Source organism: Vermiculatibacterium agrestimuris, assembly GCF_943193085.1.
GTDB lineage: Bacteria > Bacillota > Clostridia > Oscillospirales > Oscillospiraceae > Vermiculatibacterium > Vermiculatibacterium agrestimuris.
The window spans coordinates 1-56,005 of sequence record NZ_CALPCU010000007.1; the positions used below are offsets into that span (position 1 = coordinate 1).

59 protein-coding genes and 1 tRNA gene (1 of these 60 cut by a window edge) are annotated in these 56,005 nt (G+C 60.1%); 52 read left to right on the forward strand and 8 right to left on the reverse strand.

Annotation, left to right across the window (positions count from 1 at the left end):
* Positions 1-97 precede the first annotated feature (97 nt).
* The 3 genes from NFR87_RS03455 to NFR87_RS03465 all read right to left on the reverse strand — a co-directional run bounded on the left by NFR87_RS03455 (position 98) and on the right by NFR87_RS03465 (position 4,138).
* A complete protein-coding gene (locus tag NFR87_RS03455; RefSeq protein WP_251446401.1) occupies positions 98-2,050 on the reverse strand; it encodes a fructose-1,6-bisphosphatase in 1,953 nt (650 codons plus the stop codon).
* Between the two features lie 80 nt (positions 2,051-2,130).
* Complete coding sequence (locus NFR87_RS03460; RefSeq protein ID WP_251446404.1) at positions 2,131-2,658, reverse strand: FUSC family protein; 528 nt, start codon at positions 2,656-2,658, stop codon at positions 2,131-2,133.
* 184 nt (positions 2,659-2,842) lie between these two features.
* Complete coding sequence (locus NFR87_RS03465) at positions 2,843-4,138, reverse strand: FAD-dependent oxidoreductase (RefSeq protein WP_251446407.1); 1,296 nt, start codon at positions 4,136-4,138, stop codon at positions 2,843-2,845.
* 145 nt (positions 4,139-4,283) lie between these two features.
* Here NFR87_RS03465 and NFR87_RS03470 point away from each other — a divergent pair.
* The 4 genes from NFR87_RS03470 (at position 4,284) to rplS (ending at position 6,599) form a co-directional block, all read left to right on the forward strand.
* Positions 4,284-4,359 (forward strand) — tRNA-Pro (locus NFR87_RS03470).
* A 174-nt stretch (positions 4,360-4,533) separates the two neighbouring features.
* Positions 4,534-5,502: a M23 family metallopeptidase gene (locus NFR87_RS03475; protein WP_251446410.1), complete on the forward strand. Its 969-nt coding sequence runs from the start codon at positions 4,534-4,536 to the stop codon at positions 5,500-5,502.
* A complete protein-coding gene (locus NFR87_RS03480) occupies positions 5,499-6,113 on the forward strand; it encodes a site-2 protease family protein (RefSeq protein WP_251446411.1) in 615 nt (204 codons plus the stop codon). Before NFR87_RS03475 ends, NFR87_RS03480 begins: the two co-directional genes overlap by 4 nt.
* 144 nt (positions 6,114-6,257) lie before the next feature.
* Positions 6,258-6,599 carry a 50S ribosomal protein L19 gene (gene rplS, locus NFR87_RS03485; RefSeq protein ID WP_277613122.1) on the forward strand — a complete coding sequence of 114 codons (342 nt, stop codon included), beginning with the start codon at positions 6,258-6,260 and terminating at the stop codon, positions 6,597-6,599.
* Positions 6,600-6,761: 162 nt separating this feature from the next.
* Here the strand turns inward: rplS and NFR87_RS03490 are convergent, their stop codons facing one another.
* Positions 6,762-7,496, reverse strand: a complete 735-nt coding sequence (locus NFR87_RS03490) for a TraX family protein (protein ID WP_251446414.1) — start codon at positions 7,494-7,496, stop codon at positions 6,762-6,764.
* 101 nt (positions 7,497-7,597) lie between these two features.
* Between NFR87_RS03490 and ylqF the strand changes: the two genes are divergently transcribed.
* From ylqF to spoIVA, 47 genes are all read left to right on the forward strand, one after another.
* Positions 7,598-8,476, forward strand: coding sequence for a ribosome biogenesis GTPase YlqF (gene ylqF, locus NFR87_RS03495; RefSeq protein ID WP_251446416.1), 879 nt, complete (start codon positions 7,598-7,600; stop codon positions 8,474-8,476).
* Positions 8,473-9,090, forward strand: a complete 618-nt coding sequence (locus NFR87_RS03500) for a ribonuclease HII (RefSeq protein ID WP_251446417.1) — start codon at positions 8,473-8,475, stop codon at positions 9,088-9,090. Before ylqF ends, NFR87_RS03500 begins: the two co-directional genes overlap by 4 nt.
* Positions 9,087-9,458, forward strand: a complete 372-nt coding sequence (locus NFR87_RS03505; protein WP_251446419.1) for a YraN family protein — start codon at positions 9,087-9,089, stop codon at positions 9,456-9,458. Before NFR87_RS03500 ends, NFR87_RS03505 begins: the two co-directional genes overlap by 4 nt.
* A gap of 12 nt (positions 9,459-9,470) precedes the next feature.
* The gene (locus NFR87_RS03510) at positions 9,471-10,409 is read left to right on the forward strand and encodes a dipeptidase (RefSeq protein ID WP_251446422.1); all 939 of its coding nucleotides are present in this window, start codon (positions 9,471-9,473) and stop codon (positions 10,407-10,409) included.
* Entirely contained in the window at positions 10,397-11,884 is a 1,488-nt protein-coding gene (gene thrC, locus NFR87_RS03515) for a threonine synthase (protein ID WP_251446424.1), read from the forward strand. The genes NFR87_RS03510 and thrC overlap by 13 nt, the downstream gene beginning before the upstream one ends.
* On the forward strand, positions 11,884-12,585 hold the full coding sequence (locus tag NFR87_RS03520; protein WP_251446428.1) for a metallophosphoesterase: 702 nt from the start codon (positions 11,884-11,886) through the stop codon (positions 12,583-12,585). The genes thrC and NFR87_RS03520 overlap by 1 nt, the downstream gene beginning before the upstream one ends.
* Positions 12,586-12,717: 132 nt before the next feature.
* Complete coding sequence (gene tig, locus NFR87_RS03525) at positions 12,718-14,193, forward strand: trigger factor (RefSeq protein ID WP_251446431.1); 1,476 nt, start codon at positions 12,718-12,720, stop codon at positions 14,191-14,193.
* 69 nt (positions 14,194-14,262) lie between these two features.
* Complete coding sequence (locus NFR87_RS03530) at positions 14,263-14,844, forward strand: ATP-dependent Clp protease proteolytic subunit (RefSeq protein ID WP_251446434.1); 582 nt, start codon at positions 14,263-14,265, stop codon at positions 14,842-14,844.
* 74 nt (positions 14,845-14,918) lie between these two features.
* Positions 14,919-16,232, forward strand: coding sequence for an ATP-dependent Clp protease ATP-binding subunit ClpX (clpX, locus tag NFR87_RS03535; protein WP_251446437.1), 1,314 nt, complete (start codon positions 14,919-14,921; stop codon positions 16,230-16,232).
* Between the two features lie 78 nt (positions 16,233-16,310).
* Positions 16,311-16,910, forward strand: coding sequence for a ribosome biogenesis GTP-binding protein YihA/YsxC (gene yihA / locus NFR87_RS03540; RefSeq protein WP_251446440.1), 600 nt, complete (start codon positions 16,311-16,313; stop codon positions 16,908-16,910).
* A 174-nt stretch (positions 16,911-17,084) separates the two neighbouring features.
* Positions 17,085-17,810 (forward strand): site-2 protease family protein, encoded by a 726-nt coding sequence (locus NFR87_RS03545; RefSeq protein ID WP_251446443.1) that lies wholly within the window; start codon positions 17,085-17,087, stop codon positions 17,808-17,810.
* A gap of 18 nt (positions 17,811-17,828) precedes the next feature.
* Positions 17,829-18,626, forward strand: coding sequence for a segregation and condensation protein A (locus NFR87_RS03550; protein ID WP_251446446.1), 798 nt, complete (start codon positions 17,829-17,831; stop codon positions 18,624-18,626).
* Between the two features lie 14 nt (positions 18,627-18,640).
* The gene (scpB, locus tag NFR87_RS03555; protein WP_251446450.1) at positions 18,641-19,348 is read left to right on the forward strand and encodes an SMC-Scp complex subunit ScpB; all 708 of its coding nucleotides are present in this window, start codon (positions 18,641-18,643) and stop codon (positions 19,346-19,348) included.
* Positions 19,345-19,965: a DUF2953 domain-containing protein gene (locus tag NFR87_RS03560; RefSeq protein WP_251446453.1), complete on the forward strand. Its 621-nt coding sequence runs from the start codon at positions 19,345-19,347 to the stop codon at positions 19,963-19,965. The genes scpB and NFR87_RS03560 overlap by 4 nt, the downstream gene beginning before the upstream one ends.
* A gap of 1 nt (position 19,966) precedes the next feature.
* Entirely contained in the window at positions 19,967-20,377 is a 411-nt protein-coding gene (ytfJ, locus tag NFR87_RS03565) for a GerW family sporulation protein (RefSeq protein WP_251446456.1), read from the forward strand.
* Between the two features lie 41 nt (positions 20,378-20,418).
* Entirely contained in the window at positions 20,419-21,579 is a 1,161-nt protein-coding gene (locus tag NFR87_RS03570; RefSeq protein ID WP_251446459.1) for a D-alanyl-D-alanine carboxypeptidase family protein, read from the forward strand.
* A gap of 5 nt (positions 21,580-21,584) precedes the next feature.
* Positions 21,585-22,289, forward strand: coding sequence for a pseudouridine synthase (locus NFR87_RS03575; RefSeq protein WP_251446463.1), 705 nt, complete (start codon positions 21,585-21,587; stop codon positions 22,287-22,289).
* A 111-nt stretch (positions 22,290-22,400) separates the two neighbouring features.
* Positions 22,401-23,264 (forward strand): MurR/RpiR family transcriptional regulator, encoded by an 864-nt coding sequence (locus tag NFR87_RS03580; protein ID WP_251446466.1) that lies wholly within the window; start codon positions 22,401-22,403, stop codon positions 23,262-23,264.
* Positions 23,245-24,501, forward strand: a complete 1,257-nt coding sequence (locus NFR87_RS03585; protein WP_251446469.1) for a BaiN/RdsA family NAD(P)/FAD-dependent oxidoreductase — start codon at positions 23,245-23,247, stop codon at positions 24,499-24,501. The genes NFR87_RS03580 and NFR87_RS03585 overlap by 20 nt, the downstream gene beginning before the upstream one ends.
* Positions 24,491-25,165, forward strand: coding sequence for a (d)CMP kinase (gene cmk, locus NFR87_RS03590; RefSeq protein WP_251446472.1), 675 nt, complete (start codon positions 24,491-24,493; stop codon positions 25,163-25,165). Before NFR87_RS03585 ends, cmk begins: the two co-directional genes overlap by 11 nt.
* Complete coding sequence (locus tag NFR87_RS03595; RefSeq protein ID WP_251446475.1) at positions 25,162-25,755, forward strand: lysophospholipid acyltransferase family protein; 594 nt, start codon at positions 25,162-25,164, stop codon at positions 25,753-25,755. The genes cmk and NFR87_RS03595 overlap by 4 nt, the downstream gene beginning before the upstream one ends.
* Positions 25,752-27,755: a bifunctional 4-hydroxy-3-methylbut-2-enyl diphosphate reductase/30S ribosomal protein S1 gene (locus tag NFR87_RS03600; protein WP_251446478.1), complete on the forward strand. Its 2,004-nt coding sequence runs from the start codon at positions 25,752-25,754 to the stop codon at positions 27,753-27,755. The genes NFR87_RS03595 and NFR87_RS03600 overlap by 4 nt, the downstream gene beginning before the upstream one ends.
* Before the next feature lie 157 nt (positions 27,756-27,912).
* Positions 27,913-28,392: a CarD family transcriptional regulator gene (locus tag NFR87_RS03605; RefSeq protein WP_251446481.1), complete on the forward strand. Its 480-nt coding sequence runs from the start codon at positions 27,913-27,915 to the stop codon at positions 28,390-28,392.
* A gap of 76 nt (positions 28,393-28,468) precedes the next feature.
* Complete coding sequence (ispD, locus tag NFR87_RS03610; RefSeq protein ID WP_251446484.1) at positions 28,469-29,197, forward strand: 2-C-methyl-D-erythritol 4-phosphate cytidylyltransferase; 729 nt, start codon at positions 28,469-28,471, stop codon at positions 29,195-29,197.
* A complete protein-coding gene (ispF, locus tag NFR87_RS03615) occupies positions 29,194-29,673 on the forward strand; it encodes a 2-C-methyl-D-erythritol 2,4-cyclodiphosphate synthase (RefSeq protein ID WP_251446487.1) in 480 nt (159 codons plus the stop codon). Before ispD ends, ispF begins: the two co-directional genes overlap by 4 nt.
* Positions 29,674-29,835: 162 nt before the next feature.
* Positions 29,836-30,090 (forward strand): putative Se/S carrier protein, encoded by a 255-nt coding sequence (locus NFR87_RS03620; RefSeq protein ID WP_251446490.1) that lies wholly within the window; start codon positions 29,836-29,838, stop codon positions 30,088-30,090.
* A complete protein-coding gene (locus NFR87_RS03625; RefSeq protein WP_251446493.1) occupies positions 30,090-31,214 on the forward strand; it encodes an aminotransferase class V-fold PLP-dependent enzyme in 1,125 nt (374 codons plus the stop codon). Before NFR87_RS03620 ends, NFR87_RS03625 begins: the two co-directional genes overlap by 1 nt.
* 203 nt (positions 31,215-31,417) lie before the next feature.
* Positions 31,418-32,308, forward strand: a complete 891-nt coding sequence (gene cdaA / locus NFR87_RS03630) for a diadenylate cyclase CdaA (protein WP_251446497.1) — start codon at positions 31,418-31,420, stop codon at positions 32,306-32,308.
* Positions 32,286-33,533 carry a CdaR family protein gene (locus NFR87_RS03635; RefSeq protein WP_251446499.1) on the forward strand — a complete coding sequence of 416 codons (1,248 nt, stop codon included), beginning with the start codon at positions 32,286-32,288 and terminating at the stop codon, positions 33,531-33,533. The genes cdaA and NFR87_RS03635 overlap by 23 nt, the downstream gene beginning before the upstream one ends.
* Before the next feature lie 16 nt (positions 33,534-33,549).
* Positions 33,550-33,975 (forward strand): SoxR reducing system RseC family protein, encoded by a 426-nt coding sequence (locus NFR87_RS03640; protein WP_251446502.1) that lies wholly within the window; start codon positions 33,550-33,552, stop codon positions 33,973-33,975.
* A gap of 2 nt (positions 33,976-33,977) precedes the next feature.
* Positions 33,978-34,853, forward strand: coding sequence for a DUF5685 family protein (locus NFR87_RS03645; RefSeq protein ID WP_251446505.1), 876 nt, complete (start codon positions 33,978-33,980; stop codon positions 34,851-34,853).
* Complete coding sequence (locus NFR87_RS03650; RefSeq protein ID WP_251446508.1) at positions 34,850-35,455, forward strand: DnaJ domain-containing protein; 606 nt, start codon at positions 34,850-34,852, stop codon at positions 35,453-35,455. Before NFR87_RS03645 ends, NFR87_RS03650 begins: the two co-directional genes overlap by 4 nt.
* A gap of 30 nt (positions 35,456-35,485) precedes the next feature.
* Complete coding sequence (locus tag NFR87_RS03655; RefSeq protein WP_251446511.1) at positions 35,486-36,418, forward strand: YicC/YloC family endoribonuclease; 933 nt, start codon at positions 35,486-35,488, stop codon at positions 36,416-36,418.
* A gap of 16 nt (positions 36,419-36,434) precedes the next feature.
* Complete coding sequence (locus NFR87_RS03660) at positions 36,435-36,701, forward strand: DUF370 domain-containing protein (protein ID WP_251446514.1); 267 nt, start codon at positions 36,435-36,437, stop codon at positions 36,699-36,701.
* Positions 36,698-37,306 carry a guanylate kinase gene (gene gmk / locus NFR87_RS03665; protein WP_251446517.1) on the forward strand — a complete coding sequence of 203 codons (609 nt, stop codon included), beginning with the start codon at positions 36,698-36,700 and terminating at the stop codon, positions 37,304-37,306. Before NFR87_RS03660 ends, gmk begins: the two co-directional genes overlap by 4 nt.
* 6 nt (positions 37,307-37,312) lie before the next feature.
* Positions 37,313-37,501: a DNA-directed RNA polymerase subunit omega gene (gene rpoZ / locus NFR87_RS03670; protein ID WP_251446520.1), complete on the forward strand. Its 189-nt coding sequence runs from the start codon at positions 37,313-37,315 to the stop codon at positions 37,499-37,501.
* A 96-nt stretch (positions 37,502-37,597) separates the two neighbouring features.
* Positions 37,598-40,066: a replication restart helicase PriA gene (gene priA, locus NFR87_RS03675; protein ID WP_251446524.1), complete on the forward strand. Its 2,469-nt coding sequence runs from the start codon at positions 37,598-37,600 to the stop codon at positions 40,064-40,066.
* A gap of 16 nt (positions 40,067-40,082) precedes the next feature.
* Positions 40,083-40,580: a peptide deformylase gene (def, locus tag NFR87_RS03680; protein WP_251446528.1), complete on the forward strand. Its 498-nt coding sequence runs from the start codon at positions 40,083-40,085 to the stop codon at positions 40,578-40,580.
* A gap of 3 nt (positions 40,581-40,583) precedes the next feature.
* Positions 40,584-41,507, forward strand: a complete 924-nt coding sequence (gene fmt / locus NFR87_RS03685; RefSeq protein ID WP_251446531.1) for a methionyl-tRNA formyltransferase — start codon at positions 40,584-40,586, stop codon at positions 41,505-41,507.
* On the forward strand, positions 41,507-42,820 hold the full coding sequence (gene rsmB, locus NFR87_RS03690) for a 16S rRNA (cytosine(967)-C(5))-methyltransferase RsmB (RefSeq protein WP_251446533.1): 1,314 nt from the start codon (positions 41,507-41,509) through the stop codon (positions 42,818-42,820). Before fmt ends, rsmB begins: the two co-directional genes overlap by 1 nt.
* An 11-nt stretch (positions 42,821-42,831) precedes the next feature.
* Positions 42,832-43,857, forward strand: coding sequence for a dual-specificity RNA methyltransferase RlmN (gene rlmN / locus NFR87_RS03695; protein ID WP_479266840.1), 1,026 nt, complete (start codon positions 42,832-42,834; stop codon positions 43,855-43,857).
* On the forward strand, positions 43,854-44,594 hold the full coding sequence (locus tag NFR87_RS03700; protein ID WP_251446536.1) for a Stp1/IreP family PP2C-type Ser/Thr phosphatase: 741 nt from the start codon (positions 43,854-43,856) through the stop codon (positions 44,592-44,594). Before rlmN ends, NFR87_RS03700 begins: the two co-directional genes overlap by 4 nt.
* 15 nt (positions 44,595-44,609) lie before the next feature.
* On the forward strand, positions 44,610-46,637 hold the full coding sequence (pknB, locus tag NFR87_RS03705; RefSeq protein WP_251446539.1) for a Stk1 family PASTA domain-containing Ser/Thr kinase: 2,028 nt from the start codon (positions 44,610-44,612) through the stop codon (positions 46,635-46,637).
* Complete coding sequence (gene rsgA, locus NFR87_RS03710) at positions 46,637-47,509, forward strand: ribosome small subunit-dependent GTPase A (RefSeq protein WP_251446543.1); 873 nt, start codon at positions 46,637-46,639, stop codon at positions 47,507-47,509. The genes pknB and rsgA overlap by 1 nt, the downstream gene beginning before the upstream one ends.
* Positions 47,510-47,580: 71 nt before the next feature.
* Entirely contained in the window at positions 47,581-47,751 is a 171-nt protein-coding gene (locus NFR87_RS03715) for a hypothetical protein (RefSeq protein ID WP_251446546.1), read from the forward strand.
* Positions 47,752-47,898: 147 nt separating this feature from the next.
* Positions 47,899-49,425, forward strand: a complete 1,527-nt coding sequence (locus tag NFR87_RS03720) for a DUF3794 and LysM peptidoglycan-binding domain-containing protein (protein WP_251446549.1) — start codon at positions 47,899-47,901, stop codon at positions 49,423-49,425.
* A 14-nt stretch (positions 49,426-49,439) separates the two neighbouring features.
* Positions 49,440-50,918, forward strand: a complete 1,479-nt coding sequence (spoIVA, locus tag NFR87_RS03725; protein WP_251446552.1) for a stage IV sporulation protein A — start codon at positions 49,440-49,442, stop codon at positions 50,916-50,918.
* A 54-nt stretch (positions 50,919-50,972) separates the two neighbouring features.
* On the opposite strand, the gene NFR87_RS03730 is transcribed toward spoIVA, so the two are convergent.
* The 4 genes from NFR87_RS03730 to NFR87_RS03745 form a co-directional block, all read right to left on the reverse strand.
* Positions 50,973-51,884, reverse strand: a complete 912-nt coding sequence (locus tag NFR87_RS03730; protein WP_251446555.1) for an EamA family transporter — start codon at positions 51,882-51,884, stop codon at positions 50,973-50,975.
* A gap of 254 nt (positions 51,885-52,138) precedes the next feature.
* A complete protein-coding gene (locus tag NFR87_RS03735; protein WP_251446558.1) occupies positions 52,139-54,436 on the reverse strand; it encodes a sensor histidine kinase in 2,298 nt (765 codons plus the stop codon).
* Positions 54,411-55,109, reverse strand: coding sequence for a response regulator transcription factor (locus NFR87_RS03740; RefSeq protein WP_251446561.1), 699 nt, complete (start codon positions 55,107-55,109; stop codon positions 54,411-54,413). The genes NFR87_RS03735 and NFR87_RS03740 overlap by 26 nt, the downstream gene beginning before the upstream one ends.
* A gap of 75 nt (positions 55,110-55,184) precedes the next feature.
* Complete coding sequence (locus NFR87_RS03745) at positions 55,185-55,811, reverse strand: Crp/Fnr family transcriptional regulator (RefSeq protein WP_251446564.1); 627 nt, start codon at positions 55,809-55,811, stop codon at positions 55,185-55,187.
* A 102-nt stretch (positions 55,812-55,913) separates the two neighbouring features.
* Between NFR87_RS03745 and leuC the strand changes: the two genes are divergently transcribed.
* On the forward strand, positions 55,914-56,005 hold the 5' end (the start) of the coding sequence (gene leuC, locus NFR87_RS03750; protein WP_251446567.1) for a 3-isopropylmalate dehydratase large subunit. It continues 1,168 nt past the right edge of the window; the window shows 92 of its 1,260 coding nt (coding positions 1-92); the start codon lies at positions 55,914-55,916; the stop codon falls past the right edge of the window.

The following is a 56,005-nucleotide window of genomic DNA, read 5'->3' on the forward strand; positions in this document are numbered from 1 at the left end:
TACGAGCTTCTGTGCAACGTCAACAAACGGGTGCCCCGTCTCTACAAGCGGGCGCCCCGGCAGGCGCGGAGCTGACATCCATCCCCGCCGTTCCATATTATTCGCTTTGTTCCTTAATGGTGCCCTCCCGATAGGCGGTCAGAAGATCCTCCAGACTGGCGATGCGTTCCCACAGGGCGGCGCCTGTGTCTGTATCGCCCACCAACACCCGCTTGGGCATGGTTTCCACGATGCGCACCTGGGGTGCGCTGCCTCTGGGGTCGGCCTGGATCTGGCCGTAGGGCTTGTGCTGGGCCAGAGCCAGGTGGTGGGAGTTGTAGATGAGGGTGTACCCGCCGAAGCCAGTCTGCCGCTGATAGGCCTTAGAGATGCCGCCATCAATGACGAAGAGGAGCCCGTCGCCCCGGATGGGGCTTTCCCCCTCCTTTTCCTTGACAGGCACATGGCCGTTAACGATGTGGGAACGGGCGGGATCCAGTCCAAATTCCCGCAGAAGCATCTCGCAGGTTTCCCGGCTTTTGACCAGGGAATAGTAGGGGTTATAAATCTCCGTATGGGTCTCCTTCTCGGCCACAAAGTAGCGCTCAAAGGCAGAGAGCTTGCTCTTGCCGAAGAGGGGGGACTTGGGGCCGGCCCAGAGATACCAGAAATAATCCACGGCGCTGTCGTATTCGCTGGTGCCGGGCGTTCCGTAAAAAGCCCGGCGGACTTTGGCGTTGATGGCGTCCAAATAGGCCTTGCCGGTGAGCTCCCGGCCGTCCAGACGAATGGTGTCAAAGGTTCCGTCTTCCCGCATGGGGATGCAGCCGTGGTAGAGCAGGTTGCCGTTAACCACCTTATACATTCCGCCCCGGCTGAGCAGGAAACGCATATGCTTTTTCAGAAGATTGCTGTGCCGGAAGGAGGCGGTGAGCTGGTCGATGAGCTCCTGTTCTCCCCGGGAGAGGACGTCCGGATGCCTGGGATCTACCGTGGGAAAGGAGCGATCCAGCATCTCGTACTTTTTCCCGTCCACCACTACGGTGTAGTCAGTAAAGTCGATCCGGGAGAAGAGCGCCCGGTCGGTCATGCCGTACTCCGGGCGGCGTTTGACCAGCTGGCTTTCCAGTTTCAGCTCGATGACAGCCATAGCTTTGTGCATCTTGGAGGCCAGCTGGATATCTACGGGATCGTATACATTCTCGTCCAACACATGGGGGGCGAAGCGGTCACAGGGATCGTCCCGGTATACCTCAGCGGCGAACATGGACAGCGGCCGCAGATTGATGCCGTAGCCGTCCTCGATCTCATCAAAGTTGTTGTAGCTGACCGCCCGGCGCAGGACGCTGGCCACGCAGGCCTGGTTGCCGGCGAAAGCGCCCATCCAGGCGATGTCGTGGTTGCCCCACTGGATGTCCACATCGTGGAACCGGCGCAGCTCCTCCATGATCCGGTCGGCGTGGGGGCCCCGGTCAAAGATATCGCCGATAATGTGGAGCATATCCACCGCGCAGCCCCGGATCAGGTCACAGAACTGGGCAATGAAGGCGTCAGAGGTGCCGGTGGAGACAATAGAGCGGATGATCTCTTCATAATAACGCTCTTTGTTGTCGTCAGCGTCAGCGTGGAGGAGCTCATCAATGATGTAAGAGAAGTTGGAAGGGATCTTTTTGCGCACCTTGGAGCGGGTGTATTTGGAAGACACCGCCTTGCAAACCTGCACCAGCCGGTAGATGGCGATGCGGCACCAGTTGTCATAGCCCTCGGCGTCCAACTCGCTGCGGAAGCGGTTGAGGGTGTCCACCGGGTTATAAATGAGCATGGCCAGTTCGTCACGCTCCTTCTCTGAAACCGACCAGGAAAAAAGCGCCTCGATCTTGTCCCGGATGATGCCGGAGGCGCTGGAGAGCAGGTAACTGAAGGCGTCATACTCTCCGTGGAGGTCGCTGAAAAAGTACTCCGTGCCCTTGGGCAAACGGCAGATGGCATTGAGATTGATGATCTCCGCCGAGGCCGCCAGTGCCGTGGGATAGCTGCGGGAGAGGAGCTGTAAGTATTGAAGGTCAGTCATAAAAAGTCCCTCCGCTTATGTTCTGCCATTGAGTATAACATACTTCAGGGAGAAAGTCAGCAAAAAACAGAACGGCGCGTTCAGTTTTTTGCCACGGGTTTCAGATGGATCCACCGTTCCAAGCGGCGGCGGGGGAGGAGATAGTTGATCAGCAGGGAGATGACCACGCCCACGCCGGTGTCGATCATACGGTCGATGGCATAGTCGATGTGGTGGGCGGGAGTATTAAAGAGGATGATGCACAGCACCACGCCCCCGGGCTGAACGCCGCCGGGCCAGTGAAAGCACACACACAGCGTTACCAGAAGCACCACGCCGATAAAGATAAGCGGCAGCCGCAGCCAATAGCAGCCCTCGGGAAAGAGCTGATGCTCCAGCCAGTACATCCCCAAGCCAATGAAACCGCCAATAATGGTGCCGAAAAAGCGGTTGCCGCCGTTCAGGCGTGAATTTTCCATGTCATAACCCAGGCCAAAGATGGCGCCGATACAGGCGAAGGTGGGATTGCGTCCGGGGAGGAAGGCGTAAAGCAGCGCGGTGAACAAAGTGGACAGCGCCGTTTTCAGGCTTCGCAGGCCCAGCCCGGGAAGCGGCGCGTGTACAGGCATGTGATCTTCCATATTCTCATCAGCTTTCCGAAGGATAATATCTTTGATTGCCGGGAACCGATACGTGTTCTCCCCGCCAATCACCCGCCGATCAAAGGTAAACTTATTATAGCAGATAATGGAGAATGGGGAAAGTGGTTTTCTAACATGAGAAAACCCGCCGAAATTTGGCGGGTTTTCTCGCTTATTTTATATTTTTTGTGGCCGGATCATCCAAAAGCTTTCCGTCCTTGGTGAACCGCGAGCCGTGACAGGGGCAGTCCCAGGTGTTCTCCGCTTCGTTCCACTTCAGCGCACAGCCCATATGGGGACAGCGGGGGACGGTAGGCGTTAAAAGGCCCAGGACGCTCTGACCCAAATTGGCGGCCAATTGAGGCTGAAGGACGGAGCGGGAGGGGGAGAAGAGCTTCGCCCAGGCGTTTTTGCGCCCTGTCACCAGATCTGAGAGCAGAAGGGCCGCGGCCATAGAGGAGGTCATTCCCCATGCGTTGAACCCTGTCGCCACATAAAGGTCGGGGGTAGAAGCGGCATATTGCCCGATATAGGGGATGCCGTCCAGGCTCATACAGTCCTGGGTGGCCCAGCGGTATTTGACCCGGCTTTTGGGCCAGTGGCGGCGGGCAAAGGCCTCCAGAGCCGCCCAGCCGTCACCCTCCTTGCCGGTCTTATGTCCGCCGCCGCCCAGGATCAAAAGCCCGCCATGATTGCGGAAGGAGAGCCCGTCCAGATCCTTGTCTACATACATTCCGCCCAGGTCGGGGGCATTTTCCAGCGCCAGAACGTAAGAGCGGTGCTGGTAGAGTTTCATAAAATAACTGCCGTGACGGTTCAGAATGGGGAAGTGGGTGGCCACGATGATCTTTTTGGCCCGGATGACCGCCCTGTCTGTTATCGCCTTGTGAGGAGCCAGAGAACGGATGGGGGAATGCTCATAGATATGGAGCCTGGGCAGGAGAGATGCGGCAAACTTCAGGGGATCAAACTGAGCCTGACCGGGAAAGCGCACTGCCCCGGCCACGGAAAAGGGGAGAGGCGGGCGGAGCTCCAAAGAGGCGGGAACGCCCAAATCATTGAGACAGGCGGCCTCTTCCTCTAAGCTGGCACGGTCTGTCCGGGAATAGACGAAGGCGTCCCGGGGCAGAAAGTCACAATCGATGCGTTCGCAGAGGGTTCGGTACTGCTCCAGAGCGGTTTGATTTGCCTCCAGATAGGTCTTGGCGGCGCCTTTTCCCTGCGTTCGCGTCAATTTGGCATAGATAAGGCCGTGCTGTGCGGTGATCTTTGCGGTGGTGTCCTTGGTGATACCGCCACAGACTACATCAGCCTCTGTAAGGGCATAATCCACCCCCAGCTGATGGAGCCGCCAGGCGCAGAGGAGGCCCGCCAGGCCGCCGCCGATAATGAGTACGTCAGTGTTCAGATCGTGATGGAGCTGCCCGAAGGCAGGCAGTGTAGTGTTGTCAGACCAAACGGAGCCCATGAAGCGTCACCTCCGCACTATTGTGTCCGGGCGCCGGTGTTTTTACCCTTGCTCCGTCTGGCTCCCGTTCAGAAAGGGAAAGGCGGGGTTTCCACTTGACAACACAGGTCAAGGTTAGTATAATATTATCTGCTTCAAACAGCATCCGGGTGTAGCGCAGTTGGTAGCGCGCATGGTTCGGGACCATGAGGCCGTGGGTTCAAATCCCGCCACTCGGACCAAAGTCGGAGTATCCATGAGGATACTCCGACTTTTTTAGTCAGCGGATCTCATCCCGCATTTTATATGAAAAAGATGACAAAGGCCAGACCACCGCCGTGGTCTGGCCTTTGTTTTTCTCTGTGGAATAGTTGTCCCCCGGAAGGCATAAGCTTCCAGTGAAAAAGGCGGTGGACATGATGGAAAAAACAATGGGGCGGCGGGCCTATCCCCGCGCCCAGGGGACGAGAGCAATATTAGGGGAGCGAGAGAAGCGGCGGCTGATGCAGCTGGGCGCCTGCCTGCTGCTCTTTCTCGCCGTATTTTTCGCCAAGGGGGCGGACAGGCTGGATGCGCTTCAGGAGGATCTGCAGCGCGCGCTTCGCTCCGACGTGGACTTCCGGGCCGCCTTCGCCGACCTGGGTTGGTCATTGGCCTCGGGAAGACCTGTGGCTGAGACCATGGGAGAGCTTTGGGTGGACGTATTCATGCCGAAGGAGAAGCCTGCCTCCACCGCGCTGGGAGAGGACGGACTTCTCTATCAGTCCACCCAACTGGCCTTGCGGCGGCGGGACGCCTCCCCGGCGGCCCTGCTGGCAGGAGCGGTTTCCCGGCCCGATTACGACGATCCTATGGCCGGCAGCGGGGCGCCGCCTGCGGCAGAGCCGGAGCCCATACCCGAACCTGAGCCGGAGCCGGCGGTAGTCTATATGGACTATACCGGCCCCACCCTGCCGGACAATACTACCATGGATCGCTATGCGCTGGGGCTCGGTGAGACAGTAACTCCGGTGATGGCGGTAGAGAGTTCCCCCTTTGGCTGGCGGATGCACCCTCTCGAAAACGAGGAGAAGTTCCATTATGGCGTAGATCTGGCCTCGGAGACCGGTACCACAGTGAAAGCCTTTGCCGCCGGGACGGTGGATTATATTGGAGAGAGCGACGTTTACGGCCAGTACCTCCAACTGGATCACGGCAACGGGGTAAAGAGCTTTTACGCCCACTGCTCCAAGCTGTGCGTCCAGCAGGGACAGACCGTGGCGGCAGGGGAAAAAGTGGCAGAATCCGGGGCTACGGGAGAGGTCACCGGCCCCCATCTCCACTTTGAGCTCAAGCTGAACGGGGTGCGGCTGAATCCGGAGTACTATATCGAGACCCAATCGTGAGCTGGGGACGGGTGGAGATCAGCGGCGGAGCCCTGCTGGCAGCTGCGCTTCTTTACTACTTGGACAGCGGCGGGATATTTTTATGGGCGCTTTTGGCCTGCGCGCTCCATGAACTGGGACACTGGTGGGCGATCAGGGCGCTGGGGGGGCGGATACGGTATCTGCGCCTGTCCTGCGCCGGAGCGGAGCTTCGCCTGTCGGCGGCCCGGCCCTTGCCGCCGGGGAAAATGCTTTTGGCGGCGCTGGCGGGCCCCGGGATGAATCTGCTACTGGCAATGGGGAGCGCCGGTCTGGCCCGCCATGGGGCGGGAGAGCGGCTCTACCTTTTTGCCGGGCTCAATTTAGGCTTAACGCTGTTCAATCTGCTGCCGGCAGGGTGGCTGGACGGCGGCCGGGCGCTGGAGAATTTGCTGGCTCTGCTGGGACGGGAGGAGCTGGGGCGGCGGAGCGCGGAGATATGTTCCATCATAGTGGCTCTGCTCCTGCTGGGGGCCGGATGTTTTTTACTGTGGGAAAGCGGCGGACAGAATTTTACATTGCTCATTGCCGGACTTTGGATGACGCAGGCCGCCCGCCGGGAACAGTGGGGACAGCGGGGTAATTTGGGATAAAAAATAAAATTTTGCTTGCATTAGTGAAAGGGCTGTGATAAAATACCACAGTCTCAATAAAGGGTGTTCCGCTGCGGCGCCGTCCCATCAGGAGCGACGGCACAAAAAGCCGGAATGAACGCCTATAAATCAGGAGGAAAGAAAATGGATCTGATGCAGGCTTTTACCGCCAAGTATGTCAAGGAGACCCCTCCCACTGCCAATGTGGGCGACACCGTTCGGGTGCACGTTCGGGTCAAGGAGGGCAGCCGTGAGCGTATCCAGGTGTTTGAAGGCACTGTGATCGCCAAGAAGCACGGCGGCATTGACGAGAGCATCACCGTTCGCCGTATCTCCTACGGCGTGGGTGTGGAGAAGGTTTTCCCCCTCCACGCGCCCGCAGTGGAGAAGATCGAGCTGGTGCGCCGGGGCAAGGTGCGCCGGGCGAAGCTCTATTACCTGCGCGACCGCGTGGGAAAGGGCGCCAAGCTCAAGGAGAAGCTGTAAGAGATCATTCAAAAAAGGAGCGGGAGACCGCTCCTTTTTTGTGCCTATATGGCTTTTCAAATGGGAAAAAGTTATGTATAATGAAAGACGATCTCTGCAATGGTGAGGGCCGGCTCCTTGGGTGAATGACCGCATTTCCGGATAAATGTTTCGCAATACGATTTAGGAGGCCAGCAGCCCCAAAGCCAGCAGGTGGGCAGGATAGAGGAAATACCAGAGCCATTTCACAAAGGGGATATCCGGGCCCTTTTTTTCGTTATAGAGAAAGGTGAGCCCCACCCCCAGCAGAGGGCCGAAGCCGTTGAGAACAAAGTTGGAAAGGCGAAGCCCCTCCGAGAGCGTCAGGGCCAGCAGCTTCCAGCGGCTGGAGGGATACAGAAAAAGCCAGAGAAGCGCTTTTTTGCCCACAAACCAGTGGTCGGTAAGATAGAAGGTCAGGATAAACAAAATGTACCGTCCGCCCCCTTCAAAGAGGGCGAAATGCCAGGAGAGAAATACCGACAGGGCCGCCAGGACATAGCCCAGGCCGGGCCGACTTTTATTGCCCCAGTCCATGGCTCGCAGGGTCAGAAGGCCTATGAGCTGAGTGAAAATAATATTTCCGTGGGCTTGGAAAAGAAGAGAATAAGGCCCCTCCGCCAGACAGGCGAATATCAGCAGCCGCAGGGCGTATTTTTTGAAGTCCTTGGTGTGGCGGTAGCCTTGGGCAATGGCCCAGAGAAAGATGGGGGCGGAGACGCGACCAATGTAGTGGGAGGCGTGGAACAGCGCTTCAAACAGCTCCGCCGAAATAGCAGGAAACAGCGTGGGCAGGATCAGGGCCGGCGGGTAAACGTAAGCGATATGATCCCAGAGCATAGTCAGCAGAGCAATGATTTTTAGAGTAAACGATGACATGACGGTTTCTCCTCTTTTTTGGAATGTCCATAAGATAGAGGAGAAATCTTACAACAAAGAGGACAAATTTCTTCCAATTTTCTTTCAAAAGAGGTGGAGATATGAACATCCAATGGTATCCCGGCCACATGACCAAGACGAGAAGGCAGATCGAGGCCGATCTGGGCCTGGTGGACATGGTGGTCGAGATCATCGACGCCCGCATTCCCATCTCCTCCCGAAACCCGGATATCGACGCCATCTGTGCCGCCAAGCCCCGGCTCGTCGTCCTCAACCGGGCCGACCAGGCCGACCCCGCAGCCAATCGGCTGTGGGCAGAGACCTTTCAGGCCAGGGGTTTTGCCGTGCTGGAGACCGACGCCAAGACAGGGAAGGGCATTGAAAAATTCCCCGCCGCCTCACGGCAGCTTTTGAGCGAGCAGATCCAGCGCTGGAAGGCCAAGGGACTGGTGGGCCGCCCGGTGCGGGCCATGGTGGTGGGAGTGCCCAACGTGGGCAAGTCCACCTTTATCAACCAGGTGGCAAAGCGCCGATCCGCCAAAGCGGCCGACCGCCCCGGTGTGACCCGCGGCAAGCAGTGGGTCACGGTAGACCAGGGCCTCTCTCTGCTGGATACCCCCGGTATCCTGTGGCCCAAGTTCGAGGATGAGCAGGTAGGGCTCCACCTGGCATATACCGGCGCGGTGAAGGACGACGTGATGGATGTGGAGACCCTGGCCTGCCGGCTGATGGACGACCTGGCAAGCCGCTATCCCCAGGCGCTGAAGGAGCGTTATAAGCTGGAGATCCCGGAGAAAGAGGCGGGCCAGGACAGCGTGGCCTATGGCTATGAGCTTCTCCAGGCGAGCGCCCGGAAACGGGGGTTCCTTATCTCCGGCGGCGAGGCGGATACCGAGCGGATGGCCCGCATCCTTTTAGATGAGCTGCGGGGCGGCAAGCTGGGCCGCTTTACGCTGGAATGGCCGGAGGCGGCGCTATGAGCTTTTGGGAACAGGAGGAGCGCTGCTGGGCAGAGGGCTATGCCCTGGTCTGCGGCGCCGATGAAGCGGGGGCCGGGCCTCTGGCGGGGCCGGTCTATGCTGGAGCGGTGATCCTGCCGCGATACATAGAACTGCCGGGTCTCAATGACTCAAAACAGCTGACGGAAAAGAGCCGTGAAGCACTTTTCCCTGTCATACAGGAGCGGGCGGAGGCTTGGGCGGTAGCCAGCGTGGATACCGCCGAGATCGACAATACTGACATTTTGAGCGCCCGGATAAAGGCCATGCAGATGGCCATTGACGCTCTGGGCCGCAAGCCGGACTTCGCTCTCATCGACGGAAACCGGGACAAGGGGCAGACCGCCGCCATCATCACGCCTCACCGCTGCGTTGTAAAGGGAGATAGCTTGTCGGCCTCCATGGCGGCGGCCTCCATTTTGGCCAAGGTGAGTCGTGACCGGTATATGCTGGAGATGGCGCAGCGGTACCCGGAATATGCCTTTGAGCGGCACAAGGGCTACGGGACTAAGCTCCACTATGAGCGGCTGGACAAGTATGGCCCCAGTCCTATCCACCGAAAGACCTTCCTGCGGACATGGGAGGGGCGGAAATGAGCGTTGGAGGAGACAGAAAGCTTTTGGGCCGCTGGGGAGAGGACTTGGTGGCCAAAGAGCTGCGGCGGCAGGGCTGCCGCATTGTCGCCGCCGGGTGGCACTGCCGCTTCGGGGAGATCGACCTGATCGCTGACGACGGAAAATTCCTGCGTCTGGTGGAGGTAAAGCTGCGGAAGAACGCAGATTTTGCCCTGGCCAGAGAGGCGGTGGACGCCCGGAAACAGGGGAAACTGCGTGCCGCAGCGGAGCTTTATCTGGCCTGGAATCCGACCCGACTCCAGCCCCGGTTCGACGTGGCAGAGGTATACGCCCCCCAGGGGATGGCCACAGAGCGGCCGGAGATCAACTATATCGAAAACGCCTTTTGAGGAGGCTTTGGAATGCAGGTCTTTGACGGACATTGCGACACCCTTTTGCGCTGTTACCGGCAGGGAGGGGGCTTCCGGGAGAATTCCGGGCACCTGGACTTGAAGCGCATGGGGAAGCTGGGGAAATGCGCCCAGTTCTTCGCCGTCTTCGGTTCTCCTGACGAGACGCCGGGATGCTCTCTGTGGGAAGTATTCCTGGCCCAGGAGGCCATCTTCCGGCGGGAGATGGCGGCCAACAGCGGTCTGGTGACACATTGCCGTACCGCCGGGGAGGCGGAGGCGGCCTGGGCGGCAGGAAAGCAGGCCGCCTTTCTCTCCGTGGAGGGAGCGGAGCTGCTGGAATGTGACCTCCAAAAGCTGGAGGAGGCTTACCACATGGGCGTTCGGGCGGTGAACCTGACCTGGAACCATGAAAACCACCTCTCCGGCAGCAACAACGAATCCTCCCAAAAGGGTCTGACGGAGCAGGGGAAGTCCTTTGTACGGCGGATGCAGGAGCTGGGGATGCTGGTGGACGTGTCCCACCTGTCAGACCCCGGCTTTTGGGATGTGATGGAGCTGGCGCGGAAACCGGTTTTTGCCAGTCACTCCAATTCACGGGCCATATGTCCCCACAAACGGAACTTGACCGATGAGCAATTTACTGCCATAATAGGCAATCATGGAGTGGCTGGGCTGAATATGGCCGCCGAGTTTGTCGGGCAGAGCGAACCCACCATAGATACGGTGGTGGCGCATATCGAGCACTGGCTGAGCCTGGGCGGTGGGAAAAACATCTCCCTGGGCGGCGATTGGGACGGTATCAAGGACATGCCGCGGGGGATCGCCGGGTTTCAGGATCTGGAGGCCGTAGCGGAGCGTCTGCTCCGAATGAACTATCCGGAACAGCAGGTAAAAGACCTGTTTTACAATAATTTGATGAGGGTCGTGAGAGAAGTATGTACTATGTAAGCACCAGAGACCGACTGAGCAAGACCACGGTAGCGGGGGCCATCGCCTACGGTCTGGCCCCTGACGGCGGGCTTTATACGCCCGAGGCCATCCCCTCTTTGGCGGGGAACGCCCTGAACACCCTAAAGGATATGACCTACCAGCAGCGGGCGGTCTATCTGATGAACATGTATCTGGACGGCTTCTCCGCCTCTGAGCTGTCCGGTTTTGCCGCCAAGGCATACGGCAGCGGACGCTTTGACGATCCCAGGGTGGCGCCGATCCGTAAGGTGGACGACGCCACATACACCTTGGAGCTGTGGCACGGGCCCACCTGCGCGTTCAAGGATATGGCCCTTCAGATGCTGCCCCATCTGCTCACTGCCTCCCTGCGGAAGGTGGGGGAGAACAAGATGGTGTGTATCCTGGTGGCCACCTCCGGTGATACGGGCAAGGGCGCCCTGGAGGGGTTCAAGGATGTGCCGGGCACTCGGATCCTGGTATTCTATCCCAAGGACGGGGTCTCCGCCATCCAGGAGCTTCAGATGAACACCCAGGAGGGCGTCAACGTGGGCGTCTGCTCGGTGGTGGGCAACTTTGACGATGCCCAGACCGGCGTCAAGCGCATCTTCTCCGACGCCGACTTAAAAGCGGAGTTGGCGGGCCGCGGTGTGTTTTTGTCCTCCGCCAATTCCATCAACTGGGGGAGGGTGCTGCCCCAGATCGTCTACTACGTCTCCGCCTACTGCGATATGATGAAAGAGGGGGCCATCGAGAAGGGGGACAGACTCAACGTCTGCGTCCCCACCGGCAACTTCGGCGATATCCTGGCGGCCTGGTATGCCAAGCAGATGGGGGTGCCCCTTGGGCGGCTTATCTGTGCGTCCAACAGCAACAATGTTCTGACCGACTTTATTGAGACCGGAGTCTATGACCGCAACCGGCCCTTCTACAACACCATTTCCCCCTCCATGGACATCCTCATCTCCTCCAATTTGGAGCGGCTCCTCCACGCCTACACCCACGGAGACGCCAGCCAGGTCAAGGGCTGGATGGACGCCCTGGCTGAGACGGGCCGTTACGAGGTCTCCGCCCCGGTAAAACGAGCGCTGGATCGGGATTTCGCCGCCGCCTGGTGCGACGACGCCGCCGCGAAAGCCGCCATCGGAAAGATGTGGAGGGAGAAGCAGTACCTTATCGATCCCCACACCGCTGTGGCAGTGAACGCCCTGGAGCAGTACCGCGCCAAGACCGGGGACGATGCGCCCGCTCTGGTGGTCTCCACCGCCAGCCCCTTCAAATTCTGTCCCGCCGTCATGGAGGCCATCGGCGTGTCCGAGCCCGCCCAGGGGCTGGACAGCATCCGGCAGCTGTCTGACCTCACCGGCCTGGCCGCGCCCGAGCCGCTGGCGGAGCTGGCGGGAAAGCGCGTCCGCTTTGACCGCACTACGGAGAAGGAAAATATGGTGGACGCTGTCCGGGAGATGCTTCGGTAATGGCTCTGTACGCCATCGGCGATACCCACCTCTCCCTGGGGGGCAGCAAGCCCATGGACACCTTTGGCGGCGCCTGGGAGGGCTATGTGGAAAAGCTCCGCGCAGCCTTTGCCCCGCTGACGCAGGAGGACGTGGTGGTCTTCTGCGGCGACCTGAGCTGGGGCATGAGCTTAGAGGAGGCCCTGCCCGACTTTCGGTTTTTAGACGCCCTGTTTCCCGGGAAAAAATACTTTGTGAAGGGCAATCACGACTATTGGTGGACGACCGCCAACAAGATGCTGAATTTTTGGAACAGCCATGGCCTGACCAATTTTGCCCTGCTCCACAACAACTGCCAGCTGTATGGTGACGTGGCTCTGTGCGGCACCCGGGGCTGGTTTTTCGAGGAGGAGGCCGACGGCCACAACGAGAAGGTCTTCAAGCGGGAGGTGCTCCGGCTGGAGACCTCGCTGAAAGCGGCGGGGGAGCGGGAGAAGCTCTGCTTCCTTCATTACCCGCCCCTTTATCAGGGTTATATCTGTCAGGAGATCGTGGATCTGTTGGAGTATTATCAGGTCACAGCCTGCTATTACGGCCACCTCCACGGCGGCAGTCACCGGCTGGCCCAGGAGGGACGGCGGGGAAGCGTGGAATACCACCTGATCGCAGGCGATTATGTGAATTTTATCCCCCAAAAAATCATGACCGGGGCGGGCGAATAAAAAAGTTCAGACAATTATTGAAAAAATACTGGAAATATGCGCCTATCCCTGCTACAATAAACAAGATATCGCAAGACGGGCCCTGCCGCCGAAAAAATGGTCGGTGCCCCGCTTACAGGAGGAAGTACAAACATGAACGTGAAGAGTGTTGAGAAACTGGAAAAGAGCATGGTCGCCCTGACCATCGAAGCCAGCGCCGAGGAATTCGAGGCCGCCATTGAAAAGGCCTATCGGAAAAATCGTGGCCGCATTGCCATTCCCGGTTTCCGCAAGGGCAAAGCTCCCCGGAAGATCATCGAGACCATGTACGGCGCTGAGATCTTCTATGAAGACGCTATCAACGACCTCTATCCCGACCTCTTCGCCCAGGCGGCGGAGCAGGAGAAGCTGGATACTGTGGCCTATCCCGAGGTGGAGCTGCTGGAGGCCAATAAGGAGGGCTTTTCCTTCAAGGCCACCGTGGCAGTCCGTCCCGAGGTGAAACTGGGCAAGTATAAGGGCCTCACCGCCCCCAAGGAGACTGTGAAGGTCGCCGAAAAGGACATTGATGAGGAGCTCAAGCCCTACATCCAGCGTGCCACCCGCATGGTGGATGTGGAGCGGAAGGCGAAGAAGGGCGACACCGTGACCATCGACTTCGAGGGCTTTATGGACGGCAAGGCTTTCGACGGCGGCAAGGGCGACAACTATGACCTGGAGCTGGGCTCCGGCTCTTTTATCCCCGGATTCGAAGATCAGCTCATCGGTGTCAAGCCCGGCGCCGAGAAGGATGTGAATGTCACCTTCCCTGAGGAGTATCAGGCGGAGGAGCTGGCGGGTAAGCCCGCCGTGTTCAAGGTGACGGTGCATGCCGTAAAGGAGAAGCAGACCCCCGCCCTGGACGACGAGTTTGCCAAGGACGTCTCCGAGTTTGAGACGCTGGCTGCGCTGCGCAAGGATCTGGGTGATAAGCTCACCGAGCGCCGGGAGCGCCAGGCCAATAGCGCCTTTGAGGAGGCGCTGCTGGATCAGGTTACCGAGAACATGACCGTGGAGATCCCGGAGGCCATGGTGGAAATGCGGGCCCAGCAGATGCTGGAGGATTACGCCCAGCGCATCACCAGCCAGGGCATCCCCTTCGAGCAGTATCTGGCCATGACCGGCCTTACCGTAGATATGCTCAAGCTCCAGGCTTCCGAGGGGGCCGCGCGCCAGGTCAAGACCGATCTGGCCCTTCGGGCTGTGGCCGAGGCTGAGAAGATCGAGGTCACAGAAGAAGATATCGCCGCCGAGTGCGAGCGTCTGGCGCAGCAGTACGGCATGCCCGCGGAGAAGGTCAAAGAGATCGTACCCGCGGCTGACCTGACCCGCGACCTGAGCAACCAGAAGGCCGCCAAGGTGATCTTCGACTCCGCTAAGGCGGGGAAGGCTCCCGCCAAGAAGGCCACCAAGAAGGACGAGACCAAGGCGGAGGAGAAGCCTGCCAAGAAGACGGCGGCTAAGAAGACCGACGCCAAGGTTGAGGAGAAGCCCGCTAAGAAGACGGCGGCCAAGAAGACCGAGACCAAGGCCGAAGAGAAGAAGCCCGCGGCCAAAAAGACCACCAAGAAGGCCAAGAGCGAGGAATGATTTTCCTCTAATGGGGAATACTGTGGTGTGTTTTTCCTGTGAATTCGCGAATAAGGAGACTTTCCAGCTATGAGTTTGGTACCTTATGTAGTAGAGCAGACCAGTCGGGGCGAGCGCTCCTATGACATTTTTTCCCGGCTGCTCAACGACCGCATTATCTTCCTGGGTGAGGAGGTAAACGCCACCACGGCTTCTCTGGTCGTGGCGCAGCTTCTCTACCTGGAAGCCCAGGATCCCGACAAGGAGATCCAGTTCTACATCAACAGCCCCGGCGGCTCCGTCACCGACGGTATGGCCATCTACGACACCATGCAGTATATCAAATGCGACGTGTCGACCATCTGCATTGGTATGGCCGCCTCCATGGGCGCTTTCCTTCTGTCTTCGGGAACCAAGGGAAAGCGTCTGGTTCTGCCCAATGCAGAGATCATGATCCACCAGCCCTCTGCCGGGACCCAGGGCCAGATCACTGATATGGCCATCCATCTCAAGCGGCTGGAGATCATCAAGAAGCGCATGAATCAGATCTTGGCCAACAATACAGGCCGGTCTGTGGAAGAGGTCACCGCCGCCTGTGAGCGGGACAACTTCATGTCCGCTGAGGAGGCCAAGGAATTCGGTCTGGTGGATAAGGTCATCTATCACCGCTGATAAAACAGGGGAGCGGGGCCGCATAGCTCCGCTCCTTTGAGCGTCTTTTGATTTTTTCTGTGAGGTAACGAACGATGCCGAAAAACGACGAACACAAGTCTGTCCGCTGTTCATTCTGCGGCAAGCCCCAGGAGGAGGTCGCCCGCATTATTGCCGGGTCAGGAGTCTATATCTGCAATGAATGTGTACATCTGTGCATGTCCATTCTGGATGACGCCGAGGACACACCCGACCATGCCTTTCACCCGGAGTCGGCGGGGGCGATCCCCACTCCGAAGGAGATCCACCAGGTGTTGGATCAGTATATTATCGGCCAGGAAGAGGCCAAAGTGGCGCTCTCTGTCGCGGTCTATAACCACTATAAGCGCATCTACTTTGACGGCGGGGACGATGTGGAGCTCCAGAAGAGCAATATCCTGCTCCTGGGCCCCACCGGCTGCGGCAAGACCCTCTTCGCCCAGACTCTGGCCAGGGTGCTGAAGGTGCCCTTTGCCATCGCTGACGCCACCACGCTCACCGAGGCCGGCTATGTGGGCGACGATGTGGAAAATATCCTGCTGCGCCTGGTGCAGGCCGCCGACTACGATGTGGAGCTGGCAGAGCGGGGGATCATCTACATCGACGAGATGGACAAGATCGCCCGGAAGAGCGAAAACACCTCCATTACCCGGGATGTGTCCGGCGAGGGCGTGCAGCAGGCGCTTCTGAAGATCCTGGAGGGCACCGTGGCCAACGTCCCGCCCCAGGGAGGCCGCAAGCATCCCCATCAGGAGTTCATTCAAATCAACACCAAGAATATCCTCTTTATCTGCGGCGGCGCCTTCGACGGTCTGGAGAAGATCATCGAGCAGCGGCTGGATAAGAAGGCCATTGGCTTCGGCGCGGAGATCAAGAGCAGGTCGGAGCGGGACACCGGCGCCCTCTTCTCTGAGGTGCAGCCCCACGATCTGATCAAGTTCGGCATCATTCCCGAGCTGGTGGGCCGCCTGCCTGTGGTGACCTCTTTGACCTCCCTGACCCGTAAGCAGCTGGTGCGCATCCTCACCGAGCCCAAGAACGCCCTGGTGCGCCAGTATCAGAAGCTTCTGGAATATGATGATGTGACCTTGGAATTCCAGCCCGAAGCCCTCGCCGCCGCGGCCGATAAGGCGCTGGAGCGGGGGATCGGCGCCCGGGGATTGCGGGCTGTACTGGAAGAGGTTATGACCCACACCATGTACGACGTGCCCTCCGATCCCACCATCTCGAAAGTGATGGTCACTCCGGAGAGCGTCAGGGGAGAGGCCATGCCCGAGCTTATCCGGGATCGGGAGAAGGCCGCCCGGCCCAAACCGGGCAGCGGCAAGACCGATCAACCGCGGCCCAGTCTGCGGGACACCGCCTCCTGAAACAGAGCGAACACCCTTCGGGGCGGGGAAGACCCCGCCCCGATTTTTCCAAGCTGACGCAGCAGGGAGGAAGACCATATGACGTTGAATGTGCAGAAGGCGGAATTTATCCGCTCGGCGGCGGGTGCGAAGGATTTTCCCAGGGACGGGCTGCCCCAGGTGGCGTTTGCGGGCCGTTCCAATGTGGGGAAATCCTCCGTCATCAACCGGCTTTTGAACCGGAAAACTTTCGCCCGTGTGGGCTCCGCACCGGGAAAGACTACCCACATCAACTACTTTCTTATCGATCAGAAGCTCTACCTGGTGGATCTTCCCGGCTACGGCTATGCCAAGGTCTCTCAGGCGGAGAAGGAGCGCTGGGCAAAGCTCATCCAGAGCTGGTTTGACGACCCCGCGCTTATGACCCTGGGCATCCTCATCGTGGACGCCCGCCACAAGCCCACCGCCAATGACATCTCCATGGCGGAGTACTTTAAAGCCTCGGGCAAGCCCTGGGTAGTGGTGGCCAATAAGCTGGACAAGCTGAAAAAGAGCGAGATTGAGCCAAACCTGGTTCAGATCAGGGATACCTTAGAGCTGCCGGATACCGTAAAGGTCATTCCCTTTTCGGCCGAGAAGGGGACAGGTCGGGAGGCGCTTTGGGGGCTGCTTTTGGATCACATGGATGACAGCAAATAAAAAAAGGACGCCGAGCCCTCGGCGTCCTTTTTCCGCACTTGTATCTCTATGAAAAATTTGCTATAATAGCCGCAGCCGGTCGTTCTTCGGATGGAAGGGACGATAGGCGCAGCGGCCCCGATGGGCATTGACGCTGTAATAGGACGATTTACTTTTTAATGGGCGGTGAGGTCGTTGGTCAGCTGGAACAGCCTTTTTACGCATATGGACTGGTATGGGCTGTTGGATCTGCTGATCTCCGCAGTGGCGGCTCTGCTGTGCATCACGCTCCATGAGCTCTCCCACGGCTTTACAGCCTACCGGCTGGGCGACCCCACCGCTAAAAACGCCGGGCGGCTCACTCTGAACCCTGTCCGCCACATCGACCCATTCGGCCTGGTGATGATGCTGGTGGCCAAGGTGGGCTGGGCAAAGCCGGTTCCGGTGGATATGCGGTATTTTAAGCATCCTAAGCGGGGGATGGCGGTCACCGCACTGGCGGGGCCCGCCTCCAACTTTGTTCTGGCTTTTTTGGCTGTGGCCCTCTTCTCCCTTGTTTTTCGCCTGCCCTCCGTTTCCGACAGCTTTCTCCTGCCTCTGATGCTGCTGCAGGCATTTTTGGCCAATGTCGCTATTTTGAGCGTGGGCCTGGGGATATTCAACCTCATCCCCGTCTCGCCGCTGGACGGCTCCAAGGTGCTCTTTTCCTTCCTGCCGGACAAAGTTTATATGAATATCCTACGCTATGAACGCTATGTGATGATCGCCGTGCTCCTGCTGACTATATCCGGGTTTTTCTCCCGGCCGTTAAGCTGGCTCATCGTCCGTGTGCTGGAAGGATTCTGCTCCCTGTGCGGCCTTTCCCAGGGGATCGAATATCTGCTGGCCTTTTCCCATTTGTTCCAATATTTTCACTTCTGAAGGGCGGGTGAGACCTGCGTGGACGCTCCCATCTATCATCTGGAAAAGGTAGTTCGCACCCGTGCTGAGGATGCGGAGGATTTCACCGGCCCCCTCGATCTGATCCTCAGCCTTCTGGCCAAGAATAAAATGGAGATCCAGGATATCCAGATCTCCCTCATATTGGATCAATACCTGGCCTGGATCGAGAAGCGGCGCGCTCTGGATCTGGAGGTAGCCAGTGAATTTATCACCATGGCCTCCCAGCTCATGTTCATCAAGACCAGGATGCTCCTGTCCATCCACGACGAAGAGGCCATCTCGGAGCTGGATCAGCTCATTGCCTCCCTGGAAGAGCATCAGCGTCACGAGAATTTTGCCCGCCTCCAGGCGGTGATCCCCCGGCTCTCTGACCGGTATGCCGTCTGCCGGGACTATATTACCAAAGTGCCGGAGCATCTGCCGGTAAACAAGGTCTACCGTTATAGCCATAAGCCCGCGGATCTGCTTCGGGCCATCACATCCGCCTTGGAACGGGTGGACAACCAGCTCCCGCCGCCCATGGCCGCCTTTGAGGGCATTGTGGGCCGGGAGCCCTATCCCGTCAGTGACAAGGCGGGAGAGATCCTGGAGCGGCTGCGCCGCTTCGGCGTTACCCGCTTCCATACCCTCTTCCAGGGAAACAGGAGCCGCAGCGAGATCGTGGCCACCTTCCTGGCGGTGCTGGAGCTGTGCAAGGCGCGGCGGCTGCGGCTGGCAGGGACGGAGACCGACTGTACTGTGACCAGCATCGGTGGAGGCGACGAGGATTTTGAGTTTTCCGCCGATACCTATTGAGAGGAGGGGCCTTTATGGAATTGAAAGAAGTGGAATCCGCCATTGAGGGCATCCTCTTTGCCGCCGGCGAACCGGTGGGGGTGGAGCGGCTGTGTATGACCCTGGAGATCGACCGGGAGACCGCCGACGCCGTGTGCCAGCGGTTGGCCGACCAGTACAGTTATGAGCGCCGGGGCATCCGCCTGGTACGGCTGGAAAACTGTTATCAGCTCTGCTCCGCTCCGGAGTATGCCGAGTACATCCGCAAGGCCTTTGAGAGCCGCCGGCCTGCCCGGCTGAGCCAGCCTGCGCTGGAGGTGCTCTCCATCATCGCCTATTACCAACCCACCACAAAGGCATACGTAGACCAGATCCGAGGGGTGGACAGCTCCTACACGGTGGGTCTGCTCACAGAGCGGGAACTCATTGAGGAGTGTGGTCGCCTGGCGGTGCCGGGCCGGCCCATCCTCTACCGCACCACCCAGAACTTTCTGCGCTCCTTTGGCCTATCCAGCCTGGAGGAGCTGCCCGAGCTGCCCAACGCCTCTGCCGAGGACGAACAGATCACCCTGGATATGCAGGCGGATATCGCCCGGCTCCAGCTGCAGCAGGAGCCGGAGCAGTCCGGGGAGGAAGAGGCGCCCATCACCGACGAGGAGCTGGAGGCCGCTGCTCTGGAGCTGGCGCAGCGGGAGGCCGCTGAGGAGACAGGGCGCGAGCCGGCGGAAGAGGAACCGCTATGACGGCCCTGAAGATCCTTCTGGCCATTCTGCTTCTCTTTTTCCTGTTGGGATGGATCCGGGTGGGAGGGGGCGTTGAATATGCCCAGGAAGGTCTCCTGGTTCGGGTACGGGTAGGCGCGCTCTGGCTTCAAGTTTTTCCCATAAAAAGGGAGAAAAAAGGGAAAAAGTCCCAAAAGGTGAAACCAAAAAAAGAGCCGGAGGAGCCGGAGGCTAAGAAGGGCGGAACGCTGGGTATGATCAAAGACCTGCTGCCTATAGCCTGTGAGGCGGCGGGGGAACTCAAAGAGCGCATCCGCATCGACAAGCTTCTTCTGGATTTCGTCTTCGGCGGCTCAGACCCTGCCAACACCGCGATGATTTTCGGCTATTCCAATGCTGCCATCGGTATGCTTTTGCCCCTTTTCGAGCACAATTTTAACGTGAAGGAGCGCCGAGTGCGTACGGCTATGGATTTTACCGCCAAGGAGCCGATCGTCTATATTTACGCCGCTTTTTCCGCCCGGATCGGCCAGCTGGTGAGCTTTGCGCTCCGGTTCGGCTGGAAATTTTTGAAGATCTATTTGAGGAATAAAAACAGGCAAAAAGTGCAAAAAAACGCAAAGAAAGAGGCGATTTGACATGGACGAAAAGAAACATCCTCTCAGCGAGCTCATGGGGTCTACCATGGACAAGATCCAGCTCTTGGCGGATTCCAACACAGTGGTGGGCGAGCCCATTGTCACTGACGACGTGACGATCCTGCCCATTTCCCGGTTGAGCTTCGGTTTCGGTGTGGGCGGCGCCGACTTTACCACAAAGAACCAGAAGCCCACCGCCGACAACTGCTTTGGCGGCGGCAGCGGCGCCGGCGTGAACATTGATCCCATCGCGTTTCTCGTGGTGCGGGACGGCAACGTCCGTATCCTGCCCCTTCTGCCTCCCGCCGAGGGCGTGATCGGCCGGGTGGTGGATATGGTTCCCGAATTGGTGGACAAGGTCACCGATTTCGTGGAAAAACAGCAGGAGAAGAAGGATAAAACTGATATTTAAGGCGCATACTGACGTCATCTCTGTTTGGGAGGCGGCGTCACATGAAACGAGCCATTGCGGTCTTTGCGGCCTTGATCCTGTTATGTCCGACCTGTTTCGCGGCGGAGGCCCCGGTGGTCTCCGCCGCCTCCGCTGTTCTGATGGATGCCCAAAGCGGGCGGGTGCTCTATGAGAAGGACGCCCACTCCCAACGGCTCATCGCCAGCACCACCAAGCTGATGACCGCTCTGGTGGCGGTGGAATCCACCGCCCTGGACACGCAGATCACCATGAAACCGGAATACCAGGCGGAGGGCTCCTCCATGTATCTGCGCTTTGGGGAGGAGCGGACGCTGGAGGAGCTGCTCTATGGCCTTCTGCTGGCCTCCGGGAACGACGCCGCCCTTGCCATTGCCGGAGGCTGCGGCGGGGACGTGGAGACCTTCGTTGGCTGGATGAATGAGAAGGCCGCGGAGCTTGGCATGGAGGACACGCATTTTGCCAATCCCAACGGCCTGGACGCAGAGGGGCATTATTCCACCGCCTATGACCTGGCCCTGCTGGGCCGGGCGGTATTGGAAAATGAGACTTTGGCCAAGCTGGTGTCCACCAAATCCATCACCGTAGCGGGGCGGAGCCTTACCAACCACAACAAATTGCTCTGGCGGTACGAGGGCTGTACCGGTATGAAGACCGGCTATACCGACGCGGCCGGCCGCACGCTGGTCTCCAGCGCACAGCGGGACGGTCAGAGCCTCATCTGTGTCACATTGAAGGCCCCCAACGACTGGGACGACCACGCCAAGCTCTTTGACTATGGCTTTGAGACCTGGCCCACCCGTCCGCTGGCCCGGGCGGGAAAGATCTTCCGGACGCTGCCCGTCTCCGGGAGCCTTCTGTCCCAGGTGGAGGTGGTCACCGATAGGGATGTGGCCTATCCTCTGTCGACGGGAGAGCGGGTGCGGGCCGTGATCACGCTGCCCGACCGGGTAGAGGCCCCTGTGCAAAAAGGGACGATCGCAGGGAAGCTGTGTTTTTGGGTGGGGGAGACGCCCGTGGGGGAGACCTACCTGCTCTACAGAGTCGATATCCCTGAAAATGTGCCGGAACCCACCTTGTTTGACCGGATCAAAGAGTTCCTGCAAAGGGGAGAGGGGAGCGCTGTCCTGGCTACCGCTTTCCTACAGGAAATACCGGCCTCGCCAGTGGCGGGGCGGAGGTGAACTTCATGGAAGAGAGACTGCAAAAGCTCCTCTCCGCTGCGGGGGTCTGCTCCCGCCGCTCGGCGGAGCGCTACATAACAGAGGGACGGGTAAAGGTCAACGGCGTTCCCGCTCAGCTGGGGATGAAGGCCGACCCGGAGCGGGATGAGATCACAGTGGACGGCACGGCCCTGCCCCAAACGGAGAAACGGGTGTGGCTCATGCTCAACAAGCCCGCGGGACGGGTGACCACTCTCTCTGACGAAAAGGGCCGCAAAACGGCGGCGGAGCTGGTGGCCGACTGCGGCGTGCGGGTCTGGCCTGTGGGCCGGCTGGACATCGACTCCGAGGGACTTCTCCTGTTCACCAACGACGGGGAGGGCACCCACCATCTTCTCCATCCCGGCCATGAGGTGGAGAAGGAGTATCATGTGATCGTGGAGGGGGATGCGTCCGCCGCCCTCCCCATCCTAAACGGCCCGATGGAGCTGGATGGAGAGCTGCTGGCCCCCGCCAAGGTATCCCTGCTTGACCAGCGCTCCGCCTCGGCCCGCCTCTCGGTCATCATTCATCAGGGCAAAAATCGCCAGGTACGCCGGATGTGCGCCGCCGCCGGCCTGACCGTAAAGCGGCTGCGGCGGGTTCGGGAGGGCACTCTCCATCTGGGGGAACTGCCCGCCGGGAAATGGCGCTGGCTCACCGGGGAAGAGGTATCTCAGCTCCTCTCCTGATCCCTGCAGGATCGCAGAATGTACTTGCAAAAAACAGTTGCTTTTCCGCGTGGAAGCGGCTATGATTAGCAGTGGAATGGTTTCCAAAACTGGGAAAGCCGAGGAGTTCCTATGGTAAAAGATATCCTGTCTGTGATCCAGAGCCAGCGGCCTGGCTTCTCTAAGGGCCAGAAACGGATCGCGGACTACATCCTGACCTCCTATGACAAGGCGGCCTTCATGACCGCCAACAAGCTGGGCAAGACCGTCAACGTCAGTGAATCCACCGTGGTGCGCTTTGCCGCCGAGTTGGGCTATGACGGCTATCCCGCCATGCAGAAGGCCCTTCAGGAGATGATCCGCAACAAGCTCACCGCCATCCAGCGCATCGAGGTCTCCAATGACCGTATGGGCAATGAGGATGTACTTACCATGGTGATGCACGCCGACGCAGAAAATATCCGCCACACACTGGAAGAGGTGGATCGGGACAGTTTTGACCAGGCGGTGAGCGCCCTTTTGAGCGCCCGGCGCATCTACATTATGGGCGTTCGCTCCGCCTTTGCCCTGTCTAACTTCCTGGGCTTTTACTTTAACATGATGTTTGAAAATGTAGTGGTGGCCCACACCAACTCCTCCAGCGAGCTTTTTGAGCAGATCCTCCGCATTGGGGCGGGAGACGTGATCGTAGGTATCAGTTTTCCCCGCTACTCCAAGCGGACAGTGCGGGCTATGCAATATGCCAAGGATCGGGGGGCCACCACCATTGCCATTACCGATTCCAATACCTCTCCTTTGGCTGAGCCCGCCGACCATACGCTCCTGGCGAAGGGAGACATGGCCTCTTTTGTGGACTCCCTGGCGGCGCCGCTCTCTCTTGTCAACGCCCTCATCGTGGCAGTGAGCCGCAGAAAAGGCGCGGAGCTGGCGGATACCTTCGGAAAACTGGAGAAGATCTGGGATGAGTACGAGGTCTATGAAAAGACAGAGCAGTGACCTGATCGTGGTAGGGGGCGGCGCCGCGGGCTGTATGGCCGCTTTGGCCGCGGCGGAACAAGGGCTCTCGGTCACCCTAATGGAGCGCAACCCCAAGCTGGGCAGAAAGCTTTACATCACCGGCAAGGGGCGGTGCAACCTGACCAACCGGGCCACCGTGCAGACCTGCCTTGCAAATATCCCCCGCAATGGCCGATTCCTCACCGCCGCCCTCACCCGGTTTCCGCCGGAGGCGGTAATGGAGTATTTCGAGACCCTGGGCGTCCCCCTGAAAACAGAGCGGGGCAACCGGGTCTTTCCTCGCTCCGATAAGTCTGCCGACGTCATCGACGCCCTTCTGCGCGCCTTGCGCCGGGCGGGTGTATCCATCCTTCAGGATAGAGCGCAGGCTCTCCTTTTGCAGGAGGGCCTGGTGACTGGCCTGGTCGGAGAATCTGGAGAAAAATATTCCTGTCAGGCAGTTGTCCTTGCCACCGGTGGCCTTTCCTATCCCGCCACCGGCTCGACCGGAGACGGGTACCGCCTGGCCCGCCAAGCGGGCCACACCGTCCAGCCTACCAGGGGATCCCTGGTTCCGCTGGAGGCGGAGGACTGCGCGCCTATGCAGGGCCTCTCTTTGCGAAACGTGACGCTGACGCTGAAGGGCAGCGGCAAGAAGCCCCTCTATCAGGAGCAGGGAGAGCTGCTGTTTACCCACTTCGGCCTCTCCGGCCCGCTGACGCTCAGTGCCAGCGCCCACCTGCCTGACGGGCCCTGTACCGCGTTTATCGATTTAAAGCCCGCTCTGGATGAGGAGACCCTGGATCGCCGCCTGGTTCGGGAGCTGAGTGAAAATCCCAACAAGTCTCTGCGCCATGTGCTGGAGACCCTGGAGCCCAGGAGCCTGATCTCTCTGCTCCTGGTTCGGGCGGGCCTTTCCGGGGAGGAGAGGGCCAACGCCGTCACCAAAGCACAGCGGCGCAAGCTGCTGGAGACCATAAAGGCTCTGGCCTTTCCTGTCACCGGCCCCAGGCCGGTGGAGGAGGCCATCATTACGGCCGGCGGAGTGACTGTGACGGAGGTTTCGCCCAAGGACATGTCATCCAAGTGCTGTAAGGGCCTTTTCCTTGCCGGAGAATTGCTGGATGTGGACGCCTACACCGGGGGCTTTAACTTACAGATCGCCTGGGCCACGGGCCGTATGGCCGGGCTGGGCGCCGCCGCCTATTGCGGGGAGGATAGAACCGATGAAGCATAAGAGCATTGCGATCGATGGCCCCTCTGGGGCAGGGAAGAGTACTATGGCCAAGGCCCTGGCCCAGGAGCTGGGGTTTCTCTACGTAGACACCGGCGCCATCTACCGCACGCTGGGGCTTTTTGCCTTGCGGCGCGGGGCGGCTCCCGGGAGCTGGACGGAGGTGGAGCCGCTGCTGGCTCAGGTCTCGATCCGCATGGCCTATGCCGCCGACGGACTTCAGCACATGTACCTGGACGGGGAAGATGTGACCCGGGCCATCCGGACCCCAGAGGTCTCCACCGCGGCGTCTCAGATCTCCGCCATTCCGCAGGTACGGGCCTTTCTGATGGATATGCAGCGGGATATGGCGGACAACAACGACGTGGTTATGGACGGCCGGGATATCGGCACCGTTGTGCTTCCCGATGCCGACGCGAAGATCTTTCTCACCGCCTCGGCGGAGGATCGGGCCAAACGGCGGCACGCCGAGCTGATAGAGCGGGGAGAGACGGTAGATTATGACACCGTCCTGGCCGATATCATAGCCCGGGACGACCGGGACACCAACCGGGCCGCCGCCCCTCTCCGCCAGGCTGCGGGGGCCGCTTTGGTGGACACCACTGGCATTTCTCTGGAGGAGAGCTTTCGGCTGCTCCTTCGGACGGTACAGGAGACGCTGGCATGAAAGTATGGTACTGTATTCTCTACTGCGTGATCTGGCCCTTTTTCAACTTGGTTCACCCTTGCCGGGCCATCGGCCGCGAGAATATTCCGGAGGGGGCGGCGCTGTTTTGCCCCAACCACACCAGTCTCACAGACCCCCTCTTTGCCGTTTTCGCCATGCACCTGAAAAACCGGCCCCAGGTCATGGCCAAGGCGGAGATCATGGAAGTCCCCGTTCTGGGCTGGATCCTGAAAAAGGCCGGCGTTTTTGCAGTGGAGCGGGGCAAGTCCGACGTCGGCGCCATCAAACGGGCCTTAAAGTGCCTCAAAAGCGGAGAGAAGCTCCTGCTCTTTCCCGAGGGCACCCGCTCCAAGACCGGGGAGCTGGGGCCTGCCAAGGGCGGCGCCGCCATGCTGGCGGTGCGCACCGGCGTCCCCATCGTGCCCATGTACATCCCGGCGGAGAAAAAATGGTTCCGCCGCACCTCCGTGGTTTTTGGGACGCCCTACATTCCGCAGATCGCGGGCGCAAAGGGTACCTCCGAGGAATATGAGGCCATTGCCCAGGATCTGATGGCGCGGATCGCCCTTTTAGAGGAGCAGGCGAAATGAGAGTGACCGTAGCCAAGACCGCGGGCTTTTGCTACGGCGTAAAGCGGGCGGTAGAGCTGGCCGAAACCACCGCGCAGACCGGCGTGCCCTGCGTCATGCTGGGGCCGGTCATCCATAACAGTTCTGTTATCCGGCACCTTGCATCTATGGGGATGACAGTGGTGGAACGGCCGGAGGATGTTCCTCCCGGCGCCGTTGTGATCCTCCGCTCCCACGGGGAGGGGAGAGCGGTCTACGATGTGTTGAAGGCCAAGGACATCCAGATCGTGGACGCCACCTGCCCCAACGTATCCCGGATCCATACCTTGGCCAAAACGGCCCAGGAGGAGGGAAGGCGGGTCATCATCATCGGCGCGGCAGGCCATCCGGAGGTGCAGGCCATTGCCGGCTGGTGCCAGGAACCTTTGATTTTTCAAGATGGACAGGCCTTGGCGGATTACTTTTCCGCCCATCGGGACGAGGCGGAAAAGCCTCTCACCATGCTCTGTCAGACCACCTCTACACAAAAGGTTTGGAATTTTTGCGTAGAAAACGCAAAAAAACTGTGTACAAATATCAAAATTTTTGATACAATATGTAATGCTACTTGCGCCCGGCAATCCGAGGCCCAGCGGTTATCTGTCCAAAATGACGCTGTCGTCGTCATTGGAGGGCGGGACAGCGCGAATACCAAACGACTTTTTGAGTTGTGCGGTGCGCTGTGTTCCCACACCGTTTGGATCGAAAATTCGGACGAGCTGGATATGGCCCAATTTGAAAAAGGGGCTTGCGTGGCGATCACTGCAGGTGCGTCAACACCTGCGTGGATCATAAAGGAGGTATATGACAAAATGAATGAAGAGAACATGGTGATCGAGGAATCCTTTGAGGAAATGCTGGAGAAATCGATCAAAACTTTGCATACGGGGGAGAAAGTCACGGGCATGGTAACCGCTATCACGCCCACCGAGATTTATGTGGATCTGGGGACGAAGCATGCCGGTTACATCCCGGTGGCCGAGCTCACTGACGATCCCACCGTCAAGGTGGAGGACATCGTCAAGGTGGGCGACGAGATCGAGACCTGCGTGGTACGTGTCAACGACGCCGAGGGCGTTGTCACACTGTCCAAGAAGCGTCTTGACTCTGTCAAGAGCTGGGACGATGTGGAGGCGGCCTGCGAAGATCACACCACAGTCGAGGGCGTGGTCACCGAGGAGAACAAGGGCGGCGTGGTCGTCAGCGTCAAGGGCGTTCGGGTCTTCGTGCCCGCTTCCCAGACCGGCATCCCCCGCGACCAGCCCATGACCGAGCTGCTCAAGCAGAAGGTCAAGCTGCGCATCACGGAGGTCAACCGTGCCCGCCGCCGTGTGGTGGGCTCCATCCGCGCGGTGACCGCCGCAGAGCGCGCTGAAAAGGCCGCCGAGGTCTGGAACAACATTGAGGAGGGCAAGCGCTACCGCGGCGTGGTCAAATCCCTCACCTCCTATGGCGCTTTCGTGGACATCGGCGGCGTCGACGGCATGGTGCACGTCTCTGAGCTGAGCTGGAGCCGGATCAAGCACCCCTCCGAGGTGGTCAATCCCGGCGACGAGGTGGAGGTATACGTCATTTCCTTCGATCCCGAGAAGCGGAAGATCTCCCTGGGCATGAAGGACAAGAGCCAGGATCCCTGGGCCAACTTTGTGGATTCCTACAAGCCTGAGGATACCGCTAAGGTGCGGGTGGTCAAGCTCATGACCTTCGGCGCCTTTGCCGAGGTAGTGCCCGGTGTGGATGGCCTGATCCACATTTCTCAGCTGGCCGATCACCGGGTAGACAAGCCCGCCGATGTAGTCAGCGAGGGCGACGAGGTCGAGGTGAAGATCACCGATATCGACTATGACAAGAAGAAAGTCTCCCTGTCGATCCGCGCTCTGCTGGAGGAGGCCCAGCGCACGGAGGATGGCGAGGACGGCGCGGTAGTGGCCAGCTCCGACGGCGAGGCCACCGAGGTCGTTTCCGACTTCCAGGCGGAGTAATATTACGTTTTGTCCCTGTAAGATAGCGCCACTTTTTAAAAAGTGGCGCTATCTTTTTCTTTTTTGAGGGAAAACGGCGTTTTTACTTGCAATTTGGGACAAAAGAGAATATAATTACTTTTAGTAGAATTGGTTTACAGGCGATGGGAGGTGCAAGATGTTTCAAGTTGGGGATAAGATCGTTCATCCCATGCACGGCGCTGGCGTGATCGACAGCGTGGTGACGAAGAAGGTCAACGGAGTTGTACGGGACTATTATGTGCTGAAGTTGCCAGTAGGCGGCATGATGGTGATGATCCCCACGGGAAACTGCACTGAGATCGGCGTTCGACCCATCGTCGCCCCTGCGGAGGCAGACAAGATCATTGACGCCCTGCCCGCCATCGAAATAGAATCCGATCCCAACTGGAACCGCCGAAACCGTGAAAACCTGATTCGCCTGAAAAGCGGTGACCTCCTTGAGGTCGCCAAAGTGATGAAGAGCCTGATCCTTCGCGACGGGGAGCGCGGCTTGTCCACTGGAGAGCGGAAAATGCTCCACTCCGCCAAGCAGATCCTGATTTCAGAGATCGCCCTTTCCGAGAGTTCCAGCTATGAGGAAGTGGAAGGACGCATCAATCAGGCATTGGCGCAATAAATTGAATAGGACGGAAAAAGGGGACTGAAAAGTCCCCTTTTTTCCACTGTGTACCCTTCCAAAACGGGGTGTAATTATGGGTTTCTTTGAAAAATTAAGGAAAAATGGCCAGCGGCTGATGGTGAGCTGTTCTGCCATCGTCCCTGCCGCCGGCAGCGCCGTTCGGATGGGGCAGGACAAGCTCCTGATGCCCCTTCATGACGTCCCTATGCTCCTTCGAACCCTTTGGACGCTGGAGGGCTGCGGCTATGTGACCGAGATCATCATCGCCACACGGGAAGACCTCATCGTACCTGTGGGACAGCTGTGCAGGGATGCGGGGCTTCAAAAGGTACGCAAGGTGGTCGTAGGCGGCGAGAGCCGCACCGCCTCGGTGCTGGCGGGACTTCGGGAGGCGGATCCCACCACCCAGCTGGTCGCCATTCACGACGCTGACCGCCCCTTGCTCACCGCTGAGATTTTGGGGAAGACTATCCGCAGAGCGGCGGAGCGGGGTGCGGCTGCCCCGGCGGTTCCGGTAAAGGACACCATCAAACGGGCAGCAGACGGCATGGTGGAGACCACCCTTGACCGCTCGGAACTCTTTGCCATCCAAACGCCTCAGGTCTTTGAGCACGGCCTCATCCTGGGGGCGCTGGAGAAGGCGGAAGCGGAGGGGATCGCCCTTACTGACGACTGCGCCGCTGTGGAGCGGCTCGGGATGCCGGTGTGTCTTACCGAGGGCTCCTATGAAAACATCAAGCTGACCACGCCAGAGGACGTCCTGGTTGCGGAGGCCATATTGGAAAGGCGGGGTGAGGCATGAGGATCGGACAGGGTTACGATGTGCACCGGCTGACAGCGGGCCGGAAGCTCATTCTGGCCGGGGTGGAGATCCCCTATGAAAAAGGACTGCTGGGCCACTCTGACGCCGACGTGCTGACCCATGCCCTCATGGATGCCCTGCTGGGAGCCTGCGCGCTGGGGGACATCGGACATCTGTTTCCCGACAATGATCCCGCCTATGCCGGAGCAGACAGTCTCAAGCTGCTGGATCGGGTGGTGGAACTGCTGGGAAAGCGCGGGTTCCGCGTGGGCAATGTGGATGTGACCGTGATCGCCCAAGCCCCCAAGCTCTCGCCGTTCGTGCCGCAAATGCGGGAAAATCTGGCCCGGCGGTTGAACATTGGGACAGACCGGGTCAGCGTCAAGGCCACGACCGAGGAGGGGCTGGGCTTTACAGGCAGGGGAGATGGCGTTGCCGCGCAGGCGGTGTGTCTGATCGAAGAACCGGCTGATTGAGGGGCGCTTTTTGTGCCGAACAAGAAACCGCAGAGATAGGAAAATAGGATATAGCCGTTCCCAAACGCTCCTGCGCCGCATATCATGCGGTGAGAGGAGCGTTTTTGCCTCTCCCCATGGGAGGCCATTTCTCTCACCCTCAAGAAAGGAATGGTCATTCAAATGGTCTACTATCTCATCGTCTGCCGCTCTCTGACCTACGCTCAGCGGACGGAGGCGGCTCTGAAGCGGGCAGGCATCACAGCTCACATCATGCGCTCCCCCAAGGTCATTGACAGCGAGGGGTGCAGCCATTCGGTGAAGGTCGCTGAGCGGAATCTTGCCCCCGCGCTGGTCATATTGGCCCGGGCGGGCCTGTCCCCTAAGCGGGTATTCATCATGGCCAGCGACGGAAGCTATAAGGAGGTTCTGCTGTAATGGCCTATTTGGACAGTGCGGCCACCACGCTGCAAAAGCCCCCGTCAGTGTCGCGGGCCGTGGTCTCCGCCATGGGGCGGATGGCCTCGCCGGGCAGAGGCGGGCACAGGCCCGCTATGCTGGCCGCCGAGACCGCTTTCCAGTGCCGTCAGGCTGCGGCGGAGCTCTTTCACCTGGACGATCCGGAAAATGTGGTCTTTACCCTCAACGCCACCCACGCGCTCAATCTGGCCATCAAATCGGTGGTAAAGCCGGGAGACCGGGTGGTGGTGTCGGGCTATGAGCACAATGCTGTGACCCGCCCCTTGGCAGCGCTGGGCTGCAGTATCCAAGTGGCCCGGTCGCCCCTGTTTGACCAGGAGGCGATCCTGGCCCAGTTCGACCGGCTGGTAACTGCCGAAACTGCCTGTGTCGTCTGCACGCATGTCTCCAACGTGTTCGGTTTCATTCTGCCGGTAAAGGAGATTGCCGCGCTTTGCACCCAGCGGGGTGTGCCCTTCATTCTGGACGCGTCCCAGTCCGCTGGGGCTTTGCCCGTTCATATGGACGAGTTGGGCGCGGCCTTCATCGGTATGCCGGGGCACAAGGGTCTCTACGGCCCCCAGGGCACCGGGCTCCTGCTCTGCGGAGACGGCCGGGATACATGCCCCCTTTTAGAGGGCGGCACCGGCAGTCTCTCCGCACAACAGGAAATGCCTGATTTTCTCCCTGACCGGCTGGAGGCGGGCACCCATAATGTGCCCGGCATTGCCGGACTGCTGGAGGGCATCCGTTTTGTTCGAAGCAGAGGAACGGATACCATCCTTCGTCACGAGCAGGCTTTGACCGCTATGGCGGCCCGTGGGCTTATGGCCCTCCCGGGCGTTACGGTCTATGCCGCCCAGCGGCCTGAGACTCAGGCGGGCGTGCTCTCCTTCACTGTGACGGGCATGGACTGCGAGGAAGTGGGGGAGACCCTGGGCGGCCGTGATGTGGCTGTCCGGGCGGGTCTCCACTGCGCCCCCTTCGCCCACGAGAGCGCCGGGACGCTGAAGACCGGCACAGTGCGAGCCAGCTTTTCTGAATTTAATACTGCCTCCGACGCGAAGCGGCTGGTGGCCGAGGTGGCCCGGCTGGCAAGGTAAGAGAGACGAGAGCGCCCGGCAGACTGCAAGGTCTGCCGGGCGTTTTTTCTTGACCTCCTCCCCGGACAGGCCAAAGCTCGTCTAAAACCGGGAAAAATCGAAAGAAATTCAGGAAAAATTCATGCTTGCCGCCCTTGCGTCCGGCGTTGAAATCAAGTATAATACATAAGATAGACGGAATATGTCCGGAAGGAGGGAGCGCAATGGAACAGATCGCCGCGGCGGCACGGGGGATGGTCTCCAATTTCGGAGTGGTTTCCATCACCGATATTATCGATATCGCCATTATGGCCTTTCTCATATACAGGCTGATCGATCTGATCCGCTCCACCAGCTCCGGCAAGGTGGCCCGGGGCATCATCCTGATTTTGGGGGCTTTGGGCCTGTCCAATATCTTCCGGCTCTACACGGTGAATTTCTTGCTGAGCAAGGTTTTGGAATACGGCGTTCTGGCCCTGGTCATCCTTTTCCAGCCGGAGCTGCGCAAGCTCCTGGAGCAGGTGGGCAGCAGTAAATTTGGCAATGTTTTCTCCGGCCGTCAGACAGCCCCCGACGAGCTGGACAACGCGATCACCCAAACGGTGGAGGCCTATACATCCCTTTCCAAGAGCAAAACCGGCGCGCTTATGGTCTTTGAACGGAAGAATATGCTGGACGACGCCATCCGTACCGGCACAGCCCTGGACACGGTGGTCAACGCCGAGCTTTTGAAGAATATCTTCTGGAACAAGGCGCCGCTCCACGACGGTGCGGTCATCGTACGGGGAGGGCGCATCGTGGGCGCCGGCTGTATGCTCCCCATGTCGGGAAATGTGAATCTCTCCCGGGAGTTGGGCATGCGCCACCGGGCGGGGATCGGCGCCAGCGAGCAGACCGACGCAGTGGTGGCCATCGTCTCTGAGGAGACCGGCTCCATCTCCGTGGCTGTGGGTGGTATGCTCAAACGGCATCTGGCCCCGGAGACTTTAGAGCGGCTGCTGCGCAACGAGCTCATGCCGGAGCGGACAGAGGAGGAGACCCCCTTCAACAAGCTGTCCGCCCTGTTCCGCGGGAAGAAGGAGGGACAAAAGGATGGAGAGAGCAAGGAAAAATAAGGGCCTCTATATGGTGATCTCCGTCCTGCTGGCCATCGTACTTTGGACGTATGTGGGCAACGAGAATCCCGATGAGTCCGGGCCGGTGCGAAATCTGCCCGTCACCTTCACCGGGGTGGAGCTGCTGGAGAGCCGGGGGCTTATGATCACCGACGGTCTGGAGCAGAGTGTGACCCTCAATGTCACCGGTAAGCGCAATGCCTTTCGGCTCCTTTCGTCGGAGACGGTGTCCATCACAGTGGACGTATCCTCCATTCAGCAGCCGGGCCAGTACACCCAGGCCTATCAGGTCGCCTATAACCTGCCGGGGAACACCTCCTCCAGCTCGCTGGTCGTGACGGAGCGTTATCCTCTCAACGTGACCTTTACCGTGGCCAAGATGGCCACCCGCAATATTCCAGTCCAGGGCAGCATGACCGGCAGCGTGGCCGAGAATTATCAGGCCGGAGAGTTCAGCTTTTCTCCCTCGACGATCAAGGTCAGCGGGGAGGAGTCCGTGGTCAACCGCATCGACTTTGCCCAGGTCACGCTGAACCAGGAGGATATGGACGCGACCTACGACGGCGATCTGCCCTACACCTTCATCAGCTTTACTGGAGAGGCGCTGGAGGATATCGACGTAACTGCCGATGCGGCGCTTGTTCACACCACTCTGCCCATCGTAAAGCTCAAAGAGGTTCCCTTGACGGTGAATCTGATCCCCGGCGGCGGCATCAGTGCCGACGATATAGACCGCTACACACAATACACCATCGTGCCCAAGTCTATCATGGTCTCTGGCGCAGCGGCGGATCTGGAGCCACTGAAGGAGATCTCTCTGGGCGACATCGATCTTTCCAAGGTGCTTGGTACCAATACCGTGAGTTTCACCATTCCCCTGGCCGCGGAGCTGACCAACGTCAGCGGCGTCAGCGAGGCGGTGGTGCAGCTGTCTATCACAGGACTTACCACCGCCACCCTAGAGGTGGACAACATCGAGTGCATCAACAAGCCAGACGGCTACACCGCCGATCCCTTGACCACCTCCCGCCAGGTGCAGATCCGGGGCACTCAGGAAGCGGTCTCCGCTGTGACAGCTTCTCAGCTTCGGATCGTAGCCGACCTGGACAACGCGGTGGCCGCCACCGGCACCCAGACCATTCCCGTCAAAGTGTATCTGGATGGCAGGAGCGATGTGGGCGTGGTGGGAGACTACAACATCGTGGTCTCTATCAGCAGAGGATAAGGAGTTTATAACTGCCATGAGACAGACAGCCCAAGTGATCCGTTCGACCACCCCCGGCTTTGCCGAGGTAAAAGTGCGCCGGGTCTCCGCCTGCGCCAGCGCCCACGCCTGCGGCTCCTGCGACCATTGCTCCATGATGGAGAATGCGCCGGAGATCGTGGTGGTCGCCGAAAACCCTGAGGGAGCGGAGAGCGGGGATACCGTTATCGTAGAGAGCGCCACCTCCAGCGTACTGGGGGCGGCGGTGCTCCTTTATATCGTGCCCTTCCTTCTCTTCATCAGCTTCTACCTCCTGGGAGGAGGTCTGGGCTGGTCGGAGGGCGCCGCCATTGCCCTGGGCGGGGTCGGCTTTGTTTTGGGCCTGCTCTCCGCGATGGCGTTGGATCGCTGGCGAAAGAATCACCGGCCGGTGCAATTCAAGATCGTCTCTATTGAGGGCTGAGGGTGTTTGGATACGTCAGAGCCCGGGAAGATACTCTTCCTTCCGGCGCCTGGGAGGCGTACGAAGCGGTCTACTGCGGCCTGTGCCGTAACTTGGGCGCCCGCTACGGGGCCTTCTCCCGGAGTTTCCTCAACTACGATTTCGTCTTTCTGGCTATGCTTTTGGCTCCGGCGGAGGCCGACGGCACACAAGGCTGTCAGCGGTGCCCGCTCCATCCCATAAAGGGCAAGCCCGCATGCTCCGGCGGGACGTGGCTGGACACAGCGGCGGCGGAGAGCGTGATCCTCGCCGCCTGGAAGCTGCGGGACTCTGCCGCGGATGACGGCGCTCTCGCCCGGTGGCGTGCAAAAGGCTTGAGCCTCGCCCTGTGGCGGGGCTATCGGCGGGCAAAGGCGGAATATCCCGCCTATGACGAGGCCGCCGCTCAACTTATGACGGAGCTCTGGACGCTGGAGCGGGAGGGCTGTCCCTCCATTGACCGGACGGCGGACTGCTTTGCCCGGCTTTTGGCCGCGGCCGCGCCTCCGCGGGAAGACGAGGCCGCGCAGCGGGCTACGCGGCAGCTTCTCTATCACCTGGGCCGATGGATCTATCTCATAGACGCCGTAGATGATTTGGAGGAGGATCGGCAGGCAGGACGGTATAATCCGGTTTCTGCCCGCTTCCCCCAATGGACACAGGAGGACAAGGCCTACCTGCGGCAGATGATGGATCACTCCCTGGCCCTGGCAGGTTCGGCCTTTCAGCTTTTAGCGCCCAATCCCTGGCACAGCGTACTGGAAAACATCCTGTACAGCGGCCTTCCCAGCGTGGAAGAACTGGTTTTTTCCGGCCGGTGGCGGGACTATCAAAAGAGACATAGGAGAGTCAACGGATGAATGATCCTTACAGTGTACTGGGTGTAGACCCCGGCGCAAGTGACGATGAGATCAAGCGGGCCTACCGGGAGCTGGCGCGGAAATACCACCCGGACAATTATCAGAACAATCCTCTGGCAGATCTGGCGGAGGAGAAGATGAAAGAGATCAATGAGGCCTATGACGCCATCACCCGGAGCCGCTCCGGGGCCTCCTCCGGTTATGGCGGACAGTACCAGGGGCAATATCAGAGCCAGTATCAATACGCCCAGCAGAGCCAGGCCAGCAGCGATCCTCTGTTTGCCCAAGTGCGTCAGTGCATCAATATCGGCGACCTGAACCGGGCGGAGCAGCTGCTGCGTTCCGCGCCCCAGCAGAGTGCCGAGTGGCACTTTCTTACCGGCTATATCGCCTATCAGAAGGGCTGGCTGGACGAGGCCACTCAGCATTTTCAGACCTCCTGCACCATGGAGCCGGGAAATGTAGAGTACCGTCAGGCCCTCTCTATGCTCCAGCAGGGTGGAGTGTACCGCCCCGCCGGATACAGTTCCGCCAACTGTGATCCATGCACCACCTACTTGTGCATCAGCATGTGCACCCCCTGGGGCGGGCCCTGCTGCTGATGGTTTTTCGGCGGGGGGAGCCCAACTAAAATGATTGGAACCGGAAGGGAAGCGGTAGACGTGGTAAAAAGCATGACTGGCTACGGCCGGGGAGAGGCAGTGGGCGACGGGCTCACCATTACGGTAGAGCTGCGCTCGGTAAATAACCGTTACCTGGACTGCACGGTCAAAATGCCCCGCGCCTATATCTTCGCGGAAAACAGCCTGAAAGAACGGGTACAGAGCCGGGTGGGCCGGGGCAAAGTGGATCTGTTCGTCAACGCCGCCCACACCGCCGGAGACGACCTGACAGTGACGGTGAACGAGCCGCTGGCCAGGGCCTATATGGAGGCCCTGGAAAAGCTCCACACCCTCGACCCGGGATATCCCTTTGGCAATATGGCGGCCCAAAAGGAGTACTCCGTTACCGATCTTGCCCGCTTTCCCGACGTGCTCACCGTGGAGAAGAAGGAAGAGGACGCCGAGGCGGTGAAGGCTCTGCTTTTGCAGGCTCTGGATACCGCCCTGGACGACTTTGACGCCATGCGGGAGCGGGAAGGGATGAAGCTGGCGGAAGATATTCTGGGCCGTGCGGAGACCATCTCCGCACTCACCGGCAAGGTGGAGCAGCGGGCCCCTGTGCTGGCCGAAGCATACCGGGCCCGGCTCACTGCCAAGCTCCAGGAGGTGCTGGGCAGTACTCAAATTGAAGAGAGCCGTATCCTCACCGAGGCGGCCATCTACGCGGATAAAGTGGCCGTGGATGAGGAGACTGTCCGCCTGCGCAGCCATTTGTCGCAGCTTCACCAGATGCTGGAGCAGGGAGGGGCTGTGGGCCGAAAGCTGGACTTCCTCATTCAGGAGTTCAACCGGGAGGCCAACACCATTGGCTCCAAGTGTAACGACACCGAGCTTGCCCGGGTGGTGGTGGATATCAAGGCGGAGATCGAAAAGATCCGGGAACAGGTACAAAACTTAGAGTGATGGGAGGAGATCGGGCTTGAGGCTTGTGAACGTGGGCTTTGGAAGCATGGTCTCCGCCCAGCGGCTCATTGCCGTGGTGGGGCCGGACTCCGCCCCTATCAAGCGGATGATCCAGGAGGCCAGAGAGGCCGGCAACCTCATCGACGCCACCTATGGAAGAAAGACAAAAGCCGTACTCATTATGGACTCTGACCATGTGGTGCTCTCCGCCCTTCAGCCGGAGAGTGTGGCGGCCCGAATGGGCGGCAAGGAAGCGGAAAAGGATGAGGAGGAAGAGACATGACGCCAAGAAAACGGCAGGGGCAGCTCATCGTGCTCTCCGGCCCCTCTGGAGTGGGGAAGTCCACGGTGATCTCTGAGCTGCTCAGCGAGCGGTCTGATATCTACTTCTCCATCTCCTTTACCACCCGGCAGCCCCGGGTGGGGGAGGAGGACGGCGTGAACTACAACTTCGTGTCCAGGGAGACTTTCGAGGGCATGATCGCCCGGGACGAATTTTTAGAGTACGCCCAGTACGTGGACAATTACTACGGTACCTCTCTGAAGGTCATCCGCGAAAAGCTGGAAGCGGGTATCGATGTGCTGCTGGATATTGAGGTACAGGGCGCCGCCAAGGTGCGGGAAAAGTGTCCTGACGCGGTCTTTATTTTTATTATGCCGCCCTCCTTTGAGGAGCTCTCCCGGCGGCTCCACGGCCGCAATACTGACAGCGAGGAGGTCATCGAGGGCCGGCTCCAAAAGGCCCGGGAGGAGTGTAAGCAGATCCCCAATTATGATTTCCTGGTGGTCAACGATACCGTTTCCGCCGCCGCAACGCAGATCATTTCGATTTTGGTGGCGGAAGGCTGCCGGACAAAACATTGTATGGATATCATGGAAGGAGTTTGACGCAAAATGAATCTCTACCCGATGGATAAGCTCTTGAAGGATGTGCCCAGCCGCTATATGCTGGTCAATGTGGTGGCCCACCGCGCCCGCCAGATCGCCAGCACAGCGGAGGATGAGGGGTATCCCCTGGAGGAAAAACCGGTGACCCTGGCACTTGATGAGGTGGTCAGCGGGAAGCTGGAACTGACGGAGTAACACATCAAAAAAGGCAAGCGCCGGGCTTAGGCCCGGACGCTTGCCTTTTCCCGGAGCAGCGGTCTGTTGACCAAGGAAGAAGGAGGGGACGCCGGAATGACAATCGCCAAGATCGCTCTGTCGGCGGCCACCTTCGCCATCGACAGGCCCTATGACTATATCGTTCCCTCTGAGCTGGAGGGGATGGTTCCCGGCGTTCGGGTCATCGTCCCTTTTGGGCCGGGAAATGTGCGCACGGACGGACTGGTGCTGGCGGTGGAGGAGACCCCACCCCCGGACAAGCCCCTGAAGTCCATCCTCACTCGACTGGATGAGGAGCCGGTATTGGATGAAGAGGGCATCCGCCTGGCCATCTGGATGCGGGAGCGGTGGTTCTGCACGGTCTACGAGGCGGCCAGAGCCATGCTCCCCGCCGGCCTCTATTATGCGCTTCAGGACTGCTACCAGCTCTCTGACGGCGTGGAAAAGGAAGCGGCCCTGGCCGCCGCAGGCCGCTCTCGTCATGAGCGGCAGGTCGTGGAGCTGGTATCGCAGCAGGTGGGTGGCATGGAGGTCGGTCTGATCCGGGAGGCTTTCGGAACGAAGGATCCCGGCCCCGCCCTGCGCTCCCTGGAGAGTAAGGGGATCTTGACGCGCACCACCAGTGCCTCCCGGGGCGTAGGGGACAAGCGGGAAAAGTGGATCTCCCTGGCTCTGCCGCCGGAGGAGGCGCTGGCGCAGGTGGCCGCCAAGCGCAAGACCGGGCCGCTGCGCTATGCCGTGGTGGAGCTTCTGGCCGGTATCGGCGAAGGCTCCGCCAAGGAGATCTGTTACTTCACCGGGGCGGCCAATGCCACCCTGCGCTCCCTGGAAAAGAGCGGCCTCATCCTCATAGAGGAGCGGGAGGTCTTCCGCACCCCCACGCCTCGGTCGGTGCCTGCCGCCGGGCCTATCGTCCTCAACAGCGAACAGGAGGAGGCCTTTCGCGGCCTTCACACCCTGGCAGCCCAGGACAGCGCCGCCGTGGCGCTCCTCTACGGTGTCACAGGCAGCGGAAAGACCCAGGTCTACCTGCGGCTCATCCAGGAGCAGCTTAAGACGGGGCGGACTGCCCTGGTGCTGGTGCCCGAGATCGCCCTGACCCCTCAGCTTATGGCGATCTTTACCGCCCATTTTGGGGAGGAGGTGGCGGTGCTCCACAGCTCCCTCCCGGCGGGAGAGCGCTACGACGAGTGGAAACGCGCCCGCTCCGGGAAGGCCAAGGTAGTGATCGGCACCCGTTCCGCTGTATTTGCCCCCATCCGGGATCTGGGCCTCATCATTCTGGATGAAGAGCAGGAGGGGAGCTACAAATCGGAAAATGTCCCCCGGTATCATGCCAGGGACGTCGCCAAATTCCGGGCCCAACGCTGTAAAGCTCTGCTGGTGCTGGGCTCTGCCACGCCCTCGGTGGAGACCATGTACCACGCCAAGACGGGAGATTACCACCTCTTTACTCTAAAGCACCGCTATAATGAGCGTATGCTGCCCCAGGTTTTTCTGGCGGACATGAAGGAGGAGCTTCGGGCGGGGAACCCCTCGCCCCTGAGCCTTCCCCTCATTCAGGCCCTGGAGGAAAATATCTCGCGGGGAGAGCAGAGCATCCTCTTTCTCAACCGACGGGGCTCCAGCCCCATGGCGACCTGTGTCCAGTGCGGGCAGACTCCCACCTGTCCCCGGTGCTCAGCCTACCTCACCTACCACTCCGTCAACCGGCGGCTTATGTGCCATCATTGCGGCCATTCTGAGCCGCTGCCGGACGCCTGCCCCGAGTGCGGCGGCGCATTGGAGTTTGTGGGGGCGGGCACCCAGCGGGTGGAGGAGGCGCTCCACGAGCGGTTTCCCGGCGTAGAGGTCATGCGCATGGACGCGGATACCATCACCGCCAGCCGCTCCCACGAAAAGCTCCTCGCCCGGTTTCGGGAGGAGAAGATCCCCATTCTGGTGGGCACCCAGATGGTAGCCAAGGGGCTGGACTTTGAGAATGTGACCTTGGTGGGGGTCATCTCCGCTGACCAGGGCCTGTATATCGACGACTACCGGGCGGGGGAGCGCACCTTTTCCCTCATCACCCAGGTGGTGGGCCGTGCCGGCCGGGGCAGCAAAGAGGGAAGGGCCATCATCCAGACCTTTACCCCGGAAAACGACCTGATCCTGGCCGCTGCCCGTCAGGATTACGACCATTTCTACGAACAGGAGATCGGCCTGCGCCGGCTTCGCGCCTGCCCGCCCTTCGCGTCCCTCTTCGTGGTCACCGTCTCTGCCCCTGAGGAGCACCAGGCCCTGCGGGTATGCGCCTTCCTGCGCAATACGCTTTTAGGCTGGTTGGGAAGCGAAGCCTACCGCGACTTATCTTGTCAGGTATTGGGCCCCGCGCCCGCCGCTATCACCAAGCTGAATAACCGCTTCCGCTATCGGCTGACCCTTATGGCTCAGAACACCCGGAGCGCCAGGACTCTGGTGGCGCATCTGGTGCGCTGTGCCCAGGCGGATAAGAATAACCGGGGCGTGTCGGTCACCGCCGACGTAGACCCCATGAACGGATAAGGAAGGGAGAAAACCTATGGCCATTCGAGAGATCTTGACTGATAAAGACCCTGTTCTCCACAAAAAATGCCATCCTGTGACCCAATTTGACGAAAAGCTGTGGTCGCTGCTGGACGACATGCGGGACACCCTGGCCGACGCCAACGGCGCAGGGCTTGCCGCGCCCCAGATCGGGATTCTGCGCCGGGTGGTCGTGGTCATTGACGGCAACGGCGAGATGCTGGAGCTGATAAACCCGGAGCTGGTGGAGCAGGACGGGGAGCAGGACGGCCTGGAGGGCTGTCTCTCCGTCCCCGGTATGTGGGGCTATGTGAAACGGCCCATGCACGCTGTGGTGAAGGCCCAGAATCGGCGGGGCGAGTGGTTCCAGGCCGAAGGGGAGGAGATCGTCGCCCGGTGCTTCTGCCATGAGCTGGAACACCTGGACGGACATGTCTTCACCGAGCACACGGATAAGCTTTACACTGGTGAAGAGCTGGATCGTCTTCTGGCGGAAGAGAAAGGGAAGAGGTAAGTCATGCGGATCCTGTTTATGGGCACACCGGAGTTCGCCGTACCCTCTCTGGAGGCCCTCATTGCCGCGGGACATGATGTCTGCGGCGTATTCTGCCAGCCGGACAAGCCCGTGGGGCGGCACCAGAACAAGCTCCAGCCGCCTCCGGTGAAGGAGTGCGCCCTGGCCCACGGTATCCCCGTCTTTCAGCCCACAAAGCTGCGGGACGGCACGGCCCTGGCTCAGATTCGGGAGTTGGCGCCAGATCTCATTGTGGTGGCGGCCTATGGCCGCATCCTGCCTCAGGATATCCTGGATCAGCCGGCTATGGGCTGTATCAATGTCCACTCCTCCTTGCTGCCCAAGTACCGGGGCGCGGCCCCCATCAACTGGGCGATCCTCAACGGCGACAAGGAGACGGGAGTCACCATTATGCACATGGCCGCCGCCCTGGACGCGGGAGATATCATTTCCCAGGTAACGACCCCTATCGGGCCGGAGGAGACCGCGCCGGCCCTCACCGCCCGGCTGGCCGCGCTGGGCGGCGAGCTGCTGGTGGCGGCGGTGGCCGCCCTGGAAGCCGGCGCCGCCGCCCGGACGCCCCAGGACGAGGCCCAGGTCACGCTGGCCCCCATGCTGTCAAAAGAGCTGTCTCCTATGGACTTCACCAAAACCGCCCAGGCCCTCCACGACCAGGTGCGGGGTCTTTTCCCCTGGCCTTCCGCCGCCGCACAGGTGGGCGGTGTGCGCTGCAAGATCCTGTCCACCAAGGTGGAGGCGGGGAAAGGAGCGCCCGGCACGGTGCTGGAGAGCGGAAAAGCGGGCCTGCTGGTCGCCTGCGGCCAGGACGCTCTGCGCATCATGGAGCTCCAGCCCGACGGCGGCAAACGGATGGCCTCCGCCGACTATCTCCGGGGGCATCCCCTGGAAGTGGGGAAGCCTCTCTGATGGGCGCTTCTGCTCGTGAGGTGGCCCTTCAATGCCTGCTGGCAGGGGAGCGGCAGGGGGCCTGGTCTGACGGCTATCTTCGCAACGCCATCCGCAAGGCGGGGCTGACCGGCCGGGACGCAGCTCTGTGCACCCACCTGGCCTTTGGCGTGCTCCAAAACAGGCTTCTGCTGGACTGGCACATCGAGCGGCTGTCCGCAACGCCCTTGAAAAAACTGGAACCCGCTGTATGGAACTGTCTGCGGCTGGGCATCTACCAGATGCTCTTCCTGGATCGGATCCCTCCCCATGCCGCCGTCAATGAATCGGTGGCGCTGACAAAGAAATATTCCCGCAATCCCCGCTCCGCCGCACTGGTAAACGCCGTCCTCCGGGCCTTTGACCGGGTAAGAGGCGAGGGCCTTCCCCAGCCGGAGGAGTTGTCCGTCCGTTACAGCCACCCCGAGTGGCTTGTAAAGGAGTTTTCCCATACACTTTCTATGGAGGAAGTGGAGGCGCTACTGTCCGCCGACAACGCGCAGCCCCTCATCCAAGCCCAGGTGAACACCCTGAAGACCACCCAAGAGGCCCTGGTTCAGGAATTGGAGGCGACTGGGCATACGGCGAAGTCCCATCCCTGGCTGCCCAACTGCTTGGAGCTGGAGGGCATGGGGAATCTGGAGGAGCTGCCCGCCTTTCGGGAGGGACGGTTCTACGTGCAGGATGCCGCCGCCAGGCTGGCAGTGCTGGCCTCTGGCGCGGCGCCGGGAATGGAGATTTTGGACGCCTGCGCCGCCCCCGGGGGCAAATCCTTTGCCGCCGCCATTTCCACTAACTGTAAAGCAAATATCCTTTCCTGTGATATCCATCCACACAAACAACGCCTGATCCGGCAGGGGGCACAGCGGCTGGGCATCAGCTCCATCACCGCCGCGGTCATGGACGCCAAGCGCTTCGATCCCGCCTTGGAGCGCCGTTTCGACCTGGTCATTGCCGACGTACCCTGTTCGGGGTTGGGCATCATCCGCAAAAAGCCGGATATCCGTTATAAAGCGCCGGAGCCCTTGGAGGGCCTGCCCCAAGTTCAGAGGGACATCCTTTCTAACGTGGCCCGGTACGTCAAGCCGGGGGGAACCCTTTTATATGCCACCTGTACGCTTCTACACAGGGAAAATGAAGCGGTGGTGGAGTGGTTTCTGGAGCGGGAGCCCGGCTTTACATTAGAGCCCTTCACCTTGCCCGGCCCTGTCGGGACTGTCGAAGGCATGGTGACCCTGTGGCCCCACCGCCACGGGACGGACGGGTTCTTTATCGCCAAACTTCACCGAAGATAGGGGGGAGACCCTTGCGGGATATCAAATCTATGACGCCGGAGGAGCTGACCGGCCTTATGGCCCAGCTGGGTGAACCCGGTTTTCGCTCCAAGCAGGTCTTTCAATGGCTCCACCGGGGCGCGGCCTCCTTCGATGAAATGACCAATCTTTCCAAGCCCCTGCGGGAGAAGCTGTCTCAGACCTGCTCTCTTGCCGTTCCCAAAGTGGAGCGCAAGCAGGTCTCCCGGTTGGACGGCACCATAAAATACCTCTGGCGGCTCTCTGACGGAAACTGTGTGGAAACCGTTTTGATGCGCTACCATCACGGGAATACTGTGTGTATCTCCTCCCAGGTGGGCTGCCGCATGGGCTGCGCCTTCTGCGCTTCCACCATCGGCGGCAAGGTACGGGATCTGACGCCCGCCGAGATGCTCGATCAGGTGCTCTTCACCCAGCTCGACTCCGGCTTTCCTGTTTCCAATATCGTTCTTATGGGCATTGGCGAGCCCTTGGATAATTTTGATACCGTCCTGCGTTTTCTGGAGCTGGTGAACCATCCTGACGGGCTCAACATCGGGATGCGCCATATCTCGCTGTCCACCTGCGGGCTGGTGGAGCAGATTGACAAACTGGCCGATCTTCGGTTACAATTGACTTTATCAGTCTCCCTTCACGCCCCTGACGACGAGACCCGGTCAAAGCTCATGCCTGTGAACCGCAGCGTGGGTGTGGAACGGCTTTTTGAAAGCTGCCGCCGGTATTTCGACGTCACCGGGCGGCGGATCTCCTATGAGTACGCCATGATCGACGGGGTGAACGATTCCGACTGGCAGGCCGATCTTTTGGTGAAGCATTTGAAGGGAACGCCGGGACATGTGAATCTGATCCCTCTCAACGAGGTGGCGGAGAGCCCCTTTCAGCCCAGCCGCCGGATCCGGGAATTTCAAGAAAAATTGGAACGGCAGGGGGTCACCGCCACCGTCCGGCGGAAGCTGGGCGGAGACATCGACGCATCCTGCGGCCAGCTCAGGCGCAAGCGCATGGAGGAAACAAAATGACAATACGCTTTTGGGGCATCACAGACGTGGGCGCGGTACGCGCTCAAAATCAGGATTCCTATTACTTAAAGCCCGCCGGAGACGGCCTGGTAACGGCGGTGGTCTGCGACGGGATGGGCGGCGCCCGGGCCGGCAATGTGGCCAGTTCTCTGGCGGTGGAGACGGCCTCCGAGCACTTGGAGTCCCTTACCACCGAGGCGCTTGCCGCCTCGCCGGGAGAAGCCCTCACGCAAGCTGCCTCCGTAGCGAACGACGCCATCTTCTGCAAGGCGGCCTTGGAACCGGAGTGCCTGGGTATGGGCACCACCATGGTTTCCGCGGTGGCTTTCCCAGACGGACATATCACGGTACTGAACATCGGCGACAGCCGGGCGTATCACGTCTGCGAGGAGGGCATCGCCAAGGTGACCCGCGACCATTCGGTGGTAGAGGATCTGGTACACCGTGGAGAGATCACGCCTGAGGAGGCCCGCCTCCACCCCCAGAAGAATCTCATCACCCGGTGTTTGGGATCCGAGAGCGCGGCCCGCACCGATCTCTATGAGGTCGTTCTGCAATCCGGAGAATTCCTCCTGCTGTGTACCGACGGACTTTCCAACGTACTCAACGATCAGGAGCTGCTTTATGAGATCATCCACGGCGGCGAACCGGAAACCTGCTGTCAGCGCATGCTGGACATCGCACTATCCAGAGGGGCTCCGGACAATGTGACCGCCGTCCTCATCCAAATGGTATAAGGGAGGGAACGAACTATGGATCAGTACATAGGGAAATTCCTCGACAATCGATATGAGATCCTGGAGCGTATCGGCTCCGGCGGCATGGCCGTGGTGTATAAGGCCAAGTGTCACTGGCTCAACCGCTTTGTGGCGGTCAAGATCCTCAAGGAGGATCTTGCCCAGGACGAGGAGTTCCGCCACCGATTCCACGAGGAGTCCCAAGCCGTTGCCATGCTCTCCCACCCCAATATCGTCTCTGTCTACGACGTATCCCGCCAGCCTGAGCTGGACTATATCGTCATGGAGCTCATTGAGGGCATCACCCTTAAGCAGTACATGCAGAAGCGGGGCGGGAAGCTCTCCTGGAAGGAATCCCTCCATTTTATCAGCCAAATTATGAAGGCCCTGTCTCACGCCCACGGCCGGGGTATCATTCACCGGGACATCAAGCCCCACAACATCATGGTTTTGCGGGATGGCAGCGTAAAGGTGGCCGATTTCGGCATTGCCCGGCTCATGTCCGCCGCCCAGAACACCATGACCCAGGAGGCGCTGGGCTCTGTACACTATATCTCTCCTGAGCAGGCCCGGGGAAGCCGGGTGGACGCCCGCAGCGACATCTATTCTGCCGGCGTGGTGCTCTACGAGATGCTCACCGGCCGCCTGCCCTATGAGGGGGATTCTCCGGTGGCGGTGGCCATCCAGCACATCAATTCCATCCCCCTGTCGCCCCGGGAACTGGATCCCTCCATCCCGGAGGCGCTGGAGGAGATCACCATGAAGGCTATGGCCTCCAACATTGACAAGCGTTACACCTCCGCCAACGATATGTTGGCCGATCTGGAGGAGTTCCGTAAAAATCCCAACATCAGCTTCGACTATACAGACGCCGATCTGCTGGTGGGGGAGGATGAGCCCACCCGTCCTGTCCAGCCTGTCTCCGCTGAGGGGGCTAAGCCCCAGCCCGCCCGGGAGGAGTCAGCTCCCCGCCGCCGTTCCCGCCCAGAGCCGGTGGAGGAGGAGTACGATGAGGACGATGGCGGCGGAAAGCGGGTTTTGGTGGTCATCGTGGCCGCACTTTTGTGTCTGGTGGGCGTGGGCGCTTTCCTCTGGAACACGGTTTTCAGCGGTATGTTTACCGCCGGCGAGACCTTTGAGGTGCCCGACCTGGTCACCGGCGTCTACACCCTGGAGGAGGCGCAGGCCCTTCCCGCCGTGACCGAGCTTGGCTTTACCGTGGAGGAGGGCCAGTATATCGTCAGCGACACTGTGCCCGCCGGACGCATCGTCAGCCAAAGCCCCGCCGCCGGAGAGCAGGTGAAGGTGGGCAATAAGACCATTACCGTAACCATCAGCTCCGGCAACGGCGGTCTTACCGTACCCGATGTTTTTAACAAGGATCGCCGTGTGGCCGAGTCTATCCTCAGAGCCGCGGGCTTGGAGGTGACCTTTGAGGAGGCGCACTCCAGCCAGATCACCAAGGACAACATTATTTCCCAAAGCCCTGAGGCCAATGTCGAGGCGGCGGAAGGGGATACCGTCACATTGGTGGTGAGCCTTGGCCCCGACGTGAAGCAGGTGCCCATGATCGACGTTACCCGTATGACGCTGACCGACGCTACCGAGGCCATCACCAAGCTGAATCTGCGCGTCGGCGAGGTAAAGCCCGTATCCAGCGAAGAATACGCTGAGGGCCTGGTCTGTTACCAGAGCGTTCCCCTCAACACCTCCATTCCCGAGGGTACTGTAATCAACCTTCAGGTGAGCACCGGCCCCGACATCACGAAGCCGCCGGAGGCCACCGAGTCCGCCGAGCCGCAGCCCACATCCACGCCCGCCTCTGACAGGCCCCGCACCAAGAGCGGCACAGTGGATCTGCCCAACGACCGGGAGAGCGTCACTGTCCGGGTCACTGTGGGCGGTGTGGAGCAGCGCAACGATCCAGTAGATACCCGGATGCGGGTATACCGCTTCAATGTGGAGGGCACCGGGCTTCAGGAGATCCTGGTCTTTATCGACGACGTACAGGTCAAGAGCTATATCGAAGACTTCACCAGCTGATGGAGGGTATCATTCATAAGGCCCTGTCCGGCTTCTACTATGTAGACTGCGGCGGAGAGAGCGTCACCTGCCGGGCCAGGGGAAAGTTTCGCCACGAAAAGCTCACGCCGTTGGTGGGTGACCGGGTCTCCGTCTCCCTTCTGCCTGACGGCGCCGGCACTATAGACGCCGTTCTGCCCCGAAAAAATGAATTTCACCGCCCCGCGGTGGCCAACATCGACACGCTGGTGATCATCTGCTCCGGCGCCATCCCGGTCACAGACCCCTTCCTTATCGACCGGGTGGTGGCCATGGCGGAGCGGCGGAAGTGCGAGAGCGTTATCTGTTTCAACAAGTGGGATCTGGAGCAGCCCCAAACCTTATATGAGACCTACCGGGAGGCCGGGTTCCCGACCCTCCGGGTCAGCGCGGAGACAGGGGAGGGCATCCAAGCTCTCTCCGACCTGATCGCCGGAAAGGTCTGCGCCTTTACGGGCAACTCCGGTGTGGGGAAGTCCAGCATTTTGAACCGGTTGGAGCCGGACGTTGTCCGCCCGGTAGGGCAGGTCAGCGAGAAGCTGGGCCGGGGCCGGCACACCACCCGGCATGTGGAGCTTTTCCGGCTGAAGAATGAGGCGGTGGTGGCCGACACGCCGGGATTTTCCTCCTTTGAGGAGGGGGCGGACTGTCCCCCGGAGGAGCTGCAATACGCCTTTCGGGAATTCCTTCCCTATTTGGACAACTGTCAGTTTCTGGACTGTGCGCACGTGAAGGAGAAGGGCTGCGCCGTGCTGGCGGCCCTGCGCGAGGGCAAGATCGCCCAGAGCCGCCATGACAGCTATGTCCGCCTCTACCAGCAGGCCCGTTCTGTACCGGAATGGCAGCGAAAATAAATCAAAAACGCACCACAGGCCGTCTTCTTTCGTATACTGAGGTATCTCAGCAACGGAAGGAGGCGGCTTTTATGCTGTCTGCGGAAATGAAGCGCGACCTGGCTTTGGCGGCGGCCTGCACCGGCGGTATTGCGATACTGCTGGCCCCGGCCAGCGTAGTCACTCTGGGCATTGGCCTTGCGGTGGGCTACAAGGGCCAGGATACCATCAAGGCCCTGCTGGAAGGGGGTGGAAAGGCATGAGGATCGTCGTGGTGAAGTCCCCCAAGGCCCTGCGGGGCATTTTGCGCCGGTTGTTCCATTTGAAATGAGACATACCTTCCACCCCTTGTTCATATAGATGCACAGAAGAAAGAGGCGGGAAGCCTGTGCAAGGAGTGGAATACGCTTATGGAATTGGAATTGGATCGGATCCAGCTCTACGGCTTTGACGCGGTGCTGGACACTGCCCTCCCCAGGGAGGAGACATTGGAAATGATCGTACCGGATGCCTGCCCCGATATTCTCCGGGTGGTGGACACCGACGGGAAGGTGCTGCTCAGCCGGCGGGAGGCCATGGATGGCCGGGCGGAGCTGTCAGGCGCTTTCAAGGTGTCTGTCCTCTATGTTCCCGACGGGGAGAGCGGCCTGCGGCATCTGGATGTAACCATCCCCTTTACCTGTGCCGCGGAACACAAGGACATCACCCCCGGCTGCTGTGTGGTAGCCTGCGCCCGGCTTTGCCGGGGAGACACCCGGGCCATAAATCCCAGAAAGGTGCTGGTACGGGCGGAGGCCGTTATCGACATCACCGTATTCTCCCCCCGGAGCGATGCCATCTGCGGCCGGGTGCTGGAGGCCGAAACGCTTGGCGTGGAACAGCTCACTGAAACGCAAGAGGTTTATCTTACCGCCTGTGTGCAGGAAAAGCCCTTCTCCTGCAGCGACGAGGTCACGCTCTCTGTAAGCAAATCTGCCCCGGCGGAGCTCTTGAAGAGCCGGGTGTGCCTCAGCCGCGGGGATGCCAAGATCATCGGCAACAAGCTCATTTTCAAGGGCAGCGCCAATCTCTCCCTGCTTTACCGCGGCGAGGATGACGGACTCTATACCGCTTCGGCGGAGCTGCCCTTCTCCCAGATCATGGAGGTCTCCGGAGTGGGGGAGGACGCCGAATGTGAGCTGACGCTGGCCCTTGCGGGGATCGACTGTGCGCTGAACAATGGCGGCGAAGAGAGACTGGTAACTGTGAACATGGAGATCTTGGCACAGGCCGTGGTGCGGGAGCTGCGGGTGGTGGAAGTGCTCTCCGATGCCTACAGCACCAAGGAGCACCTCATGGCGGAGTGGACCAGCTGCGCGGTGGAGGGCCGCCTCGACCGGGGCGTTCGCACCCAGAATGTCCGCGAGGTCTGGGAGGCTGTCGCCCCCATGCGTGAGGTGGTGGACTGCCGGGCCGCCGTCGGCGCCGTGGAGCGGGCCAGAGAAGGGGAGAAGCTCATCCTCAGCGCCCAGGTGGAGATCCAGGTGCTCTATCTGGGGGAGGACGGGGAGCTCTGCTCTGCCAATCATCCCGTGACCGTGCCCTGTGCCCTGGAGCTGCCTGAGGACACATTGTGCTTCTGCCAATGCGAGGTCGTGGGAGATGTGTATGTCTCCGCCGCCATGGGCGGCATCGAGGCCCGGCTCAGCCTGGACTTCCGCTTCTGCGCCCTTTCCCGGCGGCAGCTCACCAGTCTTTCCGACCTTCGGCCGGGAGAGGCCCCGGAGTGTGACGGAGAGCAGCCCTCTCTCGTGCTTCGGATGCTGGAGGGCGGCGAGCGGCTTTGGGACGTGGCTAAGGCCTACGGCACCACCATTGGGGACATCATCAGCGCCAATGAGCTGGAGGGTGAGCACGCCGCCGCGGGCCGCCTGCTGCTCATTCCCAGGAGAAGGTAAAGGGGGAGAGGAAGATGGAAGACAACAAGCTTTATGACGACATTGCCCAGCGCACCGGGGGCGACATCTATATCGGGGTGGTGGGCCCTGTCCGAACGGGGAAATCCACCTTTATTAAGCGCTTCATGGAGACCCTGGTGATCCCCAACATAGAGAACGTCTACCGCCGGGAGCGGGCCCGCGACGAACTGCCCCAGTCCGGTTCCGGCCGGACGGTGATGACTGCTGAGCCCAAGTTCGTTCCCGAGGAGGCGGTACGGGTGGACATGAGCGACGGAGCGTCCTTCTCCGTGCGCCTCATCGACTGTGTGGGCTATATGGTGCCCGGCGCGGCGGGTCAAACCGAGGACGACGCGCCCCGGATGGTCACTACTCCATGGTTCGATCACCCGGTCTCTATGACTGAGGCAGCCGAAGCAGGCACCCGAAAGGTCATTGCCGAGCACTCCACCATCGGCGTGGTCGTCACCACCGACGGCACCATCACCGATATTCCCAGAGAGGATTACCTGGAGGCGGAGAGCCGGGTCATCGGGGAGCTCAAGGCCCTGGGCAAGCCTTTCCTGGTGCTTCTCAATTCCGCCTATCCCGACTCCGACCGGGCCAAGGCCATCCAGGCCGACATCAGCGACCGTTACGACGTAAGTTGTATCCGCTGCAACTGCCTGGAGCTGGGTGAGGAGGATGTGACCGCCATTATCCGCTCCGTACTCTACGAGTTCCCGGTCAAGGAGATGGATCTCTTCCTGCCGCCCTGGATCGACGCCCTGCCCTATGACCACCCCATCAAAAGCGAGCTCTACGCCGCCATTCGGGAGGGGGCCGGAACCCTGCGCCGGGTGCGGGACGTGGAGAGCTCTATGGCCGCCATCGGCGCCTGTGAGACGGTAAGCAGTGCCCGGGTGACCTCCATCGACCTGGGCTCCGGCCGGGCCATGGCAAGCCTGGAGCTGCCCCGTGGGCTCTTCTACGATACCATTTCCGCCCAGTCCGGCTTCGCCATCGCCGACGACGGCGATCTGATGAGCCTGCTTACAGAGCTGGCCGGGGTGAAGCGGGAGTATGACAAGGTCGCTGACGCCATCGCCCAGGTGCGGGAGACGGGCTACGGCATCGTCGCCCCTGGAGCGGAAGAGCTTCGCCTGGAGGAGCCGGAGATCGTCAAGCAGGGCGGCCGGTACGGCGTACGGCTGAAGGCCAGCGCCCCCAGCATCCACATGATCCGGGCAGATATCGAAACGGAGGTCTCGCCCCTCATGGGCAGTGAGAAACAGTCCGAGGAGATGGTGGGCTATCTCCTGCAGGAATTCGAGGGGGACACGGCCCGCATCTGGGAGTCCAATATCTTCGGGAAATCTTTCCACGACCTGGTGAGTGAGGATCTGAACACCAAGCTCAAGCGGATGCCAGAGGACGCCAGAGACAAACTGCGGGAGACACTGCAAAGAGTGATCAACGAGGGCTCCGGCGGCTTGATCTGCATCATTTTGTAAATAAAAAGAGCCTGAAAACCGAGGTTTTCAGGCTCTTTTCTGCGCTTTCTATTCTCACTCCTGACCCAGGATAACGATGCCCACCGCCGCCACGGCGATCACGGCGTATTGGGCCCGGGTCAGCTTCTCCTTTAGGAAGAGGCGGCTCCACAGCAGGGAGGCCACACAATAAGAGGATATCATGGGGGCGGCCACGATGGCGTTGGCCCCGATGGCATAGATGTAGGCAAACTGGCCCGCGGTCTCACACAGGGCGGCAATGAGCTTAGGCCGCTCTCTGGGAACCTCAAATTTCCCCTTGCGGATGAAAACCACATAGACGAAGGCAAAGACGGCCATGAGCAGGAACGTCAGCTCATAGGCGATATTGGCCTGGGCCTCGGCAATGACCCCCGTGCCGGCCTCCTCATCCAACAGGAGCATGGCGTCCACAAAGGTACCCAGGCCGTCAATGAGGCAGTAGAGCAGGGGGAAGGTAATGGCGATGATGCTGTGAGTATGCTTTCTGTCCGCTGCAACGCCCTCCAGCATCCGCTGGGCGTCGTCCTTGCGCTTTTCGATGACGGACAGGGCAAAGACGCCGACGCAGACCAAAACCACGCCCAGAAGCTGAATGGCGGACATGGTCTCACCCAGGAAAAAGAAGCACAGCAGCGCGGCCACGGCCCCGGAGGAGTTACACACAGGGGAAGAGACAGACAGCTCGATATACCGAAGGCCCACATAGCCCAGGATCATGGACAGGATGTAGCAGAAGGAGGCGGGGAGATAGGTGATGATATCCACGGGGGAGAATGGGGTGCCGGTGGCGATCATGACGATGGCGTGGATGCCCATGACACCGCCTACGGCCATGACCATCTTCCAGTGGCTATAAGGATCGTCGCTCTTGGAGCCCATCTTGGAAAAAAGGTCGGAGCCGCTCCAGAAAAGAATCGCGATCAGGGTAAGAATAAACCAATTCATTCTAATTTTCGTCCTTTCCAGTTAAAAATGTACATAGAGGAAAAAGGACGAGGCCGGGGGCGGCCTGCGGGGGAACCGGGGATTGTGCCAGCAGGAAAAGCGCCGGGTAGATTTGTGATTCACGGACAGGCCGCCTCCTTTCATGGGCTTTTTGACCCAACAAATTGGTATTATAGTGGATTTTGTCTATGAAAGCAATCCTTACTTTTCAGAAAAAGCGGGGCGGAGGATTTCCTCCGCCCCGCAGGGAACGTTTATTCTGTGAATTCCGCATCCATGACCGCCGGGAGGCCCCCGTGATCCCCGGCAAGGGGAAATTCTGCCGTGACCACAAAGAGGTCGGCCACCGGCTCCACCCGCAGAACACCGCCGCAGGCGGCGGTGAAGCTCTCCGCAATGGCCAGCCCCAAGCCGCTGCCGCCGTCGGTGCGGCTCTCGTCGCCCCGGACGAACCGGGCGGTAAAGTCAACGCCCTCAGGCAACTCGGTCTTGGAGGTGTTCTTCACCGACACCACCGCTTTTCCCGCCGCCTGGGTGAGAGTCAGATAGACCCGGGAGCCCTCCAGGGCGTATTTCAGGGCGTTTTGAAGCAGGTTCTGGAACACCCGGTAGAGCCGGTCGCCGTCGGCCACGATGGTCACCGGCTCCTCCGGCAGGTTCTCCCGCAGAGTGACGGGAGCGGCCTCGATAGCCTGGGCCATGTCGGCGGTGGTCTGCCGCAGCAGTTTGGCAAGATCCAGCGCCTCCAGCTTTACCGGCAGATCTCCCGAGGCGGCCTTGCTCACCTCGAACACGTCCAGCACCATGCTCCGCAGCCGCTCCGCCTTCTGGGCCAGGATGTCCACATATTCCCCGGCGGGAGGCTCCAGCTTCTCCTGCTTCAAAAGTTCGGCGTAGCTGATGATGGAGGTGAGGGGGGTCTTGAGATCGTGGGACACGTTGGTGACCAGCTCCACCTTCATCCGCTCGCTGCGGGTCTGCTCCTCCACCGCACGGGCCATGCCCTGCTGGATGTCGCCCAGCTCCTCCATGGAGCGCCGCAGGTCGCCGTCCTCAGGCAGGGGGAGGGAGGATGTCAGGCTTCCATCCTTTACAGCTCTGATCTGTTCGGTGAGAGAGCCCAGATCGCCCCAAAGCCTCCGCAGCCGGGCGGAGTATAGGACCGTGGCGATCAAAAGAAGAGAAGGCGGAAGCAAAAACAGCCACACCACATCCAGACGAAGAGAGCCGAAGGAGAGATAGTAGACCAGAAGGTTCAAAGTGACGGCGCAGAGACCCACGGCGGTCAGGGCCATCAACCCCGCCAATCGGCTCAGCCGTCTCTGGATGGGCAGTTTCAGCCCCCGGGCCGTCAGCATCCCACAGATGCCATGCCGCCAGGGCTTGTCCCCATAGCGCAGGTCGTTGACAAACAGCCAGCCGCTCCAGAAGACCAGCAGGACCGTCCACGGCCGCGCCAGAATCTCATTGAGATAGGAGCGCAGGAACCAGGGGTACTGATAGGCTACCGCCTCCTCCCAGATCCCGGCATAGCTCACCTCCTGCACCAGATAACGCATTTCCTCCGTCAGGGGAAACAGGGCCACGGCCAGCGCCCCTAGGAGCAGCAGGAGCTTGACCTCGAACCAGATATGTCCTGTAAAGCGGGCGATGGCCCGGTCTGCCAGAGGCTTGTCCCGGCGCAGCAGAAGCCAGACCGCCAGCAGGCAGATCCCGATCCCCGCCTGTATAGCACCATAGACCACCAGGTTTTGCCGGCGCTCCCGCCAGTTCTTCTCCAGGTAATAGAGCCGGTTACACCGCCACTGGTTCCCCTGGGAGCTATAATTGCCCTTGATATAGAGGGCTGGCTCGTCAGCCACGGCGATGGAGACAGTCACGCCCCGGGCCTCCTCATCGGCCCGAAAGTTACTGTACCCTGGCAAATACCAATGCTGTCCATCCTCCTGGTATACGCCATCCCCATAAAGGTCAACGGGGGAGCCGTTCTTTATGGCGGAGCACTTGCTGCCGTCGAAGGAGAGGAGAAAGCCATACCCCTGGGCGGGATACTGGGAGATATCTTCCGTATTGCTGTAAAGGACTTTCCCATCCCGGGAGATGGAGTAGAGGAGATTCCGGTCCTCCTGAAGGATCTTGTTCCAAGCCTCCGCCTCCTTCTTCCACCTCTCCCGGTCGCTCTCGGTGGGCTGGTAGTCGCTGACGGGGTAGCCGTCAAAATACCATACATCATCCTGCTGGATGACAGCGGTGGCTTCCTTCTCGATCAGAAAGGTGTCCTCGGCGTATACGTCATAATAGTCGTAATAGTACCCGTTCAACGGCCCGCCCGCCCCCATGGCGATAAAGCGGTTCATCATCTCTGACAGGTAGGAGCGGAAGGCTTCCGTCTCCTGAAAATCGGACTGGAGGGCGCTTTCCAGCCTGTCCCGCCCACCCTCGCTGAAGAGATTCCCCGCGATGGGCAGCAGAGAGGAGAGCACCAAGCTCACCCCCAGGGCAAAACCGGCAAAGCCCAGAATTGCTTTAGATTTTTTCCATTTTGTATCCAATGCCCCACACCACCTTCAAGTATTCTGGTTCCTTGGGATTGAGCTCGATCTTCTCCCGGATCCGCCGTATGTGTACCATTACCGTATTTTCCGGGGCGTAGGCAGTCTCCTCATCCCAAACACGGCGGTAGATCTCCTCGGCGGGAAAGATGCGGCCCAAATTACGCATGAGCAGATCTATGATCTTCGTCTCAGTGGCGGTGAGCTTTACCGCCTCCCCGTCGGCCCGGAGAACGCGGCTTTCCGAATCATAGGAAAGGCGGCCCGTCTCAAAACGGGCGCTCTGGGCGGCGTTTACGTCCCCCAGGCGGGTATAGCGGCGCAGGTGGCTCTTTACCCGGGCCACCAGCTCCTGGGGATGGAAGGGCTTGGCTACATAGTCGTCCGCCCCCATAGAAAGGCCCAGTACCTTGTCGGTGTCCTCGCTCTTGGCGGAGAGAACGATGATCGGCAGGTTCCGGCGCTCCCGAATACGGAGGACTGCGGACAGGCCGTCCAGGCGCGGCATCATCACGTCCATGAGGATGAGCCGCAGGTCGGGAGCCACCGCCTTATCCAGAGCCTCCATGCCGTCGTAGGCCCGCATGACCTCATACCCCTCTGCCTCCAGCAGCAGGGCGATTGCGCCGACGATCTCTTTGTCGTCGTCCACCACTAAGATCTTTTCGCTCATAAGTGACCTCCTTGAACCAGGGCAAGTATAACAGCTCATTCTGTCAAACAACTTGACAGGGCTCTTACAAATTTCTTACAGTTCTTCCTTGCCCTGGGCAAAGTCTTCCAGGGCGGGACGGTCTAAAATACGGATGGCGCCGTAGCCTGTTCCGATCCAGCCCCGGGCGGCAAAGCGGGAAAGGACACGGCTCACCGTCACCCGGCTGGCCCCCACGGCGGTGCCCAGCTCCTCATGGGTAGTGCGCAGCTGCGCACCGGAGCCCGCCTGGCGCAGCAGGGTTCCCGCCAAACGACGGTCTGCGGAACGGAAGGAGATGTCGTCCACATGGCTGGAGAGAAGGCGCACCGTTCGGGCCAGATAGCGCAGCAGGGGAAGGGCAAGCTCCGGATGTGTCCGGAGGATGTGCTCCAGCCGCGGGCCATCCACTGAGATGACCTGACATTCCGTCACCGCTATGGCGGAGGAGACCCGGGGAGACTGATCGAAAAAGGACGCCTCGCCCATCAGGTCTCCGGCATGGTGGAGGGTCAGCAGACGCTCCGTCCCCTCCGGGGAGCTGATGAAGCTTCGAGCCGTCCCACTCTCCAGAAAATAGAACTCCGCGGGGACTGTATTTTGTAAATAGATAAACTGCCCCGGATCGTAACGGCGGGGCGATTGCCCCTGGGCCAAAAGGGCCAAAATCTGCTTCGATTCCATGATTCTGCCGCCTCCTTTCACGAGATTGTATCACAGTTTACATTCTTTTGGCAAGGACTCTGTCATACTGAGATCAATCAAGCTTCAGAGGAGGGACTTCACATGGGAATGACCATGACCCAAAAGATTTTGGCAAAGCACGCCGGGCTGGCGGAGGTAAAGGCCGGTCAGCTTATCGAGGCCAAGCTGGATCT

Excerpts from the sequence above, each read along its gene's own strand:
- NFR87_RS03455 (WP_251446401.1), bottom strand. The coding sequence starts at position 2,050 with ATGACTGACCTTCAATACTTACAGCTCCTCTCCCGCAGCTATCCCACG.
- NFR87_RS03460 (WP_251446404.1), bottom strand. The coding sequence starts at position 2,658 with ATGCCTGTACACGCGCCGCTTCCCGGGCTGGGCCTGCGAAGCCTGAAA.
- NFR87_RS03465 (WP_251446407.1), bottom strand. The coding sequence starts at position 4,138 with ATGGGCTCCGTTTGGTCTGACAACACTACACTGCCTGCCTTCGGGCAG.
- NFR87_RS03475 (WP_251446410.1), top strand. The coding sequence starts at position 4,534 with ATGATGGAAAAAACAATGGGGCGGCGGGCCTATCCCCGCGCCCAGGGG.
- rplS (WP_277613122.1), top strand. The coding sequence starts at position 6,258 with ATGGATCTGATGCAGGCTTTTACCGCCAAGTATGTCAAGGAGACCCCT.
- NFR87_RS03490 (WP_251446414.1), bottom strand. The coding sequence starts at position 7,496 with ATGTCATCGTTTACTCTAAAAATCATTGCTCTGCTGACTATGCTCTGG.
- ylqF (WP_251446416.1), top strand. The coding sequence starts at position 7,598 with ATGAACATCCAATGGTATCCCGGCCACATGACCAAGACGAGAAGGCAG.
- NFR87_RS03500 (WP_251446417.1), top strand. The coding sequence starts at position 8,473 with ATGAGCTTTTGGGAACAGGAGGAGCGCTGCTGGGCAGAGGGCTATGCC.
- NFR87_RS03505 (WP_251446419.1), top strand. The coding sequence starts at position 9,087 with ATGAGCGTTGGAGGAGACAGAAAGCTTTTGGGCCGCTGGGGAGAGGAC.
- NFR87_RS03510 (WP_251446422.1), top strand. The coding sequence starts at position 9,471 with ATGCAGGTCTTTGACGGACATTGCGACACCCTTTTGCGCTGTTACCGG.
- thrC (WP_251446424.1), top strand. The coding sequence starts at position 10,397 with ATGTACTATGTAAGCACCAGAGACCGACTGAGCAAGACCACGGTAGCG.
- NFR87_RS03520 (WP_251446428.1), top strand. The coding sequence starts at position 11,884 with ATGGCTCTGTACGCCATCGGCGATACCCACCTCTCCCTGGGGGGCAGC.
- tig (WP_251446431.1), top strand. The coding sequence starts at position 12,718 with ATGAACGTGAAGAGTGTTGAGAAACTGGAAAAGAGCATGGTCGCCCTG.
- NFR87_RS03530 (WP_251446434.1), top strand. The coding sequence starts at position 14,263 with ATGAGTTTGGTACCTTATGTAGTAGAGCAGACCAGTCGGGGCGAGCGC.
- clpX (WP_251446437.1), top strand. The coding sequence starts at position 14,919 with ATGCCGAAAAACGACGAACACAAGTCTGTCCGCTGTTCATTCTGCGGC.
- yihA (WP_251446440.1), top strand. The coding sequence starts at position 16,311 with ATGACGTTGAATGTGCAGAAGGCGGAATTTATCCGCTCGGCGGCGGGT.
- scpB (WP_251446450.1), top strand. The coding sequence starts at position 18,641 with ATGGAATTGAAAGAAGTGGAATCCGCCATTGAGGGCATCCTCTTTGCC.
- NFR87_RS03560 (WP_251446453.1), top strand. The coding sequence starts at position 19,345 with ATGACGGCCCTGAAGATCCTTCTGGCCATTCTGCTTCTCTTTTTCCTG.
- ytfJ (WP_251446456.1), top strand. The coding sequence starts at position 19,967 with ATGGACGAAAAGAAACATCCTCTCAGCGAGCTCATGGGGTCTACCATG.
- NFR87_RS03570 (WP_251446459.1), top strand. The coding sequence starts at position 20,419 with ATGAAACGAGCCATTGCGGTCTTTGCGGCCTTGATCCTGTTATGTCCG.
- NFR87_RS03575 (WP_251446463.1), top strand. The coding sequence starts at position 21,585 with ATGGAAGAGAGACTGCAAAAGCTCCTCTCCGCTGCGGGGGTCTGCTCC.
- NFR87_RS03580 (WP_251446466.1), top strand. The coding sequence starts at position 22,401 with ATGGTAAAAGATATCCTGTCTGTGATCCAGAGCCAGCGGCCTGGCTTC.
- NFR87_RS03585 (WP_251446469.1), top strand. The coding sequence starts at position 23,245 with ATGAAAAGACAGAGCAGTGACCTGATCGTGGTAGGGGGCGGCGCCGCG.
- cmk (WP_251446472.1), top strand. The coding sequence starts at position 24,491 with ATGAAGCATAAGAGCATTGCGATCGATGGCCCCTCTGGGGCAGGGAAG.
- NFR87_RS03595 (WP_251446475.1), top strand. The coding sequence starts at position 25,162 with ATGAAAGTATGGTACTGTATTCTCTACTGCGTGATCTGGCCCTTTTTC.
- NFR87_RS03600 (WP_251446478.1), top strand. The coding sequence starts at position 25,752 with ATGAGAGTGACCGTAGCCAAGACCGCGGGCTTTTGCTACGGCGTAAAG.
- NFR87_RS03605 (WP_251446481.1), top strand. The coding sequence starts at position 27,913 with ATGTTTCAAGTTGGGGATAAGATCGTTCATCCCATGCACGGCGCTGGC.
- ispD (WP_251446484.1), top strand. The coding sequence starts at position 28,469 with ATGGGTTTCTTTGAAAAATTAAGGAAAAATGGCCAGCGGCTGATGGTG.
- ispF (WP_251446487.1), top strand. The coding sequence starts at position 29,194 with ATGAGGATCGGACAGGGTTACGATGTGCACCGGCTGACAGCGGGCCGG.
- NFR87_RS03620 (WP_251446490.1), top strand. The coding sequence starts at position 29,836 with ATGGTCTACTATCTCATCGTCTGCCGCTCTCTGACCTACGCTCAGCGG.
- NFR87_RS03625 (WP_251446493.1), top strand. The coding sequence starts at position 30,090 with ATGGCCTATTTGGACAGTGCGGCCACCACGCTGCAAAAGCCCCCGTCA.
- cdaA (WP_251446497.1), top strand. The coding sequence starts at position 31,418 with ATGGAACAGATCGCCGCGGCGGCACGGGGGATGGTCTCCAATTTCGGA.
- NFR87_RS03635 (WP_251446499.1), top strand. The coding sequence starts at position 32,286 with ATGGAGAGAGCAAGGAAAAATAAGGGCCTCTATATGGTGATCTCCGTC.
- NFR87_RS03640 (WP_251446502.1), top strand. The coding sequence starts at position 33,550 with ATGAGACAGACAGCCCAAGTGATCCGTTCGACCACCCCCGGCTTTGCC.
- NFR87_RS03650 (WP_251446508.1), top strand. The coding sequence starts at position 34,850 with ATGAATGATCCTTACAGTGTACTGGGTGTAGACCCCGGCGCAAGTGAC.
- NFR87_RS03655 (WP_251446511.1), top strand. The coding sequence starts at position 35,486 with ATGATTGGAACCGGAAGGGAAGCGGTAGACGTGGTAAAAAGCATGACT.
- gmk (WP_251446517.1), top strand. The coding sequence starts at position 36,698 with ATGACGCCAAGAAAACGGCAGGGGCAGCTCATCGTGCTCTCCGGCCCC.
- rpoZ (WP_251446520.1), top strand. The coding sequence starts at position 37,313 with ATGAATCTCTACCCGATGGATAAGCTCTTGAAGGATGTGCCCAGCCGC.
- priA (WP_251446524.1), top strand. The coding sequence starts at position 37,598 with ATGACAATCGCCAAGATCGCTCTGTCGGCGGCCACCTTCGCCATCGAC.
- def (WP_251446528.1), top strand. The coding sequence starts at position 40,083 with ATGGCCATTCGAGAGATCTTGACTGATAAAGACCCTGTTCTCCACAAA.
- fmt (WP_251446531.1), top strand. The coding sequence starts at position 40,584 with ATGCGGATCCTGTTTATGGGCACACCGGAGTTCGCCGTACCCTCTCTG.
- rsmB (WP_251446533.1), top strand. The coding sequence starts at position 41,507 with ATGGGCGCTTCTGCTCGTGAGGTGGCCCTTCAATGCCTGCTGGCAGGG.
- NFR87_RS03700 (WP_251446536.1), top strand. The coding sequence starts at position 43,854 with ATGACAATACGCTTTTGGGGCATCACAGACGTGGGCGCGGTACGCGCT.
- pknB (WP_251446539.1), top strand. The coding sequence starts at position 44,610 with ATGGATCAGTACATAGGGAAATTCCTCGACAATCGATATGAGATCCTG.
- rsgA (WP_251446543.1), top strand. The coding sequence starts at position 46,637 with ATGGAGGGTATCATTCATAAGGCCCTGTCCGGCTTCTACTATGTAGAC.
- NFR87_RS03715 (WP_251446546.1), top strand. The coding sequence starts at position 47,581 with ATGCTGTCTGCGGAAATGAAGCGCGACCTGGCTTTGGCGGCGGCCTGC.
- NFR87_RS03720 (WP_251446549.1), top strand. The coding sequence starts at position 47,899 with ATGGAATTGGAATTGGATCGGATCCAGCTCTACGGCTTTGACGCGGTG.
- spoIVA (WP_251446552.1), top strand. The coding sequence starts at position 49,440 with ATGGAAGACAACAAGCTTTATGACGACATTGCCCAGCGCACCGGGGGC.
- NFR87_RS03730 (WP_251446555.1), bottom strand. The coding sequence starts at position 51,884 with ATGAATTGGTTTATTCTTACCCTGATCGCGATTCTTTTCTGGAGCGGC.
- NFR87_RS03740 (WP_251446561.1), bottom strand. The coding sequence starts at position 55,109 with ATGAGCGAAAAGATCTTAGTGGTGGACGACGACAAAGAGATCGTCGGC.
- NFR87_RS03745 (WP_251446564.1), bottom strand. The coding sequence starts at position 55,811 with ATGGAATCGAAGCAGATTTTGGCCCTTTTGGCCCAGGGGCAATCGCCC.